This window comes from Rhodococcus sp. BH5, assembly GCF_027583855.1.
Taxonomy (GTDB): domain Bacteria; phylum Actinomycetota; class Actinomycetes; order Mycobacteriales; family Mycobacteriaceae; genus Rhodococcus_F; species Rhodococcus_F qingshengii.
Genome location: NZ_JAJHVW010000004.1, coordinates 227,758 through 285,428, shown reverse-complemented (window position 1 = coordinate 285,428; position 57,671 = coordinate 227,758). Strand labels below are relative to the sequence as shown.

Genomic DNA, 57,671 nt, shown 5'->3' with positions numbered 1-57,671 from the left:
TGCCCTGGCTCGGACCGCTGTCCGTGTCGCAGACAAGGCTTCTCGGGTGTGATTGTTTCCTCTCGACCGTTCTGCTCGACGATCACGGCGCGCCCTTGGATGCGCAACCAGGGAAGAGGCTGGTCACCGCCGAACAGCGAGTGGCGTTGATCGCCCGGGACAAGGGCTGCGCCTTCCCCGGCTGCACATGCGTACCCGCCTGGACCGATGCGCACCACATTAAGCACTGGGCCAACGGTGGCCCGACGGAGATGAACAACCTGGTCCTGCTGTGCCGTTCACATCACCGGCTGATGCACCGCAAAGCCGGATTCGTCGGGAAATGGGAAATCCGCATAGGAGTCGACAACAAACCGTGGTTCATTCCGCCGCCCTCGATCGACCCCGGGCAGCAACCCAGGCCGGCGAACACCACCTTCAAAACCTGAGGACGAACCTCAGGCATACAACTTCACGCCAGGTCCGCATCGGAGGAAGCACCTCCGATGCGGACCTGGCGTGCGTTCCTGTTGGTCAGCCTGCAACCGTCAAGTCGTAGAGGGTTACTCCGTCCACCGTTGTGGCGGTGAAGTTTTCGGTCACCCACGTCGAGATGGCGGTAGCGGTGCCTTCGGCGTTCATACCTCCACCCATCCCACCGCCGGCGATGAAGAAGTGAATCTTGCCCTCTGCCACGTACTGCTGGAACTGCGCGAGCGTCGGCGACGGATCGCTCCCGTTGAACCCTCCGATAGCCATGACCGGTGACTGCGTCGCAAGCTGATAACCCGAGGCGCTGTTGGACCCGATTGCCGCGGCTACCCACGTGAACTGGTCGGAGTTCTCTTCGAGAGTGGACACAACAGCGGCTCCCGGCGTGCTGCCCTGCAGTAGACCACCGGCACCGCCTCCCATTGCGCCTCGCGTCCCGTCGGTGGTCGGCGTGGTACCACCCGGAACTGTTGCACCACCGGGCATCTGACCCATTCCTGCAGGGGGCGTGCCCGGCATTCCGGTCCCAGCCCCGTCGGTCCGACGGTTACCGCCATCAGCCGTGCCACCGAATCCACCGAAGCCTCCGCGGCCACCGCCGGGCCCGCCCATTCCACCTTCGACGCTCGGTCCGGCCGAAACTATGGAACCGGTATGCGGAGTATTGATCGTGTCGATCGCGTATGCAGTCGGACCCGCCAGACCGGTGAAGATCGCTGCGAGAATCACTGCCACAGCCAATCGACCTCGCGTCACTGCCGGAATCAGCACTGCCACGGCACTGACGATGCCGACCACCAGAATGGTCCAGCGAAGCCACGGTACGAAGGAGGGCGAGCGTCCGAGCAGTACCCACGCCATCGCGACGGTTGCGGCCAAGGACACCGCCAGAATGATGCGAACCCAGAGGACGTCACGATGACGCCACGCCACTACCGATCCTGAACCGATCAGCGCGGCGATCGCCGGCGCCAGCGCAACGGTGTAGTAGGCGTGGAAGATTCCCGCCATGAAACTGAAGGTCAGTCCGGTCACCAACAGCCAGAGCCCCCAGACGATGAATGACGCACGCTGTGTGTCAGCGCGGGGTGCCTTGCCTCGCAGCACGATTCCAGCCACCAGAAGTATCAGTGCAGCAGGAATCAACCAGGCGATCTGTCCGCCCTGGGCCGATTCGAACAGTCGGGTAATGCCGGTACTCCCCCACATACCACCGCCGGCCCCACCACCTGGTGCCATACCTCCCCCGGCCATACCACCTGCGGCCTCGCCCATGCCGGGGAAACCGCCCGCAGCAGCGCCGGCCGCAGCATCACCAGCACCGCGCATTCCGCCGCCGCCGACGCTTCCGGTCTCGTTGCCGCTCAAGCGCCCGAGCCCGTTGTAGCCGAGCGTCAGTTCGAGAATCGAATTGTTCTGTGAACCACCGATCCACGGACGCGAGTCGGCCGGCCACAGTTCGACGATTGCCAACCACCATCCGGCGGAGACGATCAGTCCGCCCAGTGCCGCGAACAGTTGGAGTACGCGCTTACCCAGTTTCGGCGGTCCGGCGATCAGATAGGTGAGCGCCAGCGGTGGAACTACCAACATGACCTGTAATTGCTTTGTCAGGAAACCGAATCCGCAGAAGATACCGACCAACACGAGCCAGCGGGTGCGGCCGTCCTGCACGGCGCGCATCATCGCCCACACTGCTGCGATCATCAGGAGCACCAGCAGAGCATCCGGGTTGTTGAACCGGAACATCAGCGCCGCTACGGGTGTGAGCGCAAGTACCAGGCCCGCGAGGAGGCCGGCGGCCGCACCGAAATACCGTCGAACCGTTCCCCACAACAGTGCAACCGATCCGACCCCGAGGAGTGCCTGCGGCACCAACATCGCCCAGGAATTGAGTCCGAAGATGCGAACCGACAGCGACATCAACCACAGGGACATGGGCGGCTTGTCGACGGTGATCGAGTTTGCAGCGTCCGAGGAGCCGAAGAAGAAAGCCTTCCACGACACCGAACCTGCCTGTACCGCAGCGGCATAGAACGAGTTGGCCCATCCGGACGCGCCCAGGCCCCAGATGTAGGCAACTCCGGTGCCCACTAACAACACTCCCAGCGCCCACGGTTCCCAGCGCACCTGACGTTGCGGTTCCGGCGCTGGCAGCGGCGCGGCGAGTGTCTCTGCAGTGGCGGTCATCGATTGGCTCCTACGGATTGTGCGGTGCGAAACACCCAGCGCAGTGCGATGAATCGACTGACTGTGGCAACAAGATTGGCGATGACGAGTACGGCAAGCTCCACGTGCTTGGAAGCGTCGGGCGCCATGACGTCGAGCACGAACAACGATCCGCTGGTGAGCAGTAGACCGAACCCGAACACGAGCAGGCCCTGCATCTGGTGACGAGCGGATCCTTCCGACCCTCGGATCCCGAAGGTGAAGGCCCGGTTGGCGGCGGTGTTGAATACCGCGGTCACCAGCAATGCGACGGCGTTGGCCCACTGCGCACCCATGATCGAGTGCAGAGCGAGGTAGAGCAGCGCGTACGCGAGCGTCGAAATGACTCCCACCACGGCAAAGCGTGAGAGCTGCCCGACCATTCCTCGTGGAACTCCGGGAACCAACGGTTCACGTCCGAAACTTGCCCTGAGCTCGGCCAATGGAAGGGAACCGGTAGACAGTGCTCGCCCGACACGGACCACACCTTTGAGGTCGGCAACTGCCGTGGCAATGATGTCTACCCGACTGTCCGGGTCGTCCACCCAGTCGACAGGGACCTCGTGAATCCGCATGCCCGCTCGCTCGGCCAGCACCAGCAATTCGGTATCGAAGAACCACCCGGTGTCCTCCACCAGCGGAAGTAGTTGCCGTGCAACATCGACGCGCATGGCTTTGAATCCACACTGGGCGTCGGAGAAGCGAGCATGCAGTGCGCTTCGGAGGATGAGGTTGTAGCTACGTGAGATGAACTCACGCTTGGGGCCGCGCACCACGCGGGACGATCGTGCCAGCCGGGAACCGATGGCGATGTCCGAGTGTCCGGAGAGCAACGGAGCAATCAACGGCATCAGGGCGTTGAGGTCGGTCGAGAGGTCGACGTCCATGTACGCGACCACGTCGGCATCGGAGTCGCTCCATACCTGCCGCAGTGCTCGACCACGACCCTTCGCATCCAGGTGGACGACCCGGACGTCGTCGAATTCTTCGGCGAGGGAACGGGCGAGTGCCAACGTGCCGTCGACACTGGCGTTGTCCGCGATGGTAATTCGTGCAGAGAATGGCACCTGCGTGCGTAAATGCCGGCGCAGGCGCCGCACGCACGTCTCGAGGCCTGCCTCTTCGTTGTATACCGGGACGACCACGTCCAGCACTACAGTCGTCGCGGAGACCTCCTCTGCGTCCGTGCTGCCCGCGGTCTGCATGGCTTCTGTCGTCATGCGTCCTAGATTTGTCGGGCCGGCTCCGACGAACCTGCGTCCAGCCTGGGAGTTTCCTGGCAACCGGACGCGGGCTAATCTCGGGGTATGCCTTCAGTCTTCAGTGCCATCATCAACGGGGATCTACCAGGACGTTTCGTGTGGGAGGACGAGGACGTCGTCGCGTTCTTGACCATCGCGCCGGTAACGCAGGGCCACGTGCTTGTGGTTCCGCGAGCCGAGGTCGATCAGTGGCAGGACGTGGATCCTGAACTCTTTGCCAAGGTCACCGCTGTTGCCCGCAACCTCGGCCAAGCCGTGCGTAAGGCGTTCGACGCGCCTCGGTCGGGTCTCCTCATCGCAGGTCTGGAAGTTCCGCATCTTCACGTTCATGTTTTCCCCGCATACGACATGGGGAACTTCGACATCAGTGGCGCCGACACCTCGCCGTCACCCGAATCTCTCGACGAGGCACAGACCAAACTCAAGTCGGCGCTACGCGACCTCGGCTTCGAGGCAACTGTCTCGACTCGTTGATCGCATACCTTCGACCGAATTTCGCTGGCCGATAACTGGACTCCCCGCCGCAGCCTCCAACGGAGGTTGCGGCGGTCGCATTTGTCGCTCCTACCGACCGTGACCTGCGATTGCACACCGAACAGTCCGTTTCGCGCTGTCGCGCGAGCACGAGATTCGCTGCTACCGTGGGTCGCTGGTCCGGGACCTAGGGCCCTAAAACTGGTTCACGTGTTAACAGTCGGAGGACAAGGGAGCAATGCAGGAACGTGCCAAGATCAGTCGCCGACAGATTCTTCAAGGTGCTGCTGATCGGTTCGAAGTCACGGGGTACGGCAGCACGAGCATGAATGACATCGTGTCCGCGGCGCAGATGACCAAGGGCGCGGTCTATTTTCACTTCTCGTCCAAAGACGAACTGGCTCAGGCGGTGATCGAAGAACAGCACCAGATCTCGATCAGTGCCTTCACCGCAGTTGCAGCCACAGGCGCACCGGCACTGGAACAGCTCGTCATGGTGTGCCACGAGATGGGCCGCCAACTCGTCGCAGAACCTATTGTTCGTGCGGGAATCCGACTTACCCTCGAGTTGGCCTCTGCCGACGGTTCGCAAGGCCCGTACGTCGCGTGGATCCGCGAGCTTCGAAAACTGGCCGAGGCCGCGAAGCTCGAAGGCGACATCCGCGACGATGTGGAGCCGGAATCGGTGGGTCGCGTGGTGATCTCGGCATTCACCGGCGTTCAACTGGTTTCGAACGTTCTCACCAGACGAAGCGATTTGAACGACCGTATCGACGAATTGTTCACCCTCCTGTTGGCAGGCGTGGTCTCCGACAAGCGACGCAGCGCCGTCGCCGAACTGGTCGGATGTCGCCTCGAAACTTATGCGTCCTGATCCGGAGAACACCCCGACGCCCGGATGATTCGGCGCATCAGCACCGAACCGTGCGCCAACCTTCGTCGATTCGTACAAGACCCCCCGTCGTCGACTCACTATCGTCAGATCCACGAATAACCCAGATACATGGATACCGACGAAAGGGCTTCTCGAATGACCGAAACCGCCACGTACGTTGAGAGCGCACAGCAGGAGATCGCTGCTGTACTTGCCGAAGCGAAGACCGATGCCTACGTCCACGCACGCGACATCGATTCCGGCGAAGAGTTCGGCTACGGCGCGGACGAAGGTGTCATCCTCGCCTCCGTTTTCAAGATTCCTGTTGTGCTTCAGTACGCCCGTGAAGTAGCGGCAGGCACCCTTGATCCGACCGAGCACGCCACGGTGACCGCCGAGTTCCGCTCCGGCGGCATCGGTATCGGCGGCTGCGCCGACGACGTGACTGCAAGCTGGCGAGACCTCGCTCTGCTCATGATGAGCTTCAGCGACAACGCCGCCACGGATTTCTTGTACGAGCGTCTCGGACTCGACAACATCGTCGCAACGCTGCGCGGGCTCGGTTTGGAGAAGACCAACTTGGTCCGTGACTGCCGAGGCCTCTTCAAGACGGTCTACGACGACCTCGGCGTCGACAAGGGCACCTTGCTGGAAATGCCCCCCATCGAAATTCTTCGGACAATTTCCGTCATGGATCCCGCCCGCTCCAATTCCAGTACTCCTCGTGAGATCACAATGTTGCTGGCTGCAATCTGGAGGGATGAAGCCGGCCCCGCATCGGCTTGTGAAGAGGTCCGAACCATCATGAGCAAGCAGGTCTGGCCGCACCGCCTTTCGTCCGGTTTCCCCGACGAGGTCACTGTCGCCGCCAAGACCGGAACGCTGGGACTGGTACGAAACGAGGCCGGCGTCGTGGCGTACCCGGACGGCAAGCGTTACGCCGTCGGTGTCTTCACCAAGTCCCACGAGCTCACCCACCGCGCCCCGAAGATCGACGCCTCCATCGGAACCGTCGGCCGCATCGCTGTCGAAGCACTTCGCAACAACAGCTGATCCGAACCCACTGACAAAGAATGCGGGTCGCGCTGAGAAATCAGTGCGACCCGCATTTTTCGGCTTTCGAGCTAGCGTGGACCGCGCAGACGAAGATGCACCATCAACCGGAAGCGGACGTTGGGGTCGTCGAGATCCAACGCGGCCATACCCTTCAACTTGCTGAGGCGATATCGAAAGGTGTTGGGGTGCACGTGCAATGACGCCGCGGCGTCACCGACATCACCGAACGCGTTGAGCCACGCATCGAGAGTGTCCACGAACGAGGTCGCATGAGCGGCGTCGTGGCTGGCGATCGCCTCGATCGGTCCGAGGTCCGAGAACCCTTCGGCTGCAGCTTCCGACGCGATCTCCAACAGGATGGCATCGACGTGGACGCTACTGAAGGTGGCGACGCTGCCCGACGCTCGTCCCGCCAACAACACTTCGAGGGCATGTTCGGCGTCGCGCTTCGATCGGCTCAGCTGCGCCGGTCTGGTCACGACCCGGCCGATCCCGATGATCGTGTCGCCGGACGCTCCGGTGCGGTCCAGGAAGTCCGAGGCCACACGGAACGCCTGCAACTCGGCTTCGGCCGGGGAATGCCCTCGTACAGACAGCACCGCGTAGCCGGTTCCGTTGACCAAGGCTGCCGCCGACTGCGAGTGGACGGCGCCGAGGTGCATGGCCAGAGCGTCGGTCAGTCGCACCACGTGGGCGGCATCGTCCGGCTTCGACGATCCTTCGAAAGACCTACGACCCAAAGCCATCACGAGTGCGGGGCCGGTCCCGAGGCCGAGGCGATTCATCGCGTCGACCGCACCTGACCCACCGTCGAGAAGGGTTGCGATCAGGTCTGCGCGCAGTCGGCGCTCGGCGTCGGCGCCGCCGCGCAACCGCAACATCTGCAGCGCGATCAACCCGGCTGAATCGCGCAGAGCACGCATCCGGTCGTCGGACATCGGCTCACCGGTTGCCACCCACATGGAGCCGAGGAACTCGTCGCCGGCTCTGATGGACACGGCGATACGACCCATTTTGGTACCGAGGGTCTCGGCCGAGACCCACACCGGATCGTCGCTGCGATAGAGCCGGTCGAAGACCCCGGCCTCTTCGAGCACTCGAATGTACTGGTCAGGAACTTGCCGCTCCAGAACGGTCGCGATACGTGGACCGTCTCCTTCTTCCTGGCGGCCGGAGAAGGCGATGACCCGTGAGCTTCGGTCCTCGATCGTGATCGGCGCATCGAGAAGTGCGCTGACAGCGTTGGCGAAGGCGAACAGATCGCCGGCCGGGCCACCTCCGCGTGAGTGGATGTGCCCGACTTCGTTTCGGGCCGAGAGCACCGAATGAAGCAGGCTTGTCAGCTGAACCCACGAGACTCCACGCGCCAAGGCCAACAGCACGACGCCCGAGGCGATGACGGATTCGCGGTCCGCATCGCTGACCTCGGCGGTCACTCGCGCGACCACCACGCGTACTCCGCGCTCGGCCAGGCCGGCCACGGACTCCGCGATACGTTCGCCTCCGGTGACGCCGACGAGCAGCACCATGGAGTCCGGTGTCGAGGGTGAGTCGTCGTCGGGGTCGTGAATGACCACCGAGGCGATCTCCTGGACCGCCTCCGGGTCGCCGACAACCGGATTCAGCACCGTAGTTCCCACGTCTTCGAGAAGCCGCACCAAACTGATGCGAGGTCGTACGGTGCCCACGTCTATCACTCCTTCGTCCGGTGAACGAAGTGTGTCATAGTGATTCGTCAAAGCCGATCCATGCCGATCCATTCGACCGACGTGGTAATTGCTTCGAGCAGGTCGGGGATCGGTTCGACGCCGATACCCGGTCCTTCCGGAACCTTCACGTAACCGTTGTCGAGTACGAACGGCTCGGTGATGTCTTCGGCGAAGTACCGGTCGGAAGCCGATGTATCGCTTGGTAGGACAAATCCGGGGAGCGCGGCAAGCGCGACGTTGGCGGCCCTGCCGATTCCGGTCTCGAGCATTCCGCCGCACCACACGGCAATTCCGTTGGCCTTGCAGACGTCGTGGATACGACGCGATTCCAGATAACCGCCCACACGTCCCGGTTTGATGTTCACCACGCTGCACGCACCGATTGCCAGCGCGTCGGCGGTGACCTTCGCGGAGGTGATCGACTCGTCGAGGCAGACCGGCGTCCGCATCATCTCGGCCAGCCTGGCGTGGCCACGCAGTTCCTCTTCGGGAAGCGGCTGCTCGATCAGCAGGAGGTCGAAGTCGTCGAGCCGCTGGAGATGGCGGGCGTCAGCCAGGGTGTACGCGGTGTTCGCGTCGACCTGGAGGAGTACGTCGTCGCCGAACCTCTCGCGGACTGCGCGAACCGGCTCGATGTCCCAGCCCGGTTCGATCTTCAGTTTGATGCGCAGGTATCCGGCATCGAGGAACCCGCCTACCTCCTCTAGCAGCTCATCGATCGAATTCTTGATACCCACCGAGACACCCGCGGGTACGCGATCGACTACTGCACCCAGGTACGAAGACATGCTCGTCCCGGCAGCCCGTAACTCGGCGTCGAGAAATGCGGTTTCCAGTGCCGCTTTGGCCATGGGGTGCCCGGCGAACTGTTCCATCGTCGCGCTCAGTGCGTGCACGTCGGGATCGGTGAGTTCACCCAGAGACGGAATCAGGAACTTACGAAGGACTTCGGCGGCGCCGTCCGTGTATTCGGAGCAGTAGCGAGGCTCGGACATCGCCACGCACTCGCCCCAGCCCTCCGATTCCGAGGTGACCACCTTGACGAACAACACGTCCTTGGTGGTCTCGGTGCCGAACGAGGTACGGAACGGCGCCTTCAACGGCATTGCCGCCCGGCGTAATTCAACTCCGTCGATCTTCACGATGTAACCTCCGCTGTTGTCCTGCCTGCCTGTGTTCCCGGCGCACGGTCCAGCACGTACTTTCCGGTTCTGGTAACTGCGAGAACCACTCCGTTCTCGGCGAGCACACCACCGAGAGTCTCGCGGACTGCCAGGCGCCAGTCGTTCGCCGCCGCCGGGTCCGACTTACGCAGTGTGTACACGTCATTCGGTGTAGCCACAGTGACGAATCGATTCTTGGTCGACTTCAACACGGGCAGGCCGGCTTCGGAGATCGACAACAGTTCGCTCGCTCCCAACGACTCGGGAGTCGGGACCTCTCCCGAACCGGCGACGACGTCGGAAACCTTGCTGCTACCGATTTCCCAGTCGATCAGCAATCGGTCGCTGTCTGCGCCGCCGTTGAGACTGTCGTTCATCGGCGCGTAGAAACGCGGCAGATACTGGATCGGGAACGCACCGAGTTTCGAGACGTTGAAGTAGGCATTGCGTGCGACGAGCGGGTCGAAAGTCCACCGCACATGGAGAATTCCCCGTTCCAGTGCCCACGCTCGCTGGAACAGTTTCAACGCGAGGCCGATGTGCCCGTTCTGCACGTTCGGGAGGATCCCCGTGATGTGTGAATGCAAAGAACGATGTTGCGGTTCCTCGAAGAATGCAACCGAGCCGCCGATCAAGTCTCCACCACGAAACGCGCCGGCGACGTAGTTACCGGAGTGTGCGAGCGCTTTCATCATGTCCCGATGGACGGGAGGGTTACCGCTCTCCGGCTGCCATACCTTCTCGAACAGACCGAATACCTGTTCCAACTCGGCATGCCCGGTGACGGTTTCGATAGTCACACATGCAAGCAGGGCGGCCTGCTCGGCCTGGCTGATTGCTTGCCGCATCCGTGAAGGCGATACACCTCCGAATGGTTGAACGGTCTTGCGTTGGACATTGTTCGGCGACGTCATAGTCACAGTCCTCCCTCCAGGATTCGAGTCACCAGACCGGCCAACAAGGTGGCGCGCGGGATCATCTGATCTATCTCTACGTGTTCTGTCGCTGCGTGGGCGCCACCGCCGACGGCACCGAGGCCGTCCAACGTGGGAGTTCCTACTGCGGCAGTGAAATTTCCGTCCGATGCACCGCCGACGGCGCAGTCGCGCAGCATCCCCAAACCGCTCTCACTGCTGACCTGGTGAGCGAGAAAGTACAGCTTCTCCGAAGACACTGATTCCAGTGGTCCACGGTTGGGGCCTCCGGACACCGAAATTCGACTTTCGGCCAGCGCCGGTGTCAGTGCACGGATCGAACGGTCGATGCGTTCCTGTTCCTTCGCCGACCACATGCGAACGTCACACCACAGTTGCGCTTGCGCTGCAACAGTATTGGTGGTCGTGCCGCCACTGATCACGGACGGAACCACCGACGTTCCCGCCGCCGGGTCCGCGAGCTCCACCACGGCCTGAATCTGGTGTGCGAGCTCCACTACAGCGTTCACACCTCGTTCCGGTTCCAGTCCGGCGTGTGCAGCGCGTCCCTCGATGTCGACGCAGTACAGCGACATACCCTTGCGCGCGGTCTTCACTGCGCCGTCGGCTGCGGCTTCGAGGACCAGCACCGCGTCGACCTGACGTGCTTGCTCCTCGATCAGTGCGCGCGAGGTCGGGGAGCCGATTTCCTCGTCGGAATTGAGGAGCACGACCACCCCGTCGAGCGACGGAAGCGATGCGAGCGCGTGGAAGAGCTGGACGATGCCGGCCTTCATGTCGAAGACTCCGGGTCCGGTGGCGATGTTGTCGGTGACAGACCAGGGCAACTCCGCGAGCGTTCCGAGCGGCCAGACGGTGTCGAAATGGCCCAGGAGCATCACCTTCGGCTCCGCGCCGAACGACCAACGCAAGTGCTGGCGCCCGTCGATGCGGATACGTTCGGGGGTGCTTCCGAGGTGGCGTTCGCCGATTTCGGCCACCACGTCCGCACATGCATCGACTGCGCCGAGATCGGAACTGGGCGACTCGGCGGTTACCAACGCCGCCAGGTCTGCCACCATTGATTTCTTGTCCACTCCGACGCTCTCCTGTCACCGACTTGCAACTTCGCAGTCAAGCTTGGTCGAAGCGACCCTGTCGGATCTTGTCCAAGACTCCTGTCCTTCGGGCTCGGATTCGTCGTGTGTCACGAATAGCTGGGTGCCATCAAGCAGGTGTGTCAGGTACCGATCTCTGTTCGGGCGGCAAACAGCTCGGGAAAGAAGCTCAACTCCAGCGCACGTTGCAGGAAGCCGGCACCACCACTCGAACCGCCGGTCCCCTTCTTCATGCCGATCACCCGCAGCACGGTCCGAAGGTGCCGGAACCGCCACAGCTGAAAGCTCTCCTCGAGGTCGACCAACTCCTCGAACGCCTCGTACGCCGTCCAGTGCTGTTCGACGTTCTCGTAGATTGCTTTGACCAGCGGAATCAGCTCGTCGTTTCGCACGTAGGGCGCGCTGACGTCTCGTTCGAGAGCCGACGCCGGAACGTCGTACCCCTGCCTGGACAGGTACCGCCAGAACTCGTCGTACAGTGTCGGCTCCCCGAGCAGGGTCTCCAACAATCGATGGGCGGACGGATCCGATTCGAACACCTTCAGCATGCCCGCGTTCTTGTTTCCGAGCACGAATTCCACGGCGCGGTACTGGTACGACTGGAACCCCGACGAGTTGCCGAGAACGCCCCTGAACTCCGCATACTCCGCCGGCGTCAGTGTCGCCAGCACCGACCACTGCTCGGTCAAGGTGGCCTGAATGTGTTTGACACGTGCGATCCGCTTGAACGCAACCCGAATGTCGTCGGCAGCGATCGCTGCTCTGGCCGCCCGTATCTCGTGGAGAAACAGCTTGAGCCACAACTCGCTGGTCTGGTGCTGAATGATGAACAAGAGTTCGTCGTGGTGTTCCGGCTCGCTCACCGGGTGCTGCGAATCCAGGAGGGTATCGAGTCCGAGGTAGGCCCCGTAACTCATCTTCTCGGAAAAATCGGTGACGACGTCGTCTTCGATCTTTCGTGTGCCGTCCGTTGCCGACATCTTCGGTCTCCTTGTCAGAATTTCGCCGGGGTCTGCGGAACGATCATGGCCACCAATGCGGCAGCGCTCGTCGCTCCGACCAGGACTCCGAATGCAGCCATGTACGAGAACTGGTCCACCATCCATCCCATCACGAGCGGGGTGATGAAACCGGCGAACTGACCACAACCGTTGATCAAACCCATTCCGGAACCGAGGAATTCGGCCGGAAGTGCCCGCAACGGCATCGCGAAGATCGACATCGAACACAGACCGCTGATGCCTAGAGCCAACGTCTCGTAGAACGTGAACATCGCGACGGTGTCAGCGGTGGTCATCAGGAACAAAAGGACTGCCGACGTGGCCATACACGGAACCAGAAGGATCCTGGCCCGGTCGTGGAAGTACTTGTCCACCAACCGCCCGCCCACAATCGTGGCCAGCGCCGTGACGATGAAGGGGATTGCGGCAAAGATTCCCGTGTCGATCAGCGAGAGTCCCTTGTCGTTGAGCAGATAACTCGGCACCCAGGTCATCAGCCCGTACGCGGACATGTTGGCCAGGCAGAACAGAATCGCGAACTTCCACACCGACGCGGACTTGAACACGGCGGCGCGAGAGTGCTCGCTCGCCAGAGGTTGCAAGGCTGCCTCGGGATCTTCCGAGATTTCCGTGTCCAGCGGTGCGGGCAGCACCAACCACACCACCGTGCCGATCACTGCGCCGACGATCGCCACCAGCCAGAACGCGTCACGCCACCCCACGGCCATGAGGACCGGCGCGATGATCAGCGGTGCGATGCCGGGGCCGAGGTTGTTGGCGCCGAGCATGAAACCCATCGCGGTCGCCCTGGTTTTCGGACGCGTCCGCTCAGCCAAAGCCTTGAACGACGCCGCTGGAAAGAGCCCCTGGCTGATGCCGAACATCGCACGCATGACCATCAGCGAGACGAGACCCCACGCGAACCCTGTCAACGCTGTGAACACCGACCACAGGATCAAAGCAACGATCAACAGGGGCCTGGGTCCGAAGCGGTCGGCCAACATTCCGCCGGGGACCTGCCCGAGCATGTAGAAGATCGCGAATACCGAGACCACGCCACCCAACTGCGTACTGCTGAGCGAGAATTCGTCGCCGATCATCGGAAGCGCAAGCCCGATCATGACGCGATCCACCATGTCGATCAACCAGATGGTACTGAGCAGCCCCACCGTAACGGTGGTCGTACGACGAATCGATTTGTTGTCCATCATATTTCGAACCGGACCGTCGCTCGCCCGCGACGGTCCTTCCACTGTGACGCGTTCCGCCTTCATCAAGCCTCCCGAATTGTCTTGTGCCGCATGGACTGGAACATTGAAAAGACTGATGAAGTGTGACAGCGAACACGTCTACCGCATTGGTCCGTTTCACCAATAGCCGAAGCAACGTTTGGTCGGTCGGAACATGTTCTGCCCCAAGAGATGACAAATGCCGCCGGCGCACACGGCGTCGGCGGCATTTCGCGATGGAGTCGCTACTTCACTACGTGCGATTGGCGACTGCCACGATCGTCGAGACGCCTGCGGCTGCAAGCCGGGCATTGACAGTGATCAGACCGAGAATGTCGTCGACGCTGCCGAGTGTGTGCGAAATCGTACGATCCGAAATCCGTCGCGAGCCGGGAACAGCCTCGGCGAGTTCAGCTCCCGTGGTGGTGGGGTGAACGATCTCGAGGGTCCATTCGTCACGCAGCTCGACCGGCTTCAGTGTGTCGGCCTTACGCACTGCGCGCTCGGCTCCTGCTCGGATCTGCTCGCACGCCAGCGACGGCGGCAGCGAATTGGTTGCCGACCATCCATGTGCCTTCTTGACCTCGACGGTCTCGGTTGTCGGCGAGGCCGCGTCGACCAAGCCGCAGATGATGTCGTCACCCGTCACCAGGCCGACGGGAACGCCCTGGGTGGCAGCGTAGAGGGTGTTGACGTCGGTCTCCGAGACGGACTTGCCGTCGAGGCGGACGTCGGCGAACAAGCTCGAGAACGTGTGCGCCAGGACGCCGGGCCCACCGGCGGGTGCGTGATAGCCGACAAACAGCGCGACGTCGTGATCGGACGTCAGTCCCTCCGCCATGCACTGCATCTTCGGTGTTCCGAAGATCAGACGCGCCCGTGGATCCAGGTCGGCGTGAAGCAGATTGTCCATCGTTCCGTGGCTGTCGTTGACCAGGACGCTCGTCGCACCGGCGTCGAACGCACCGGCGATCGCGGCATTGGTCTCGGCGGTCATGAGCATCTGCGCACGGTGGTAGCCGCCACCGCCGCGGATCGTCTGATCGAGCGTCGCGATACCCGCGATACCCTCCATGTCCACCGAAATATAGACGTGCATTCCTGTCCTCCATCGATCTCAATCGGCTGAATTGATAACTTCGCTTTCACCTTCACACTCGAGCGCATCCGTTTCTTGTCCGCTCGAACGGTGAGTCGGCCTCCATTTGGGACGTTCACACCAGAATCCGATACCCGAGCCGTGAAACCATCGGGACATTCGCCGGGCCAGGCGGTTCGACCAACGACAGGAGTGCAGCGCTGATGCAGGTCCACGACATCGTGTTCACCGGCGGCCGTGTCGTCGATCCCGCATCGGGGACCGACGAGGTTCGGGGCATCGCGATCACCGACGGCAAGGTCTCGGCGTGGGGTCGCGACGCGATCGAAGCCCGGCAGACGATCGACGTGACCGGTCAGGTCATCTGCCCCGGATTCATCGACCTGCACAGCCACGGACAGGAAATCGCCGAGCAGCGACTTCAGGCATTGGACGGAGTCACGACGGCCCTCGAACTGGAAGCCGGCGTCATTCCTGTTGCAAAGGCATATGCCCGGGCCGGCGCCGAGGGCCGCCCGATCAACTACGGCTACGCGACGTCGTGGGCGCACGCCCGAATGATCGAACTCTCAGGGGCCGATCCCGACGGCGACATCAGAACGCTCCTGCACCATCTCGGTTCCCCGAGCTGGCAGGGCGAGCCCACCGCCTCTCAGCGCGCCCACATTCTCGAACTCCTCGAAAACGATCTGGCCGCAGGCGCTCTCGGCATCGGCGTGGTGGTCGGGTACGCGCCGAAATCCGATCCGGTGGAGTACCTACAGGTGGCGGATCTCGCGGCGCGAGCCGGTGTTCCCACCTATACCCATGCGCGCCCTCTCATCTCGGCCGATCCGTCGAGCCCGGTGGATGGTGCCGTCGAAATCGCCCGTGCAGCAGCCGAAACCGGCGCACACATGCACTACTGCCACGTCAACAGCACCTCGGGAATGCACGTCGACCACGCGCTGTCGGTGGTGGCACAGGTTCAGGCAGCCGGATCGCGCGTCACGACGGAGGCGTATCCGTACGGTTCCGGGTCGACGGCCGTCGGAGCTGCATTTCTCGATCCCGACAAGCTGCACCTGATGAATCTGACACCACGGTCGCTGACATTCGTACCCACCGGTGAACGTATCGCGGACCGCAAGCAGCTGGAACATCTTCGGGCCACCGACCCCGGTGGGTTGGTGCTGGTGGAGTTCCTCGACGAGAACGACACCGTGCAGCGCGAATTCCTCGAACGGGCGATGACTTTCGATCGCGCCGCCATCGCGAGCGACGCGATGCCACTGACCTGGCCCGGCCGTTCGCCTGCCGACGCATTGCGGTGGCCACTGCCGGAGAAGGCACTCGGCCACCCCCGCGGCGCCGGCACCTATGCACGTGCGATTCGTACGCTGTACCGCGAGCGTCGGCTGCTGTCGCTGTCGGAGATAATCGCGCGCTGCTCGTTGATCCCTGCGCAGATTCTGGAGGAGTCGGTTCCCTCGATGGCGACGAAAGGTCGGGTCAGCCCCGGTAGCGACGCGGACATCCTCGTTTTCGACCCCGAGCGAATCACCGACAACGCCACGTACATCGACGGCACCCGCCCCTCCACCGGTATCAGCCGCGTGCTGGTCGGCGGAGTACCCGTCGTCGAAGACGGTGTCGTGGTCCAGGACGCGTTGCCTGGTCGCCCGGTACGCCGCTCGTAGCCGGATCTCATTCTGACCTGCATAGTTCTGACAGAAAGTCACCACACATGAACACATCGTCTGCAATCAACGGCACAATCGATGCCATGACGGATTTCGCGAACCCCCCGATCGGTTGGCAGCACAAGGCCTTCGGCACCGACCTCGAAGGTCGCGACGGTTCCGACCTCGAGCCGCTGGGGATCTCGGCACTCGACGGCAACCTCCTGCTACCCGTGATGACACTCAACCGTGCAGCGATCGCGCACAATGTCGACCTCATGGCGCAGTTCTGCTCCGACCACGATGTGGATCTGGCGCCTCACGCGAAGACCACGATGAGCCCCGAACTGGTTCGACGGCAACTCGACGCCGGGGCTTGGGCGATGACGGCGGCAACCGTTGCGCAGGCACGCATTCTGCGTGAGTTCGGTGTGGACACCATCATCATCGCCAGCCAGGTTCTCGATCCCGCCGGTATTCGGTGGATCTGCGACGCCCAGGCCACCGACCCCGATTTCTTCGTCGCCACCCTCGTGGACTCGGTCGAGAGCGTCCGCCTGATGGAACAGTTGATCGCGAAAGTCTCACCGGCCAGCCGTATCCGGGTTCTCGTCGAACTCGGCTACGACAGCGGACGCGCGGGCGCTCGCACTGTCGAGCAAGCACTCGACGTCGCACGCGCAGCATCGCAGGCACCTTCGTTGATTCTCACCGGAGTCGAGGGGTTCGAGGGCATGATGCCCGGAGCCTCGGTAGCAGCCCGCCGTATCTCCGTCGATTCGTATCTCAAATCCGCGCGGGTTTTCACGGAAATCTGTGTGGCCGAGAACCTGTTCGAGAACAACTCCGCGAAGGCTCCCCAGCCACTGGTCACTTTCGGCGGCAGTGCGTTTCACGATCTGGTTGTACGCGAGCTGGCCGGCCGGTGGGCACTCGACAACGGTGTACGCATCGTGCTGCGCAGCGGTTGCTATATCACCCATGATCACGGTCTCTATGCCGAAACTTCGCCGTGGGCTGACGGTCCGCGAACTCTGCAGGGAGCCGCAGAGGTCTGGGGTGTAGTGCTTTCCATACCTGAACCCGGACGGGTGATCCTGGGCTTCGGCCGCCGCGATGTCGGTTCCGACGCAGGCTTTCCCATAGTCCTGTGGCGCCGACGCGACGGATCCAACCGATCAGCGCGAGAGCTGACGATCACCGCACTCAACGACCAGCACGCGTACGTCGACGTTCCGGCTGACTTCGACGTGAAGGTCGGCGATCTGCTCGGTTGCGGAATCTCGCATCCCTGCACCACATTCGACAAGTGGTCACTGATTCCCGAGGTCGATTCGGATTACCGCGTCGTCGGTACGGTGCACACCTACTTCTGAGGGGACCGGTTGCGGCAATCCGGCGTCAGTCGTCCTTCGGGTCACGCGGCAATTCGACGCGGAACGTCGTCCCCTGCCCGAGGGAGGTCTCGACGCTGACGGTTCCGTCGTGCGCTGCAACCAAAGCCGAAACGATGGACAGGCCGAGACCGGCGCCCCCGGTCTCACGGGTGCGAGAGGTGTCGGCGCGGTAGAAACGCTCGAAGATCCGCGCGGCATCCTCGTCACTCAAACCCTGACCGGTATCCGAAACCTCGACCACCGCGGAGTTCTCGGTCGTACCGACACGAACGGTGACCTGCGCATCCGGCGGAGTGTGTTTGATCGCGTTGCCCACCAGATTGGCAACTACCTGACGCAGCCTGGCCTCGTCACCATGCACTTCGGGCAGGCCTGGGCCGCCGGCCATCTGAAGTTCGACAGTTCGATCCGGTGCGATCGCTCGTGCCGCCTGTACCGAATCCGCCGCAACTGCAAGCAGATCCACAGGCTTGTTCTCGAGTGGACGCTGTTCGTCGAGTCTTGCCAGCATGAGCAGATCTTCGACCAGAAGTCCCATCCTCGACGCCTCGCCCTCGATCCGGTTCATCAGCGTTTCCGTATCAGTCATGGCGCCTTGGCGATACAACTCGGCGAACCCACGAATAGTCGTCAAGGGTGTGCGCAACTCGTGGCTCGCGTCGCCGACAAACCTACGCATCTTCTCCTCGGAACGCCGGGCCGATTCCTCCGAAGCCTCGGTCGCGGCAAATGCGTGCTGAATCTGCGCGAGCATTCCGTTGAGCGCCACGGACAGTCGACCGACCTCGGTGCGGTCATCGCGCTCCGGAACACGTCGATGAAGGTCGCCGGCGGCAATGGCAGCGGCAGTTTCCTCCACCTCGACCAGCGGACGGAGGCTCCGACGAACCACGAAATACGCTGCGCCGCCGAGGATCAGCAGGACAACCAGGCCGATGCCGAGTTGCAGGCCGACCAAGTCGTCGACGGTCTGCTCGTTATCCGTCAGTCGCACACCGATAGTCGTGGTCGTGCCGTCGCGGACCGTCGTGAGAACCCGCCAGTTCACGTCCGAACCGTCGCTCGATCCGACGGTGATCGGGCCGTTGGTGGAATCTTTCGACAGGTCGGGTTCGGTCGTCGTCGACTTGTCGTTCAGGATGATCACCCGTCCGTCCGGGGTCACGGTCCGAACGAAGAAGGGGCTGGGTGGGCGGGTGCCCGGGCCGACGTCACTGGGCGGCTGCAGATCTCTGCTGTGCGGCTTTGCCCAACCGTCGACCGCTTCGTACAGCGTTTTGTCGGTTCGCTGGGTCAGTGAATTCTCGAGAGCAGAAGTGACCGCTACACCCGACGCCAACAGACCCAGCGCGGCCAACACCAGCAAGGCCGCAACCAGGGTGAAGCGCAGCGGCAGTGAATGGAGACGGAAACGACCCCGCTTCGGAAGCTGATCGTTTTCCGCGGCGGCGATCATTGCCGCGGTTCACGCATCACGTAGCCGACCCCACGCAATGTGTGAATCAGCGGTGTCTCCCCCGTGTCCACCTTGCGCCGCAGGTAGGAAACGTAGGACTCGACAACTCCGACCTCTCCACCGAAGTCGTAATTCCAGACGTGGTCGAGAATCCGCGGTTTGCTGAGAACCGTCCCGGCGTTGACCATGAAGTATCGGAGCAGTGTGAACTCGGTGGGCGAGAGTGCAACCAACTCGCCCTTCTTCCAGACCTCGCGGGTGTCGTCGTCGAGTTCGATGTCGGCGAACTTCACCCGCGGCGACTGCTCCGGCGCGACACCGCGACCGGCGCGGCGCAGGATGACCCGCAACCGCGTCACGACTTCTTCGAGGCTGAACGGCTTGGTCACGTAGTCGTCCGCGCCGAGGGTCAGGCCGCTGATCTTGTCGTCGAGCGAATCCTTCGCCGTCAGAAACAGGACCGGCGCGTCCACGCCGTCGGCGCGCAGGCGTCGAAGCAGACCGAAGCCGTCCATCCCGGGCATCATGACGTCGAGAACGATCGCGTCGGGACGGAATGTCCGTGCGACGTCCAGGCCTTGGGCGCCGCTCGAAGCAGTTGCCACCTCGAAACCCTGGAATCGGAGGCTCACGGAGAGCAACTCCACGATGGTGGGTTCGTCGTCGACAACGAGGATGCGGGCTTCGGGGGTCTTGTCGGTCACGAGAACCATCCTCTCCCCTGCCACTGGATTCCCGCTGTATGTTCCCTGGGAGCTTCCTGTGAACGGCCGGGTGCAGGTGAAAAGCTGACAGCAGGATCCCGGCAAGGATCCAGGCTTCGATCGGCTGGCAAGGCACACGTGACATCAGCGGATTCAGCTACTTCAACGCACTGTCGATGGAGACTGTATTCGCGGACGCTGCGGTGTGGGTCGCCGACGCAGTTCAGACAAATTTGGCCGGCGACGACATCGTTCAGTGGCCGAGTCGAGGACGCCATCTGCTGGTTCCTCGACTTCGAGACGGGGAACCGGTGTGGATTGATCCGCACGGCGATGTGACGATAAGTCGTATCGGCGCGTTGTGCAAAAATTCGACGAATTATGCAGCAACGTAGCCCAGTTCAAATCGCTCAGCTCTACGGTCCTGTGGCGTCCGCGCTGGTCGGCGGTGTGGTAGCCGCGTACGCAGTGTCCGAGTCCCGAGTTGACGACTTCTCCTTCTCCGACGCCGGCGTTATCTCGGTGGTGATCACGCCGCAGTGGGCGGGAGCAACTGCCGCGGTGGTTGCGGCCGTCGGCGTAGCGCTACTGCATCGCTGGGGACGTGGCGGTCTCGCGAGTGTCTTCGCTGTAGTCGGCGCCCTCGCCATCGCGCTACCTGCATTCGTCCCCGTCTCCGCCCAGATTTCGGTGACTCTGAACGCAATCGGAGCAGGCGCTTTCCTCGCGGCAGCGGCATTTCCGACGAAGGGTCACCGCGGAGCACAAACCGCTCTCGGACTCGGCGTAACCACGACGACCCTGTACTTCGGCGCAGCGGACTTATGGCGCGATCGCGTCCCCAGGTGGTCGCTCACACTTCCGGGCGATTCCTACCCCGTGCCGTCCACGGTTCCCGTCTGGATTCTGCTCGCCGCAACTCTTCTCGTGGGTGGAGTCGCCGCACTCGCACGACCGAATCAGGAGCCGGGCGACATCGACGCACGCCTGGTGAAGCTGGGAGTTGTTCTGCCCCTGGTATTCACGGCTCTCTATGTGTGGTTGGGCTCGACGACATCACCTGGGTCATGGGTGATCGCGGTGGTATCGGCGGTTGCCGTTACCGTCGCACTGGCTTGGCGGTTGCCGCCACACGACGGTCGTTTCGTACTCGTCGGACTGGCAGTCAGCGCGGTTTCGGTCAGCTCGATTTCCTTTCCATCCGACTGGACCTGGGCGATGCCCGCGGGAGCTGCTGCCCTGGCGTTGGGCGTCGTCGTCGGCTGGAGAAGACCGATGCCGCAACTCGGGCTGGGACTCCTTGCCGTGACTGCACTCTCGGGATTGCTGGATGCCGCCCCGACCACGGTTGCCTACGTCCTCATCCTCCCGCTTGCGCTGGGACTGGCCGTCACGTCATGCATGCCTGTTGCCGTCGAAGCAGTCTCGAGCGGGGCGATGCTGCCCGTCGCTTTCACGTTGTTCTCGGTTTCACCGACCTTCTTGGACCCGGGCTCGCGGGAATTCGGGTGGTCTACCGGTGTGCTCGTCGAACACGGACCGGCCGCCGTGAACACGCCGATTCCTCTGACTGTTCTCGCTGCGACGGCGACGATCGTGGTGTCCGTGTCGACCATCCATCTGAAGAGAGTTCGAACGGCGGTGGTGACCTAAATCGCCAGCTGATCGGGTCGGAACGCAGAATTCTGTTGCTATGGTTGGGTGGTCAACGACGACATCCGGACGAGCGCACCGTACCCGGCCAGCGAAAAGACGGTGCCTTGGGAGTTGTTCACCATGGCATGGATCGTGCTCGTCATTTCCGGACTTTTCGAAGCTGTCTGGGCTACCGCACTCGGTAAGTCCGACGGATTCAGCAAGATGTCGCCCACCATCGTCTTCGTCCTCGGCCTGATCGTCAGTATGGCCGGCCTCGCGTATGCAATGCGTACCCTTCCCATCGGGACGTCCTACGCGATCTGGGTCGGCATCGGCGCCGCCCTGACCGTGGGATATGCGATGATCACCGGCGCGGAGTCCACGTCGATCGTCAAGATACTGCTGATCCTGGGCATCGTCGGCTGTGTCGTCGGTCTGAAGGTCCTTCACTGACCGGCGATCCTGGTGAGTGTTTGTGTGTTACCGGTTACAGTTAACGCATGAAACTGCTGGAGATGCTCACGCTTCCCCTACGCGCGGGCATTGCAGCCGCAGAGATCAGTTTGGGAATCGCCGAGCTGACGGTCACGACAGTTCGTATCGCCGTCGGTAATACCGGCGCCGTGACGGCGGGTGCTGCCGGCTTGGCAAGCCCCCGCGGACCCATGCAGATGATCCAGCAGTTGTCATCGCTCACCGCTGACGATCGGCCCATCGGGCAGGCCTTGGCCCCCGGTGGGCCACTCGATCGACTTCTCTCTCCCGGCGGCCCGGTCGACAAACTGACTGCACCCGACGGCACTCTCGAACGACTGCTCGCTCCCGGCGGACCACTCGAAAGACTTCTTGCCCCCGGCGGACCGCTGGATAGGGTGCTCGCCGAGAACGGCGCATTGGAACGCTTGCTCGCGCCGGACGGTCTCCTCGACCGAATGATGGCGGAGGACGGTCCGCTTGAACGCCTGACAGCGCAAGACGGTGCCGTCGAACGCCTGACTGCCAAGGACGGTGTCATCGATCGCGCACTGGCCGAAAACGGCATCCTCGAAACACTCCTGGCAGAGAACGGCGCCTTCGAACGGCTCATCGCCGAAGGCGGCCCGCTTGACCAGATCGTTGCACTGTCCGACACCTTGACTTCCCTCGCCCCCAACCTCGAGCGGATGAGCGCGAGCATCGAGGTCCTTCAGGAAACCGTCGGAATCCTCAGCGCTGCAGTCGGTCCACTCGGAGAACTTGCCGGCAAACTTCCCAATCGGTGGCTCAAGAGCAAGAGCGACCGCCCAGGGCCGGACCTTCCGATCGAATCGGCATAACAAACGGTTACTCGCCGATTACGCGGTCAGTTGTTGATCACGATGTTGAGGTTGATGATGATTCCGCCGAAAGTCAGGATCGTGTTGGCCAAGCCAACGGTCATTCCACTGTTCAGAGCCGCGATCAGTCCGTTCATCGTCGTATCCCCTTCACTGTCTACGGGTTACGCGTACAAGATTGTGCGCTGGCGCTGACAATAGGCCAAGTTCGTGACCTGCGCGCCATTGCGGAGAAAACTTGTACCCCGGTCGCAGTTTCCACGTTAACTGTTGCAGGACAACATAATTCCAAGATCGGCGCACTACCCGCTAACGGCCGAATCAAACATCACGATTGGGCATACGCAGACCACTTCACATAACCGTCCGCCCCATCAGACACTTGTCCACCGAAACAGAGTGCACAACAGTTAGTCCGGTGCAACAATGAGACGAATCGGACATGCCTGCGACGTGATGGGGAAGGGTGGTTGAGACAATGACGGCGCCGCGCATCGCCAGAGGACACCGCGGCCCCACCGGGGGCCGAAATTCCGCGTCGCAGGACAGCCTGGACGCCGCCTCGGACGCCCTGCAATCGCTGTACGCGCACCTCGATCCACATGCCCAGGCCGAGCAATTTCTCGAACAAGTCTGCAGGCATGCCGTCGATCTCATCGCCGACGCCGACATGGCCGGAATTACCATCGGCGGTTCGGACACGACATTCCGAACCGTCGCCGCCACCCACCAACTTGTTCGCACCGTCGACTCGATCCAATTCCGACTGGACTACGGACCGAGTGTGACGTCGTCACGCACGGGAACCGTTGTCCGCGCACATGCCAGCGAAGCCCACAGCCGGTGGCCTCAATTCGCAAGCGCGGCAAAGGCAGTCGGCGCCGTCAGCTTCTTGTCCATGCCACTGCCTGGCCGGGAACGCCCGCTCGGAACCCTCAATCTCTACAGCCACGACCTCCGAGGTTTCACCGGCGCCGACGTGGCATTGCTCCAACTGTTCGCCGTGACCTCGGCCTACGCGCTGCACAGCTCGCAGCGCCTCGACATCGCCAGAAAGCACGCAATGGACCTCGAGCGAGCACTCGAATCGCGAGGCGTCATCGAACAAGCCAAGGGCATCATCATGGGCACCCACCACGTCGACGCCGACCGAGCCTTCCGCATTCTCATCCAGGACTCGCAGCGCAGCAACGTCAAACTGCGAGTGATCGCCCAGCAGTACATCGACGGCGCGATCGACCCGCGCCAGGCTACGAACAAGCCCGAGACCAACTGAACCGGGCGCCTATCGGCACCTCAGCAAATACAGAGGCACCCACCACATTGGTGAGTGCCTCTTCTTTCGGAGCCTCCTGTCGGGATTGAACCGACGACCTTTCGCTTACAAGGCGAGTGCTCTACCACTGAGCTAAGGAGGCGAAGACCGACGCGTTGCCGCGACTGACTTTGCGGAGCCATCATATCCAAGCCGTCACGGTGGCCGCGCGCGGGTCACGTTAGATAGCGTGGGCCCCATGCGCAACTCCCACTCCGCCCCCTGATGGCGAAATTCACCGAAGTACTCACACGCCTGACGGGAAACCGGCAAGCCACCGTCGACACGGTCACGTCGGCTCCCGCACCGCTTCAACCGATCGACCTGACAGACGACGCCGTCGTCGCAGAGGTCCTGGACCTCGCGGTTCGGGTGGGCGAAGTCCTCCTCGCATCCGGAACCGCGGCCATGGACACCGCTGAGCAGGTGCAGTTCATCGCCGCCACGTACGGCCTTGCCCAGTGTGACGTCGACGTCACTTACAACTCGATTGTGCTCTCTGCCTATCGCGGCCCGACGCGACCGCCGGCGAGCACGATGCGCATCGTCCACTACCGCTCGATGGACTTCACGCGGCTGGCGGCCGTCGAACGTCTGACACGTCGTATCCGCCGTGAGGCGATCACACCGGACCAAGCGCACGACGCGCTCACAGCCATCACGACGGCGCCGCACCCGTACAACCGATGGACCGCGACCATGGCCTGGGCTGCGATGGCGGCTTCGGTCTCCGTCCTGCTCGGCGGCGGGTTCCTCGTTGCCACAGTCGCGTTTCTGACGACGATGGTCATCGATCGAGTCAACCGCGTACTGAACCGGTTCGGGTTGCCGTTCTTCTTCCAGCAGGTTGTCGGTGGTCTCATCGCGGCTGCGCCTGCCGCCACGCTCTATACATTTCAGGACCAGCTGGGGATCAGTATCCGGCCGTCGTTGGTCATCGCGGCCGGAGTGGTCGTTCTACTGTCCGGGCTGTCGTTGGTGGGCTCGGTCCAGGACGCGATCATGGGTGCACCCATTACAGCTGTCGCGCGATTCTTCGAAGTGGTGATGATGACGGGCGGCATCATCGCGGGCGTCGCAATCTCGTTGCGAATGACCGGGATGTTGGGTTCGACGCTTCCACCGATCAATGTGGAAGTCTCCACCATCACGCAGTTGCCGATCCTCATGCTCTCCGGTGCGTGTGCGTCGGTGTTCTACGCGCTCGCCTGCTACGCCGAGCGGCGTGCACTCACCGCGGCGTTCCTGGGCGGTGCGGCAGGCAGTGGTGTGTCGATCTTCGTGCAGACACTCGACGTCGGTCCCGTGATCGCCGCCGCAATCGCCGCAACCGTGGTCGGTCTTGCCGGTGGTCTGATGGCTCGCCGCGCACTGACGCCTCCGCTGGTTGTCGCGGTCGCAGGCATCACTCCGCTGCTCCCCGGTCTGTCGCTGTACCGAGGCCTGTACGCGCTGCTCAACGACCAGGTACTGATCGGGTTGACTGCCTTGCTGTCGGCGTTCGGTATCGGCTGTGCCCTGGCCGCGGGCGTCACGCTCGGCGAATGGGGAGCGCGCACGCTGCGTCGTCCACGGATTCTGATGCGCGTGGACTCGCTACGTCGCCCGATGGTCCGCAAGCGCAGGCGTCGAGTTCCCGTCACCGAGAAGTAGGCGTCGTTCAAGCAGAAAGAGCTGGGCACCTGACGGTGCCCAGCTCTTTTCTGTTCACTCGGGGGTTCCGAGCGGTGAGAGAATCAGCTCTCGACTGCGTGCTTTCCACCGGCAGCCTGATCGGCTTCCATGGCCTCACGCAGGCTCTTCGGACGCATGTCGGTCCAGTTGGCCTCGACGTATTCGAGGCACGCCTTGCGGCTGTCTTCACCGAACACCACTCGCCAGCCGGCGGGGACCTCGGAAAACGTGGGCCACAGCGAGTGCTGGTCCTCGTCGTTCACCAGCACGTAGAAGCGGCCGTCTTCGTCATCGAAAGGGTTAGTGCTCATCTCGCCTCACTCGTTACGTACGTGTCTTGTGCGCCCAGACTAGCAAGCGCACCAGTTCGGTTCTGGTGGCTCAGCACCGACGCCAGAATCTCCCCCGCCCGCACTGCCACGTTCGACAGCAGCGACGACGTCAATCCGTGAGTCTGTTCTGTCCCACCCTGCAGATAGATACCGCCTGTCACGTCCTCCGTTACAGCCAGTCGATAATCCCGACTGACGTTACGCGGAACGGACGAATCCGGCACGAGTTCACCCAACAAATCGTCCAGAGGTGCCGGGGTGAAACCCGTGGCCAGAATGAGTGCGTCGCACGCCAGCGTGTCGGTCAAGCCGTCGAGATTGCTACGGACAGCCAGTTCGATGCCGGATTCGGTCTCCACGGCACTCGTGATCTCCGAGGCCCGACGCATGAACAGTCGCCGCGGCCCACGAACCATCTCCTGATATTCGGTGGCATACAGCTTGTTGATCAGTTCGATGTCGACGACCGAGTAATTGGTACTGCGGTGCAGATCGAGCAGTCGGCGTCGTTCCGCGGCGTCTGCACCGTGCAGCTGATCGACGGCTTCGGGATCGAAGATGCGGTTCGCGTACGGGCTGTCGTCTGCCGGGCTGTAGCCGTAGCGGGCAAAAACACTGTGAACTTCGGCGTTCGGGTAGTTCGCGTGCAGGTAGTCCACGATCTCCGCGGCACTCTGGCCGGCGCCGAGAACGACGAACCGGTTGTGTACGGGCTCCGGCATTGCTTCGAGATGGAAGAGGAACTGGTGATTGTGGAAGCACCGCGACGAAGGCGTCGCCCACTCCGGGATCCGCTCTTTCAGTCCGGCTCCGACAACGATGTTGCGCGCGATCACCGTTTCACCGTCGGCGGTGCGAACCGCAAAGCGATCGACAACGCCGTCGGAGTTCTTGATGCCCTCGACCCCGTCGACGGTTGTACCGAACTGCACGTCCGCGTCGACTCGTCGAGCTGCCCAGCACAGGTAGTCGTTGAATTCGTGGCGCGTGGGGAAGAAGGTCTGGTGGTTGACGAAGTCGACCAGTCGACCCTGCTCGAACAGATATGAGAAGAAGCTGTATCCGCTCTGTGGATTCCGGAACGTCACCAGGTCCTTCGGAAACGCGATCTGCATGGTGGCACCGTCGAGCAGCATCCCGGGATGCCACGCGAACTGAGACTGCTTTTCGAAGAACCGCGCGTTCACCCGATCAACGGCCGCACAATTTGCATTGTGTTCTTCGACAGCAATGGCCAACGCGAGGTTGGCCGGACCGAACCCGACGCCGACGATGTCGACAATGGCAGGTTCGGCGCTGGAGTCTCTTGGTGATTCACTCATTACAGGTAGTCCATCCCCGACGGAACGACCTGGTACGGCCGCCAATCGATGTCCCGAAGTAAGTAGCAAAGGCTACCCTTAATGAGGTGAGGGTATCAACACTGTGAGCCCCCGTATAGCGGTCGACCCCACGGAGCGATGCGACGTATGTCATAGTTTCGCCCCCTCGCTCGCGTCATCCCCTTCGGCGGCGACTGCAGCCTCGATCACGTCGACCAATTGACCTGCCCATACGCGGACTGCACCCGCATCGACGCGGTCGGCACGGAACCCGAGAGTTGCAAAGACAGGCCCATCGCCCACCGGCTCGTAAAAACTCAACGTCACATCCGCATCGGGCACTCCCACCGGAATCGGTACGAGAGAACCGAAGTCGCCGAGCCCGTCCAAATCGGCCTCTTGATGATGGATCACCATCACCTGAGGCCTCATGGACGCCGGATTACCCAGCGCCTGCTCGACATACACATATGAGACGTCCTGATTGCTCAGCGCTTCCAGATTGTTTTCCCGGATGCGAGCCAGCAATTCTGCAAACGTCGGACTACCGGACGTATCCGTGCGCAGGAGAACAACATTGAAGAACGATCCGATCATCGGTTCGAGACGGGGATCCGACCTGCCCGCAACCAATGAACCGATGGGAAGATCAGTACCCGCGCCGGCCTTCGTGAGAACGCTGGCCAGTGCGGCCTGCAGGACCATGAACATACTCGTGCCGGTGCGCGCAGCCAGGGCGTCGATTCCGGCGTGCAGACCCGCGTCGATGTCGACGGCGATCACGTCACCTCGAGGCTCCGAGTCACCTTCCGGCAACGGAAGATTCACACTGGTCGGTATTCCGTCGAGCGCATCCCGCCAATATGCAAGTTGCTTCGACGCTCGGCTGTCGACGTCTCGGGGGTCTCCCAACAGCTCGTCCGACCACACGGTGTAATCGGCGTACGTCAATGCAAGCTCGTCCCAAACCGGTTGATCTCCCTGCGACCGGGCTGCATAAGCAGAGACCAGATCTCCCAACAGCGGCACTACTGACCACTCGTCGACGGCGATGTAGTGCATGACGAGAAGCAGTGTCCTAGAGCCGTCTTCACCGAGCACCAGATGAACCCGCAACGGTGATTGCTCACGCAGATCCATCGGAAGTTGAGCCAGTTCGAACACCACTCGACCCACATCGCCGGCGCCGACATCGACCACATCGACAGTCGGACGCACCGATTCTCTTGCCACGACGATGCCGTCGACCTCGACGAAGGTGGTCCGCAGGGGTTCGTGCCGCGAAGTGACATCGTCCAAGGCGTGCCCGAGAATCTCCGGATCGATCTTCGATTTCAGGGTCAGCGCCAGAGCGTGGCTTGCTTGCGGTTGCGCGCCGGACGCGCGGAACAACTCCCATTGACGACGTTGCGGCGCAGACAGACCCATCGTCTCGGGACGTTTCACCGCCGGCGCCAGGATCGGCCGCCTACCTTCCGAACGCGCGACGACGGCCGCCAACTCCGCAACACTCGGCGCGTCGAATACGTCTCGAATACTGACGTCCACGCCGAACGCTTCCCGAATGCGACCGACCAGTTTCATCGAAGCCATCGAATGGCCGCCGAGTTCGAAGAAACTGTCGTGGACTCCGACGCTCGGTAGCTGCAGGATTTCCGCGAACGCAGCCGCAACCGTGGACTCCACTGCCGTGCGAGGAGCAACATCACCCGCCAGCTCCGACCAGTCCGGAGTGGGCAACGACTTGCGGTCGAGCTTTCCGTTGGGCGTCAACGGCAGCGGACCGTCAAGGGCGACAACCATGGTCGGAACCATGTAGTCGGGCAACGACAGTGCCGCGAGGTTCCGCACTGCCGTCGTGTCGACGACGACACCGGGTTCCGGTGACACGTAACCGACCAGGCGCGTGATTTCGCCCTGCCGATCCGCGACGACCGTTGCCTGCTTCACCGAAGGATGAGCACTGAGAGCTCCGATGATTTCGCCCAACTCGATTCGGAAACCGCGGATCTTGACCTGATCGTCGACGCGGCCGAGGAAGTCGATGTTCCCGTCAGAGCGCCACCGCGCGCGGTCCCCGGTGCGATACATGCGATCGCCCGCGGTGAAGGGATCGGCGATGAATCTCTGTGCCGTCAGATCGAATCGGCCCAGATAGCCTCTCGCCAGGCCGCGTCCCGCGATGTACAGCTCGCCGGATACTCCCGGCGGAACCGGACGCAGTTGATCGTCGAGCACGTACGCCTGTTCGTTGGGGTCAGGGATTCCGATGGGCACGGGACCGTTCCAACCGGGTTCCGCCTGCCACAGTGTGTTGTTCACCGTGGCTTCGGTGAGTCCGTACGCGGCAAGCAAATTCAGCCGCTCCGCCCATCGCCCGATCAGCTCCGGTGGCACCGTCTCGGTTCCGACCAACACGGTGCAGCCCTGCGGCACTTCACATCCTGCCGGCAGAGCGGCCAGCAACGAGGGAGGGATGATCGCGTGGGTGACACGATTGCTCGTCATGAAATCGGTCAGCGCCGGACCGGCAACTCGTGCATTCTGCGGCACGATCACCAGGGTGCTGCTCGTGCACAGTGCCATCGCCAGCTCGAATACCGCGACGTCGAAGCCGACCGAAGCGAACTGCATCACCACCGAACCCGGTACCAGTCGCATCCGAACCTCGGCTGTGGCAACAAGACTCGGAATACCGTCATGGGAGAGGACGGCTCCCTTCGGCTTGCCGGTCGATCCCGAGGTGTAGATGACATAGGCAGCGTGGCTGACGCCAACTGGTGGCCGGGGAGTTTCGACGATCACTGCCTCGTCCAGTTCCGCACGGATCAGCGGATCGTCCAGGAGGATTCGCTCGACGCCGACCACATCCTCGATCCGCGAGCTTTCCTCCGCAGTGGACAGAAGTACCGAGGCGCGGGAATCGGTGAGCATGTATGTGATGCGCTCGCTCGGGTGACTCAAATCCAGGGGTAGATACGCGGCCCCCAGCTTGAGCACGGCGAGGACCGACGCGACCATTTCCACCGAGCGCGGGACGGCAAGCCCCACCACGTCTTCGACCGACACTCCGCGGCGATACAGCACGCCGGCGATCCGATCACACTGCTCGGAGAGTTCGCGGTACGTGGCCTGCCCCGCCTCGTCGCGCACCGCAATCGCCTCGGGCGTAGCAGCGACCCCACGCGCGAAAGCGTCGTAGAACGTCTCTTCCGGCACGTCGACGGCGGTGTCGTTGAACGAGGTGACAACTTGCTCGAGTTCGCCTGGCAAGAAGATGTCGATGTCGCCGATCTCGATGTCGGCCGATTCCACGACTGCCGCGATCACCGATTCCAATCGGTTCGAAATTCGCTGTGCTGTTTCGCGATCGAAGAGGTCGCTGCCGTATTCGAGTCGGACGTCGATGCAGCCTTCGTCGCCTAGGTACTCGGTGAAGTTGAACACCAGATCGAACTTGGCTGTGTACTCCTCGAGTTCGAACGGATCCCCTCCCATCTCCTCGCGGCTGTGATAGCCGACCATGACCTGGAACAGCGGATTACGTGCCAAAGTACGCGACGGATTGAGGCGCTCCACCACCGTTTCGAAGGGAACGTCAGCGTTGGCGAAGGCCTCGAGATCTCCCTCGCGAACGCGATCCACCAACTCCCGGAACGTCGGGTTACCCGACGTATCCGTGCGCAGCACAATCGTATTGACGAAGAAGCCGACCAGTTCGTCGAGTCCCTGCTCACTACGTCCGGCGACGGGAGCGCCGAGGGGAAGGTCCTCACCCGCTCCGAGCGCAGTCAGCAACGCCGCCGACGCCGCGTGCAGAACCATGAACATCGAACTCTGGCTCTCGCGCGCCAGATCTCGCAGTGCAGCAGTTGTCTCCACGCCCAACCGTGTCACCACTGCACCACCGGAGAAACTCGGTCTGGCCGGTCGACTCCGGTCGGCGGGAAGCAGCAGTTCTTCGGGGGCTCCGTCCAAACTCTTCGCCCAGAAGTCCAACTGCGTGCTCAGGATGCTCGACGGATCGTCGGGGCTGCCCAACAATTCCCGTTGCCACAGAGTGTAATCCGCGTACTGAACCGGAAGCGGTTCGAAAATTGGATCTTCGCCCTGGATCCGAGAGGAGTATGCAGACATCAGATCGCGCAGGAATGGCCGATCGGACCATTCGTCCGTCGTGATGTGATGCAGGACGATCACGACCACTACGGCACCGTCCACCTCGGCACCGTCCACCCGGATCAGACGTGCGCGGATTGGAATCTCGTCAGACAGGTCGAACGGACGACCCACTGCCACGGCAATTTCACCGGCGACACCGGATTCGTCTCGATGAACTGTCTCGACCGGAATCGTCGCCGATTCGAGAATTATCTGCTCCGGCGATCCGTCCACCAACCGGAACACCGTACGCAGGGATTCGTGTCGTTCCACGACGTCGCCGAGCGCCGCGGCGAAGACGTCCGCGTCCAGTGCGCCGTCCAAACGGAGCACGATCGGGAAATTGTAGGCCGCGGAGTTCTCCTCCATCTGTCCGATCAGCCACAATCGCTGTTGAGCGGCAGAAAGAGGAAGGTGGTCCGGCCGCGGCTTCGCTACCAGCACCGGTCGCGTCGATCCCTGCTCGGCCACAATACGTTCCGCAAGTTCCGCCACCGTCGGCGCTTCGAAGAGATCACGCATGGTCAGACTGTTCGGAATGGCGATCCGAGCTCGACTGATCAGCTTGGTGGCCAGAAGCGAGTGCCCACCGAGGTCGAAGAAGTTGTCGTCGACCCCGATATCGCCCACATCGAGTACGTCGGAGAAGAGGTCGCAGAGGACCTCTTCCGTGTGGTTACGCGGTGCGATCGACTCCCCACTCCGCTCCCCCAGCACCGAATCAGCGGTTGGCAGTGCCTTGACGTCGAGCTTGCCGTTGACGGTCATCGGTAGTGTCTCCACCTCGATCACCACGGCCGGAACCATGTAGTCGGGTAGGAGAACTCGCGCCTGCGCGCGGTAGTCGTGCCCGGCGCCGAGTCGCACGGGTGTCACGTAGCCGACGAGCCTCTTGACTCCACCTGCCCCGACGTCGACCACCACTGCCGCTTGCCGCACATGTTCGTCGGATTCGAGAACGGAGACGATTTCGCTCGGCTCGATGCGGTGACCTCTGATCTTCACCTGATCGTCGGTGCGGCCGAGGAAGTCCAGGTTGCCGTCACCGCGTCGCCGCACGAGATCCCCGGTGCGGTACATACGTCCTCCGGTCCCAGCCGGATCTGCGACGAAGCGCTCGGACGTGAGCGCGAAGCGTCCGAGGTAGCCGCGAGCCAAACCGGCTCCGGCAATGTACAGTTCGCCGGCAACTCCATCGGGGACCGGACGCAGCCAGCCGTCGAGAATATGCGCGGCGGTGTTCCAGATCGGTTTGCCGACGGTCGGGGTGTCGCTGTCGAACGTTCCGCCACCGAGCGTGTTGATCGTGTATTCCGTCGGACCGTAGAGGTTGTAGCCCACGGTTCCCTCGGTGTCGCGCAGCCTGTTCCACACCGAATCCGGAACGGCTTCACCGCCGAGCAGGACCAACGGCGGGCGGTGGTGTCCCACACCGTCGTCGAGAAGCCCGCTGTCGATCAGGTGCGTCGCGTAGGTCGGTGTCACGTTGACGACGTCGATGTCCAGTGCGTCGCAGTATGCAACGAGTGCCTCGGCATCACGACGCAGATCCTCGTCGCAAATGTGCACCTCGTGGCCTTCCACGAGCCACAGAAGTTCCTCCCACGACATGTCGAAGGCGAAGGACACGGTGTGCGCGATCCGCAGGCGCCGGCCCGCCGCGGCGATCACGGGTTCGAAAATCGCCTCGCGGTGGTTGAACTGCATGTTCGTCAAGCCGCGGTAACCGGTGACCACGCCCTTGGGCTTGCCGGTCGAACCGGAGGTGTAGATGACGTACGCGGGGTGGTCGAGTCGATGCGGTGCCCCCGGGGCGAATGCTCCGAGTTCCGACGCGGAGAGTGCCCGCGCCGAGATCGTCAGTCTCCTTGCTGCTGTATCGGGTTCGTCGATCACGATAGTGCGGACGTCCGCACCTTCGAACCTCGGTGAGGCCGAAACGGTTGTCAGCAACACGACAGGATCCGCGTCGTCGATCATCACGGCCAACCGTTCGGCCGGATGGTCGAGTTCGAGGGGTAGGTAGGCAGCACCCGTGCGCAATACCGCGAAGAGCGCGACGACCATGTCCACCGAACGTGGTAGGCCAAGAGCGACAATCTTTTCCGGGCCGGCGCCGTAATTGATCAGCAACCGCGCCATCCGGTTGATCTCGCCGTCGAGATCGGCGTAGGTCATCCGGCGCTTCCCGAACACGAGTGCCGTGTCGTTCGGTTGCGCCGACGCGACTTCTTCGAACAGGTCGGCAATGGTGCGCTCCGGCAACTCCCGGATCTGCGTCTGCTGCGCTACTGCGGGAACCGGAGACGCAACAACCGATCCCGCCATGTCCTGCGACCAACTCTGCAGCAGGTCGACGAAGTGACGCAGTAGGTCCTCGGCCCGGCGCGCGGTCACCAGATGCGGATGGAACTCGAACTTGACGTTGACGGTGGCACCCGGTGTGACCACGACGGTCAGCGGATAGTGCGTGTGATCGATACTGTCGCTTCCACTCACGTCGTGAGCGGCGTTGAGCGCGTGGACTTGCCTCTCGTCCACGAAGTTCTGCAGGACCATCAGCACGTCGAAGAGTTGACGATGCTCGGAAACACGCTGGATCGATGCCAAACCGAGGTAGTCGAAAGGCATCAGCGAAAGTCGATCCGCCTGTGTCCGACGAAGAAGTTCCTCGACGCTCTCGTTCGGATCCAGTTGCAGCCGAACGGGAACGGTGTTGAGGAACATTCCCACCACGGTGTCGATTCCCGGTACCTCCGGTGGCCGTCCGGCAACCGTGGAGCCGAAGACGACGTCCTGTCGACCGGTGGCCGACGCCAGCACGAGGGCCAGCGCTGCATTCAGTACCGTGTTGAACGTGACGCCGGACGCGGCAGCGCGCTCACGCAACGCACGCGAAAGCGTTTCCGACAGAACCGCATCGCGGCGATCCGGAAGCTGAACTTCGACGCCGGGCATCGGCTCGGCAACAAGCGTCGGCTCCTCGAGTCCTGCGAGCGCTCCGCGCCACCCCTCGTCGGCGGCTGCACCGTCGCGATCGGCCAACCAGGCGAGGTATGTCTCGAACGACCCCTCGGGTTCGCCGAATGCGCTGTCGTCGCCGCCGGTATCGTAAAGCGCCAGAAGCTGACTGACGACAAGGCCGTTGGACCAGCCGTCCCACAGCAGGAACTGCCTGTTGATCACCAGACGATCCTGGCCGCCGGGCAGATGCAGCACACTCATACGCCACAGCGGCGGCGCGGTCAGGTCGAATGGCGTCACTCGGTCTTGGGCGGCGACGGCCTCGGCACGCTCACGAGCAACCGAGTCGTCGAGTTCACGGAGATCGTGGACGACGACCGGAACATCGAGTCCAGCGCTGAAGAACTGCACCGGCTCGTTCAGCCCTTCGCTCACGAAACCCGCTCGCAACGTGGGATTTCGTCGTTGAAGTGTCCGGGCGGCCGCAGCCAACCTGTCGACATCGAGGGTGTGCCCGAAGTCCATCGAGAACTGTGCCGTGTAGATGTCCCCACCACTGCTGCTGTCGCTGCTGCCCGCGTAGCCGGCTTGGAAGTACAGGCCTTCCTGCAACGGTGAGAGTGGGAGGATGCTGCTGACACCTGCCGGACTCGCATCGGCTATCGCGTCGATCTCGGTCTGACTCAGGTCGAGCAACGTCACATCGGACGGGGTCAGAATGGGAGGCCCGGCGTGACGCGCGGCCGCAGCCGCCAGATCGCCGAGGGCCGAAACCCAGCCGTCGGAGAGTGACTGCGCGTCCTCCTCGGACAAATCTTCACTTGCCCAGGCAAACTCGGCGCGGAGCCCCGAATCCACGCTGACGACATTCACGATCAGTCGGTACGGGCCTCCCATGTCTGCGTCGGGATCGGTGGACAAGGCTTCGGATTCCGCTGCCAAGGACCATGCTGTCGATCCTGCTGTCGTCGTACGTCCGAGATAGTTGAACAGGATCTGAGATTCGGAGCGCCCCGCCAATATCGATGCCGTGCGGGCATTCACGTATCGCAGCATCCCGTAGCCGATACCGCCGTCCGGAGCCGCCCGCAGGCTCTCCTTCACCTCGCGTAGCGTGTCCACCGGGTCGATTCCGCCGTGCAGTCGCATCGGGGCAATCGTGGTGAACCAGCCTACTGTTCGCGACAGATCGATGCCCGCCACCAACTCCTCCCGGCCGTGCCGTTCGAGATCGACCAGCAATTCGTGCTCACTGCGGCCGGTGGAGCGGCGCCAGCGATCGACGGACATCGTCAGCGCTGCCAACAGAACATCCGTTCCCTCGGCACCCACCATTGCCGCAACCGATCCAAGTGCTGCCTCGGAGATTGCTCCGTCCACCGTGACCGTGCGCCTCGAGCCTCCGGATACGACGGCATCGCCCGCGGCGTCGGGGATCAACTGCGCGCCCGGAGCGGTCACGGTCAGCCAGTGATCGAGTTCGGCGAATCGATGAGCACTGTATGCGTGTTCGGCCACCGTACGGGAGAAGGTACGCAGCGAAGTTCCGACGGCATCCAGTGCGGCGGGCTCTCCGGCTTCGACTGCCACCCAGGCCATCGCGAGATCCTCGAGCAGGGTTCCCCAGGAAACCCCGTCCACGACCAGGTGGTGCGCGACTATCGCGAGTCGGCCCAGACTCTCAGCGCCGCAATCGAACCAGACCACCGAGACCATCCGCCCTGCAGACGGATCCAATCGACTGGTCGCAGTTTCAGAGTGCTCAGTGACGAGTCTTCGCAACTCGGAGTCATCCAGTCCCCGAGCATCAACGCGTTCGACCAGGTTCGCTGCCCGGACACTACCGGGTTCCTCGATCCGCGCCGACCACATCCCGCGGTCATGTCGGATCAAGGTTTGGCGAAGTCCGTCGTGGTGATCGAGCACGGCCTGCAAAGCGCCGGTGATCGAACCGAGAGATGTTGCCGGAGAGTGGATCAGAACTGCCTGGTTGAAGCGGTCGGTACCACCCGTCCATTCGGACAAGCGGTGAACCACCGGCAGCGGAACCAGCTCACCCACGCCGATGTCGGCCGTGACGGTGGCATCCGAGGTGGCGACATCACCCACCGCTGCAGCGATCGCAGCGGGAGTGCGCAATTCGAAGATCTGACGCGGGGTCAGCACTACCGAATCACGACGAGCCAGGTTGACCAGTCGGATCGCCAGGATACTGTCGCCGCCGAGAGTGAAGAAATCGTCGCGCACCCCGACACGGGGCAGTCCGAGAACCGTCGCGAAATGCCCGGCGAGGAGGTCTGCAACGCCCGAGGAAACCACTCCCGTCAAGTCGCCCACCAGTGCCGCAAAATCCGGTGCAGGTAGTGCTTTTCGGTCGAGCTTGCCACTCGGGCTCAGCGGCAGCGACTCGAGCCGCACGAAGGCACTTGGCACCATGAACTCCGGTAGCACTGACAACAACTGAGCTCGAACCGCAACATCATCAGCATCTCCGACCAGGTAGGCGACCACCTGTGCGCGGTTGCTCGGACCGTCGGTTCGGACGATCACGGCACTTGCCGTGACTCCGGGGCACAGCGCCAATTGCGCTTCGATTTCGCCGAGTTCGATTCGGAATCCACGAACCTTCACCTGCTCGTCGGCACGGCCGAGGTACTCGAGAACGCCGTCGGCATTCCACCGCACGATGTCACCGGTCCGGTACATCCGCGAGCCGCCGTCGCTGTACGGATTCGCCACGAATCGTTCGGAGGTCAATCCCCCACGTCCGTGGTAACCACGCGCCAGTTGTGGCCCTGCCAGATAGAGCTCACCGGTGGCACCGGCCGGGACGTTCTGCAGGTAGGGATCGAGAACCAACAGGCCGGTGTTGGCGGCAGGTGCGCCGATCGGGACGCTGACGGCGTCTGCCGGAGTTTCCTGCACCGACGGTTGCCAACTGACGTCGACGGCGGCCTCGGTGGGGCCGTAGAGGTTGTCCACCAGAGTATTCGGCAGGATCTCGGCGACCTTGCGTGCAACGTGAACGGGCAGTGCCTCACCGCTGCAGTTGACGATCTCGAGCGAAGAGCACAGTGCTGCTTTCGGCTCCGCGAGAAACACGTCGAGCATCGACGGAACAAAATGCACTCGGGTCACGGAATGTTCGACGATGACGTCGGCCAGATAGCCAGGGTCCTTGTGCCCGTCCGGCTCGGCCATCACGAGAGTTGCCCCCACCAGGAACGGCCAGAAGAATTCGGGAACGGAGACGTCGAAGCTCGACGGGGTCTTCTGCAGCATCCGGTCGGAGACGTCCATCGGACGTATCTGCTGTGCCCAGAGCAATCGGTTGACCACACCCTCGTGGTTGACCACAACGCCTTTGGGGCGACCGGTCGAACCCGAAGTGTAGATCATGTACGCGGCATCCGCGGGCGATCCTGGGACACTCAGCGGATCGGCGGGGAACTGCGCCGACTCCGATACCGTCACCCGCGGAACCGAACCCGAATCGAGTGAAGAGTCTTCCGACACCACGACGCACACAGGATCGGCGTCACCCAGCATGTACGTCAGCCGCTCCGCCGGGTAGCCGGTGTCGAGGGGAACGTATGCTCCCCCGGCCTTTCCGATGCCGAGTATCGCGACCATCAGATCAAGAGATCGAGGCAAGGCCACCGCTACCAACGATTCGCGTCCGACGCCACGTTCGCGCAGCAGATGCGCAAAACGATCAGCGCGAGAGTGAAGTTCGGCGTAGGTCAACGACTCTTCACGGAAGATCACTGCGGTGGCTTCGGGCGTACGCCCGGCTTGATCCTTCAGCAGCTCGGTCAGCGTTGCGCGCGGCCGATCCAAGGCCGTGCCGACGCTCCCCGGCTGTGCGGGTGCCAGCGCGATCCGGCCGATGACCTGATCGAGATCGCGCGAGAGCTCGGTGAGTACGACTGCGAGAGTTTCGGCCAGCGACGCAGCGGCGTCGCCGTCCACCCGAGCAGCGTCGTACTTGAGCTCCAACGCCAATCGATCGCCGGGGACCACGATCAGGGTCAGCGGGTAGGCCGGTCGCTCGTCGAATCGAATTCCCGTCAGTCGCACCGAGTTCGTCCGATCAGCGATTGCCGTGTCACCGAGTGGATAGTTCTCGAACACGACGAGTGATTCGAAGTCCTGCTCCAGTCCGCCGGTCCGTCGCAGTTCGGGTAACCCCAGGTACTGATGGTCGAGTAGTTCCGATTGTTCCCTCTGCCAACGGGAAAGCGCTTGCGCGGCTGTCTCTGCCGGATCGAACCGCAACCGAGCCGGCACGGTGTTGATGAACAAGCCCACCATGGACTCGATGCCGGGCAGGTCTCCACCGCGTCCCGATACGGTCGATCCGAACAGCACGTCTGTTCGGCCGGTCATTCGGCCGAGCACCAGCCCCCAGGCGCCGTGCACGAGCGTACTCAGCGTCAGGCCATGGGAGCGTCCGTTGATCGCCAGTGCGCGAGTATCACTGTCGGACAGCTCGACTCGGGTGGCACAGACGCCGCTGCTGCCCGCGCTCGGCGCGGGAAGTTCGACCGCGGGCCCGGGAGAGTTCAGCGCTTCCCTCCACACCGCTGCCGAGGCCTCGTGATCGTGGCGGGCCAACCATTCGAGATAGCTGCGGTACGGCGCCGGACTCGGGAGCACCACGCCGGAGTCGCCAACGCTGTACGACGCCATCAGCTCCCGCAGCATCACCGGAACCGACCATCCGTCTGCGACCGCATGGTGAATCGACTGCAGCAGAAGGTACTTCTCCGAAGAGGCACGGACAAGCGTGTAACGGACGAGCGGCGGTTGCGCCAGGTCGAACCCGCGCGCGCGGTCGGCGGAAAGCAGTTCATCGACATCGGCGCCGGCCACCTCGACTACCGCCATCTCCACGACAGCGCTCGGGTGCACCACCTGCACGACCCGGCCGTCACCCAGGACCGAGAATCCGGTGCGCAGCGCCTCATGCCGATCGACGACGGATTGCAGCGCGCGGCGCAACGCCGCACTGTCCACGGCTCCGGTCAGTTCCACAACCTGTTGCACGACATACTGATCGGCCCCCGGATCGGCAAACGCCGAATGGAAGTAGATCCCTTCCTGCAGCGGAGTGAGTGGGAGAATCTCTTCAGCCTTCGGTAACCCGTCCACGTCTGCCTGAGCGAGCGCCACCAGAGGGTAGTCCGAGGGTGTGGCTCCGCCGAAGGCTGCGAGCCCGGACACGGCCTCGAGCGAGTCCAGCCACAACCGCGCAAACCTGTCGATGTCGCTACGCAGGAAGATGTTCGACGCCCAGGTCAGGGTGGCTCGCAGTCGTGGTCCACCGGCGGCGTCCTCGGCTACGACGTCGACAGACAACGCGTGTCCCAGCGGCATGGACGGATCGGCAGCACCGTCCATCGACACCGGGAACCAGTCCCCCTCCGCTGCGGCAGTACGTCCCAGGTAGTTGAGCACCACCTCCGGCGCTGCGACGCTACCCAACTGATCCGAGCTACCCAGGTATCGCAATGCTCCGTACCCGAAGCCGGCGTTGGGGACGCGTCGAAGTTGCTCCTTGACGCTCTTGAGAACCCCCGCCAACTCGCCGCTCGCTTCGAGATCCGGAGCGGCTGTACCGATCTCGAGCGCCACCGGGAACACTGTGGTGAACCATCCGACGGTACGAGTCAGGTCGACGTGCGCAGCGCCGTCACCGCGAACGATGTCCTCGTCGCGTCCGTGCCCCTCCAGGTCGATCGTCACCGATCCGGCACCGCTCCAACGGGTCAGCGCCACGGCAAGTGCGGTGACCAGCACTTCGCTCACATCGGCTCCGAACGCCCGTGGGACACTGCCCAACAGCTGATCTGCAAGTTCTGGAGGTAGGGTGATCGACCGCGCTGCAGCGGTGCGCGCGAGGTCAACTGCCGGGTCGAGTGCCCGACGGCCGAGAGATGCCCGTTGTGCGGACGTCACCGAGTCCCAGAACTCGATTTCCGAGTCCAGTCGCCCGGCTCCGACCGCATCCGAGACGAGTTCGGCGTACCTTCGCACCGACGTGCCGACCGGAGCGAGTGCGGGTTCGTCGCCATTCATCGCTGCGATGCCGGCGCGCGCGAGGTCCTCGAGGATGATGCGCCACGAGACGCCGTCGACCACCGCGTGGTGGATGACCAGCAACAGCCGTCCGGGACCGGTCACAGGGCGGAACAGAACAGCGCTGACCATCGTGCCGTCGGCCGGATTCAGACGGCCGACAGCTCGCTCGGTCTCGGCGACGATCAGCGGTCCGCATTCTTCGAGCGGTGCCGGTAGTGCACGGGTCTCGAAGACCACAGCCACTTCGTTTGTCTCCGGGACGAGCAGTCTTCCTTCGGGCGTCAACGTCGCACGAAGTGCATCGTGGCGCGCCACCAGGGCGTCGAGCGCCGCCTGGACATGCTCGGACGTCAAGGCTGACGGCGTCTGAATCAGCGCACGCTGGTGGAAGGTTCGTACTGCGTCCGACACTCCGAGAACCCTGGCGGCAATCGGCGTCGTGGCTACGTGGCCGATCGGTTGGTCCGCGTGGTCGACGATCTCAGCCACTCGGGAGGACTGGGCACGCGCCATAGCCTCGGCGGTGCGCAGTTGGAACACCTCGCGAGGACTGATCGACAAACCGGCAGCACGAGCCGCGGTCACGAGTGAGATCGCGACGATGCTGTCGCCGCCCAGTGCAAAGAAGTCGTCGGTAACGCCGACCGAATCGAGGCCGACTGCCGACGCGATCAACGTGCAGAACTGTTGTTCGACTTCGTTTCTCGCAGCGACATGTGCACTCAGTTCGGCGAGATCGGGCTCGGGTAGCGCGCGACGGTCGAGTTTGCCGTTTGCCGTGAGCGGAAACTTGTCGAGGACGGTGACGGTGGTCGGGACCATGTAGTCGGGCAGCTTGCTCGCAGCCCACTCGCGAAGCTCACGTGAGTCGATCGCGAGGTTCGTCCCCGACGCTGCGCTCACGTAGGCGGCGAGATACTTTGCACCTGTTGGTGCTTGGCGCACCAGAACTGCCACGTGACGCACTGCGGGGTGCGAAATCACGGCGGCTTCGACATCCTCGAGTTCCAGGCGCATGCCGCGGATCTTCACCTGATTGTCCGTGCGTCCGAGGAAGTCGAGGGTGCCGTCGTCGGTCCATCTGGCCAAGTCACCGGTGCGATACATGCGGGATCCGGCCAGATCACCTGAGACGAAGGGATCCGCGACAAAACGAGATGCGGTCAGTGCCGAAGCACCCACGTATCCGCGTCCCAGCAGGAAGCCCGCGGCGTAGAGTTCGCCGCCGGTGCCGATCGGAACCGGCTGCAGGTCGCCGTCCAACACGTAGAGGCGAGTGTTGGGGTTCGGGCGACCGATGGATGTGGCGATTCGTTCCGCGTCCTCGCGGTAGATCACATGGGAGACACCGATGGTCGCTTCGGCCGGGCCGTAGCCGTGATACAGCGTCGTGGACAGTTGATCGCGGAACCGATCGAAGAGTTCAGGCGTGAGAACCTCACCGCCGCACCACACGTGCTTCAACGTATCGAGCTGATCGGTCCCGTTCGCCAGATCCAGAAGGATGTCGAGCATCGACGAGACCAGGTAGACGAAAGTGACCGATTCTCCGGCGATCAGGTCGAGCAGGTATTGCGGGTCGCGTTCCCCCTCGGGCTTCGCGATCACCAATCGACCGCCGGAGACGAGCGGGAGCAGGATCTCGTTGATCGAGATGTCGAACGAGAGTGGGGCTTTGAACAAGGAGGCATCGCCGGACCCGAACCCGAGAATCCGCTCCCGCTGCCACAGCAACCTTGCGCAGATTGCCTCGTGGCGGATCATGGCGCCCTTCGGACGTCCGGTCGAACCGGACGTGAAGATGACGTATGCGAGTTGGGCACCGTGAATACGAATGTCGGAGGTCATTGTCTCGGACAGGTCCGAGGGCCCGTCCTCGTACGCCCACGCGGAGAGATCGACCGGAACGGAGTCGTCTACACCGTCCGAGGTGAGCACCAGTGTGGCGCCCGCGTCGGCAAGTACCGATTCGCGGCGTTCGGCAGGCCATGACGGATCCAGCGGAACGAAGGCACCACCGGCACACATGACGGCCAACAACCCCACCACCATCTCGGCGGATCTCGGAAGCCCGATCGCCACAACGGTTTCGGTCGCGACACCGCGAGAGATCAAGTGCGCGGCGAGCTGTGATACCCGACTTTCGAGTTCGCCGTAGGTCAGCCGGACGTCGCCGTCGACCACGGCGACAGCGCCCCGATCGGCAGAGAAGCTGCTGCGCAACAAATCCGGCACCGTCGTGATTGGCTGCGGCTCTGCGGTGTCGTTCCACCCGTGGAGCACGAGTTCTCTCTCCGCGAGCGACATGGGGTCGAGTGCCGAGATCGGAAGCTGCGGCTCGGCTACGAATCGATCGAGGAACTGTTCGATTCTCGCGGTGTGATCGGCCAACTCCCTGTCGAATCCGGCCGGGGCGCGGACGTCGATCTCGATCGGCTCCCCGTCCTGACCACCGCGCACACTCAGATCCAGGTCACTGACTCGACCGGTTACCGAATTACGCACGCGCACCGGGCATCCGCCGAAGGTGAGTGTGTGTTCGAACATCATCGAGTTGATGCCGGGGCCGAAGACCTGACGGTCGGGATCGATCGCCCGAATGTCGCGAGCAAGATCCTCACCTCGGTACCGCCCGTGCTTGAGAATCGAGACCAGGGCGGTGTCGAGACGAGTTGCCAACTGGCCGATGGTTTCCGAGCGTTCTACCCGAATACTCAGCGGCAAAATCGTCGACGCCATCGAAGGAGTGCGACGCATGTCGCGCCCCACCCGAGCGGCCATCGGTACCGAGACGACAACGTCGTGCTTTCCGGTGGTTCGTGCGATGTACGCGATCAGCGCGGCCATGGGCAGGCGAGTTCGTCGAATCCCGGCGTCGGCCGCATAGCGGTAGAGCTGTGCCGCGCGATCAGCGTCGAGCGTGAGTATCGCCGAGATCGGCGGCAGCGAATCATCCACCTGCCCATGCAGAATCCGCGTCGCTTCCGGTCCCGATTCAACGCGTTCGACCCAGTACTGACGGTCGGTCTGGAATCGCGGAGAGTTCCGGTAATCCAGATCGGCTGCAACCACGGCGTCGAGTGACCACTGCGGCGCGGCAGTCCCGAGATTCGGATCGTCGTATCGCTCGGCGACGTCGGCGACGATGAGCGAGATGCCGTACCCGTCGATCACGCTGTGGTGATAGCGCTGATACCAGATGACTCGGTCGTCAGCGGTCAGCAGAAGCACCTGGCGGAACAGCAGATCGTCCGGACCGAAGACCCGAGCCATGTCGGTGTCCATCCACGACTGCGCAGTCGAATCGGGATCCGCCTCGGCCCGAAGGTCGAGAATTTCCACGTCCCAGCGCGCATCCGGAATCGGCACCTGGATCAGCTGGTTGTCGGCATCGACCTCGAAGTGCACGAACAGCGCTTCGACGCGTCCGACGCTGGCCTCGATCGCCGCTGCCGCGCGCTCGACGTCGATCGTGCCGTCGACCTCGACGACAAGTCCGATGTTGTAGACCGGACTGCTCGGATCGACGTTCTGAGCAACCCACACCTCACGCTGAGCGGCCGTCGCCGGGAGCGCTGCGTCCAGATCGGCACCGCCCGATACCGCCGGGTGAGCTACCTGAGAGTGGTCAGACATCAAGAATCCGATCATCGTCGTTCATGCTCATCGAACGACGAACACCCTCGCAAGTTTAGGGTAGGCTACCCAGGAACGTGAAGGTGCGCTCCCGCCCTGGTCAGACCTGTTCCCACGGACCGAATTCGAGCAAAACGTCAATTGCTGTCTTACCGTCCTGCGGCCGAACGACATGTTCGAGGGCATAGACCCTCGATCCCTCCGCAGCGCGAGCGAGATCGGAAATACCGGGCAGAATGGTCGGTTCGGGTGGACCGCCCACACCACGATGGAAGTTCTCGATGGAATGCCCCAAATAGAGGACCCGTCCGCCGGGCGTCAGCCACTCCCCGACGCGCTTCAAGGTTGCGGCCAGATGGTCGACCTCGAGGTGAAGAAAGCTGACCAACACCAGGTCGACCAGCCCTTCCGGCTGCCACTCGGTCGCGTCGCCGACCTGCCAGTCGACAGCCTTGTCCCCGTCACTCGCCCGTGCCAGATCGATCGCCACCGACGAGTAGTCGACCGCAGTCACCGACCAACCTTGCCCAGCCATCCACCGCGCGTGACGGCCGTCGCCGCAGGCCAGATCGATCGCGGTGCCCGGTCTCAGATCGGAAATTCTTGTTGCGACGGTTCCCGCCGGGTCGACTCCCCATGGCTCCGTCACCGCTCGGTATCGCTCGTCCCAGTCGCGTGCGTCCATGATTGCTCTCCCATATCCGTTTCACCGTTTCAGATCGGACGGTGCCCCCAGCAGCATAGAGAACCCTCGAATGTGACAGATCGATACCCCTGGGGGTATACAGGTGACGGACAGGAATACCCCCACCCGTATCAGGAGTGAAGATGTCAGCGACCAGAACAGTCACCGCGGACCCACCCACCCGAGCCGACGGCATACTTGCGCGTCTCGGTCGATCGATGGCGACTCACACCCACCTCGTCGTCGGCGTCTGGTTGATCGCGTTGATCGCACTCGGCGCCGCAGCACCCAGCGTCTTCACCTCCCTGGCCGGCGCGGGTTGGCAGGCAAACGGATCCGAATCCGTGCAAGTTCGCGAGTTGGCCGAGCAGCATTTCGGTGGAAATTCCTCCGCCGCAGTACAGGTGGTCGTTCACTCGGATTCTCTACCCATCACGGATCCGTCGATGCAGCAAACCCTGGCCGCGGCAACGGAAATCTTTTCCGCGGACCCTCGCTTCGGCGAAGTGATCGCCCCGCAGCCCGGTATGACCATCAGCCCGGACGGACATACCGGCATCATGGTCGCGGGCGCCAACGCGAGTACCGACGAGATGGTCAGCGCGGTAGACGAACTCGGCAAGAAGCTCACGGGCTTGTCCACCGACACGATCGAGGTGTACCCGACGGGTGCGTCGGCGTTGTGGAGCGATTTCAACAAGGCCAATCACGAAGCCATGATCAAAGCCGAAATGATGTCGTGGCCCGTCACTCTCGCGATCATGGTGTTGGCCTTCGGCTCCCTGGTTGCCGCGGGTCTACCACTACTGCTGACGCTTGCGGGCCTGGTCGCTTCGGCGGGCGGGCTTGTAATCCTCAACGAGATCACGCCGATTTCCGTGTGGGCCATGAACTTCGCGATGATGTTCGCTCTCGCGCTGGGCATCGACTACGCACTCTTCCTCGTCGCCAGGTTCCGGGATGCATTGCGAGCCGATCCGGATCCAAGGGCCGCCGTGGCTCAAACCATGGACACCGCCGGCAAGGCTGTGGTCCTTTCCGGCCTCACAGTTCTGGTCAGTTTGTCTGCGGTTCTCATCGTTCCAGCCCCGGCCGTACGCACGATGGCTGTCGGAATCATGCTCGCTGTGATCTTCGTTCTCGCCGCAACACTCACCCTGTTGCCTGCCGTGCTCGGCAGGATCGGCGCGAAGGTCAACGGCGGTTCTCTACCGTATGCAAAGCGCCAGCAGCACCGCTCCCCGATGTTCGCAGGTTGGGCATCATTGCTGCACAAGCACCCGTGGCCATTCGGCTTCGGCGCCTTACTCATCCTGATCGCACTCGTTGTTCCGGTCTTCGGACTGAAGGTGGCAATGCCCTCCATCGCCGTGGTTCCCGAGGACGCCCCGGTTCGCCAGGGCTATGAACTGGTGCAGCAGCAATTCGGGGACGGCGCCCCGGGGATGTTGCAGATCGTCACGTCCGCCGACGATGCAGCCAACACCTCACGAATTGCCATGAGCGTTGACGGCGTGGCCATGGTCACCCCAGCGCAACAAGCTGCCGACGGGTCCGATCTTGTTATGCTGCAAGCAGTTCCCACCGTCGACCCGTCAGATCCTGCGATGGAAACCATCCTTGCCGACCTTCGGTCGCAACTGCCGGAATCGGCGCTCGTCGGCGGCGCTCCGGCCGAAAATCTCGACCTTCAGCAGGCACTCGACGACTACCTTCCCATCGTCGTGGTCGTGATTCTGACGCTCGGATTCCTGTTGCTGCTGATCGCCCTCCAGGCGCCTTTGATCGCCTTGATCGGCACGCTGGTCAGCCTGCTGTCCACTGGGGCCGCATTCGGAATCGCGAAGCTGATCTTCCAGGACGGTCACGGAGCAGGCCTACTCGGCTTCACCCCCCAGGGTTTCCTCAACGGGTGGGGTCCGGTCTTCTTCTTCGCCATGATCTTTGCGATCGCGATGGACTACACCGTATTCCTGCTTTCGAGTGCCAAGGAGCACTACGAACGCACAGGCGACCCCGCGATCGCACACATCGACGGCCTCGCGCATTCGGGTCGGGTCATTGCGGCGGCAGCAGCGGTGATGGTTGCGGTCTTCTTCACTTTTGCGCTCGCAGATCCCTTGCCACCCAAGGAAATGGGCATCATTCTCGGCGTAGCTGTCCTCCTGGACGCAGTGCTCGTCCGCTTGGTGCTGCTGCCCGTTCTCCTACGCCTCACCGGCCGGGCAGCCTGGTGGGCGCCGGCATGGCTGCGTCGCGTCCTGCCGAACATCAGCTTCTCGCATGGCTGATCGTGTACCCGACATCACTGTCCTACTGATACCCCCAGGGGTATGATGGGGACAAGAGAAATCAAAGCCGGCGACAGTGACAGCCCACGACGAGGAGTGCGCAATGACAACACCCACAGAACCGATAGCGATCGCAACCAAGGTCACCGGAACCTTCGACGACGTCGTCACCCGCACGCGTGGCGCTCTCGCCGAGCAGGGCTTCGGCATCCTGACCGAGATCGACATGCAGGCAACACTCAAGGCGAAGCTGGACGAGGACATGGAAAAGTACCTGATCCTGGGTGCCTGTAACCCGCCGTTGGCCCATCGGGCAGTTTCGGTGGATCGTCAGATCGGCCTCCTGCTGCCGTGCAACGTCGTCGTCCGCGAAGATACGACTACCGAGAATTCGTTCTTCGTCGAAGCGATGAACCCTGCTCTCATGGTTCAGGTTTCCGGCGAACCCGGCCTCGAGTCCGTGGCAGCCGACGCAGCCGTCAAGTTGCGCGCGGCCGTCGACTCGCTGATCTGACACCGCAGTCGGATCAAACACTGAATCAAGCAGTGACATGCCCCCAGGGGTACCCTTGACCGCAGCACGAACACTCGAGAAGGGGCCACCATGACCGGCGACGAAGAGAGCATTGCGCTCGTATTGAACAGACTGCGTCGTGCCCACGGCCAACTTGCCGGGGTCATCTCGATGATCGAGAACGGCCGCGACTGCAAGGACGTCGTCACGCAACTCGCCGCCGTGTCCAAGGCGCTGGACCGAGCAGGGTTCAAGATCGTCGCTTCCGGGCTGCGTGAATGCCTGAGCGGTGACAGCGCGGAAGGTCAGGAACCGATGACCGAGGCCGAACTCGAGAAGCTGTTCCTGGCACTGGCCTGAAACATGAGAAGGGCCTGACCTGCAGTTAGCAGGTCAGGCCCTTTCTCGCGTGCGAAAGAACTACTTCGCCAGGAAGTCGATCAGCACCTTGTTCACGGCCTCCGGACGCTCGAGGTAACCGTAGTGCCCGGCGTCGGGAATCTCTTCGTACGACGCCGTAGCGATGCAGTCCGCCACCTCGCGGGAGAGGTAGGGCGGGATCATGCGGTCGTCGGCGAAAGCGACGGACAGGCACGGGCGCATGATCGACTTGTACGCACCCCGTCGATCGAAGGCGCGGTCCATACCGAGCTGTGCGCGAACACCCGGTGACGTTGCGCCGCCGGTGAACTCGAAGATATCCATCCAGTCGCGCGCCGAGTGATCGTCTGCCAGCGTGGCCGGCGAAAGGTTCATCACCGCGGTCACTGCGGCACGGTACTTGGCCGGCAGAGCGACTCCACTGTCGAACAACTGGCGCTCACCCTCGGTCAGGACCTGCTGGAAATGATCCATCCGGGCGTGACCGGCGAGGAACACTGCTTTGCGAACCAGATCGGGCCTGGCGAGCGTCAGTTCCTGCGCCACCCGGGCGCCCATCGAGGTTCCGATGACATGGGCCGGACCGCCACCGAGGTGCTCGATCAGTCCGGCGGTGTCTGCGACCATGTCGGGCATCGTGATGCCGCCGAGGCTCTCGCCGGACGGTGCGATTCCGCGGTTGTCGAAGGTGCAGACTCGGTAGCCTGCGGCCACCAGTGCCGGAGTCTGGTGCAGATCCCAGACGCGGCCGGGGCTGCCGGTCCCCATGATGAGCACCACCAGATCTCCATCACCCTTGACCTGGTAATTGATGGGGATTCCGTTGATTGTGGCGACCGTCATGTCAGCCTTCCTCCTCGTACGTGTGATCAACAATTTTGGTTGGATAGCCTAAGCTGATGGGCGGTCGTGTGACCGCAACCCCAGCCCATGCTCGTCCAGGAGGACCCCCGTTGAGAGTCGCTACGCTCGGATACCAAACCTGGGGCCACCGTACCCTGCAGGCCTTGATCGACTCCGATCACGAGGTCGTGCTGGCAATCACACACCCGAAGAGCGAACACGTCTACGAACAGATGTGGGCGGACTCGGTTGCAGATCTGGCGGCCGAGAACGGTGTACCCGTTCACGTGGCGAACAAGCCTGACGACGCCTTCAAAGCCGCGCTGGCCGAAGCAGCTCCCGACATCATCGTCGCCAACAACTGGCGTACCTGGTTGCCGGCGGAGGTCTTCGACGCACCCAAGTACGGCACCCTCAACATCCACGATTCGCTGCTGCCCAAGTACACGGGATTCTCCCCGCTCATCTGGGCTCTGATCAACGGCGAAGAAGAAGTCGGGCTCACGGCGCACCTGATGGACGAGGAACTCGATGCGGGCGACATCGTGCTGCAGCGTTCGACGACGGTCGGCCCGACCGACACCGTCACCGATCTGTTCCACCGCACGATCGACATGATCGGCCCCATCACACTCGACGCCCTGGATCTGATCGCGTCCGGCCGTACCGACTGGACGCCGCAGGACCGATCGCAGGCCACGTTCTTCCACAAGCGCGCACCGCAGGACAGCCACGTCGACTGGTCCTGGCCCGCCGAGGTCATCGAGCGTTTCGTCCGGGCACAGTCCGATCCGTACCCCAACGCTTTCGCCGAGTTCAAGGGCCAGCGCATCCGCATCCTGAAGTCGTCCGTCTCACGCGGGCACTACGGCGGAACCCCCGGCCGAGTGTTCATCCAGGAAGACGACGGCATGGTGATCGTCGCGGGCCCCGACGCGTGGTCGGGCAAGAACAAGGGACTGCGGATCGAGCGCGTCCGACTCGACGACGGCAGCGAGTACACCGCCGCCGAGTTCTTCCCCCACGGCGGCGGGTACCTCACCTGATCGCCGGATCAGACCCCCTCAGTACAAAACCCAGTACAAACCCCTCAGTCGCGACCTTCCCAGGCCGCCCACAGTTGTGCGTAACGCCCGCCCGCGGACACCAGTTCGCGGTGCGGGCCTTCTTCTACGATCTGTCCGTGTTCGAGCACGATCACTCGGTCGGCGCCCGCAGCCTGCGTAAGCCGGTGTGCGACAACCAGAGTGGTGCGGCCCTCCGTAGCGGCGTCGGCAGTCGCTTCCAGTTCCCGCGCTCCGGCGCTGCCCGCCTCCGCTGTTGCCTCGTCCAGTACGGCGACGGCGGGATCGGCCAACACCAGTCTCGCCAAAGCCAACTGCTGCGCCTGCGCCGCTGTCATCTCGTGCCCGCCTTCGCCGACGACGGTCAGCATTCCCTCGTCGAGAGCCTCCACCCACTCGTACGCGCCGACCGTCCGCAGTGCCGCGGCAACGTCCTCGTCCGAGGATTCGGGAGCCGCCAATCTCAGATCCTCGATCAGAGGTCCGGCAAAGACATGAACCTCCTGACTCACGATCGCGATGTGGCGTCGTAGGTCGTCGAGGTCGGCAAGCGGGACACCGCCGATCGACACCCGGCCCGACGTCGGAGTGATCGAACCGGCAGCGATCGCCGCGAGCGTCGTCTTTCCGGCTCCGGTCGAACCGACGAGCGCCACGCGCTCCCCCGCTCGCAGTGTGAGGCTCACTCCGTGGAGAACCTCATGACCACCGTCGTAGCTGTGCCGAATGTCATCCAGACGCAGCGAACCGTCGGCCGGAACGGAACCTGCATCCGTCGAAGGCTCCGTTTCCTCGATCTCGACGACGCCGACCAGTCGCGCGAGGCTGGCGCCGGCCGACTGCACTTCGTCGAAGGTGTAGAGCAGCGAGCCGATCGGGTTGAACAGGCGGTGGAACAGCAGGGCAGCAGTCGTCGTCTGGCCGACTGTCACGACGTCCTCACGGACCAGCAGGAATCCGACGACGAGAATCATGGACAGGCCCACGAATTCGGCGCGGTTACCTCGACCGGCGAACCTCGTGAACAGGCCGAACACTCCGACTGCCAGATCGCGCGCTTTTGCCGACGCCGCATCGATCTGCCCGAGGTGTTCCTTCTCGAGGCTGTACGCGCGGACCGTCTTCGCACCCTGGAGACTGCTGATCAGCGCTTGTGAACGAGCGCCCATCGCTACCCGCTCGGCTGCGTAAACAGGAGCCGAGCGTGGCAGGTACCACTTGAGCGCCAGCGCGTACATCGGCAGCGCGACCATTCCGGCCAGACCGAGTCGCCAGTCGAGTCCGAGCATGGTCACCATGCTCAGAGCCACGAGCAGAACCGCCGCGATCATGCCGGGAACCACGTCGGACACGGCCTTGGCGATCACCGACACGTCGTCACCGACTCGTGAGAGCAGATCGCCCTTACCGACCTTCTCGACGGTCTGGATCGGCAGGCGCAGTGCCCGGTCCACGGTCCGCTCTCGCAGATCCGCCAGGATCGTCTCACCGAGCCGCTTGATCAGATAGGCAGCCACACCGGTGAACACACCGCCCACGATTGCGGCAGCGGCGATGATCACGACCACCCCGACGATCGTCGACGTGGGCGCGTTGTCCCGGACCCGGTCGACCAGGACACCGAAGACGTAAATCGGCACCAGGGCCATCGCCGACGCCGAAGCCGCGACGATCAGGACCAGCAGGCTCTGCATCCGGTGTTCGGCCAGCGCTGCCCGCAACCACCTCCAGGTCTGGCGACCACTCGCGATCGGCAACAGCTCGCGCGCTGTCACCTTCTCCGCGTTCGCCCCGGCCGGCATTTCGGTTGTCGTGTCCGTGGCCGTCACCGCAGCACCGCTCCTCGGTAGTTCGCGTCGCCGCGAGAGAGTTCGGAATGTGTGCCCGTCGAGGCGATCACTCCGGCGTTCAACACGATCACCCGATCCGTCACGGCCAGCAAGGCGGGGCTGCTGGTGATCAATACCGTCGTGTGGATGCCACCGGCACCCTCGTGCCGCAGTTCTGCGATTCCTTCGGCGATCGACGCCTCGGTAACCGCGTCCACCGCCGTCGTCGGATCGTGCAGGACCATCACGGGTGCCTGTGCCACCAAGGCGCGCGCGAGGGCGACGCGTTGCCGCTGGCCTCCCGACAAACTGGCGCCTCTATCGGTCACTTCGAGGTCGAGACCGTCCGGATGTGCGTCGACGACATCCGCCGCTGCCGACGCCACGAGAGCACTCTGGATGTCGAGAGCAGCGCCATCACCGGCGCCCGCGGTGACGTTCGACGCAAGCGACCCGGAGAACAGATCGGTGATGTGCGGCTCCACCAGCACCGTCCGACGTGCCAATCGCAAGTCCATGTCGGACAGGCTGATTCCGCCAACCCTCACCACCCCGCGATACGCGTCCTGCGCCAGCTGACCGGACAGGACCGCGACAAGAGCGTCGGCGTCCTGCGGCTGGTAAGCCACGACGCCCAGCAGTTCTCCGGCAGGCAGATGCAGGTCGATGCCCTTGAGTGACTTGTACTCGACTCTGTCGAGAGTCAGGTCGGTGCCTTCGAGTTCGGTCTGCGAACCCGCGCCACGCAGTGGCTCCGCGTCCAAGACCAGTGCCAGTCGATCCGACGACGCTCGCGCCACCGCGAAGTATCCGGGAATGGACGCAAGCAATCCGAGCGGTTCGATGATGAACTGCGCAAGCCCCACCACGGTGATCAGTTCACCGACCGTGATCCGGCCCTGCAACGCGAAGTATCCCGCGAACCCCGCAACACCGACCGCGAGCAACGCACTGATGGTCGCGGCAACGCCGGTGTAGATACCGGTCGCCTTGGCCGTGCCGATCGTCGATGCGAGCGCTTGACGGCTGACCGTGCGGTAGCGCGCCGACGCGGTCTTCTCACCGCCGATACCGCGCAGCGGACGCAATCCGCTGACCAGATCCGTAGCCATCGCCGACGCCCGAGCGATCGACGCCTGCTGACCGGTGGCCCTCGACGTGATGAGAGGCGCCGCCAATTGCAGCAGACCGAGAATGACCGGCGTTCCGATCAGAACGGCCAGCCCCAGCCAGAGGTCGATCCACACCAACGCCACCGCCGACGCCACCGCAGCTGTCAGGGCCGCAGCGGCGCGCGGGACGATGTCCGCGATCCACGAAGTCTGCTCGGCATCGGATGTCGAGACTGTCAGCAATTCACCCGAACGCAGATCGGTGCGCACCCCACGCGGATCGAGGACGCGGTGCGCCACCTCGAGCCGGAGGCGATGAGCCTCCTGCTGCATCGCGGTGACGATGAAGCGTGCGCCGAAGCGCCACGCGGCCGTCAGAACGAGAAACAGAGCCGCGAGACCGACGATGGAGACGATCAGGGCCGTGGTGTCCGAAGTCTCCACCGCACGGTCGATGATCACACCGATGGAGATCGGCACCGCCGTCTCGGTCAGTTGGTGCAGACAGACCAGAACCGTGCCGATGGCGAGCGGGCCACGGTTACGGACGAGGACACGTCGCAAAATCGCAGCACCGCTGTGATTGCCACTATCCGGCTCGTCCGAGTCGACGGTCACACTCGAGGGGGTCGAACTCATGGAACTCCAAGCATCGATGGAAGCGATAAAGTTGAGTACAGAGATAAGTAAGTCGACCCTAATACATGAGCAACTAGCGTCGACACGCCCAGTTCTCATAGAGTCGCGAGTAAGAACCATTGCTTGCGCCGTGCAGGCAAGCACGAGAGGAACATGATGGCTGAGAACACGACCGTCGAAACCGAGATCGCGGACGAGGACCTCGAGCCCGTAGCGGACGAAACTGCTCGTCAGGCACAGCGCGTCGTCGCTGCCTACGCGGAAGATGCCGACGAGTGCAGGATGCTGCTCTCGATGCTCGGTATCTCCCCCGCCGCCAAGCTCGACTGAATCTTTCCCTCACCGACCGAGAAGGAACCACGTGCCTGTCAGTCCGGATTCGACCAGTTCAACCCTTTCTGACAGCGCACCTGCTTCTTCGACCGGTGAAGCCGTGTCCGGGCAGGCTGAGTTCGTTGTCGTAGCGAACCGCCTGCCCGTCGACTTGGAACGGCTTCCCGACGGCACCACCCGCTGGAAGCGAAGCCCCGGCGGACTGGTCACCGCTCTCGAGCCGATCCTGCGCAGCAATCAAGGCGCGTGGGTGGGCTGGGCGGGGGTGGCGGACGCCGAGCTCGACCCCATCGTCGAAGACGGACTCGAGCTCTACCCCGTGCCGCTGAGCGCCGAGGAGATCAACGAGTACTACGAGGGATTCTCCAACGCCACCCTCTGGCCGCTCTATCACGACGTCATCGTCAAACCCGAGTACCACCGCGAATGGTGGAACGCCTACGTCGAGGTGAACCGGCGATTCGCCGAAGCCACCTCCAAGGCAGCGGCACAGGGCGCGACAGTCTGGATCCAGGACTACCAGCTGCAGTTGGTACCGAAGATGCTGCGGATGCTGCGCCCCGACCTGACCATCGGCTTCTTCCTGCACATTCCGTTTCCCCCGGTCGAGCTGTTCATGCAGATGCCGTGGCGCACCGAGATCGTCGAAGGCCTCCTCGGCGCCGACCTCATCGGCTTCCACCTTCCGGGTGGCGCACAGAACTTCCTGTACCTGGCCAGACGCCTTGCCGGGCAACAGACTTCACGTGGAACCGTCGGCGTCCGCTCCAAACTCGGTGTGGTGCAAGTAGGTTTCCGTAGCGTCCGCGTCGGCGCCTTCCCTATCTCCATCGACTCCGGCAAGCTCGACGAGCTCTCGCGCACCAAGGCAATCCGAGACCGCGCCAAGCAGATTCGCAAAGAACTCGGAAACCCCAAGCACATCATGCTGGGCGTCGACCGCCTCGACTACACCAAAGGCATCGACGTCAGGCTCGCTGCGCTCCACGAACTTCTCATGGAGAAGCGCATCGACCCCGCCGACACCGTCATGGTGCAGTTGGCGACCCCGAGCCGCGAACGCGTCGAAAGCTACGTACAGATGCGCGGAGACATCGAGCAGAAGGTCTCCCGAATCAACGGCGAGTTCAGCGAAGTCGGCCGCCCCGTCGTCCATTACATCCATCGGCCGATCCCACGCGACGAACTGGTCGCGTTCTTCGTCGCCGCCGATCTCATGCTCGTCACGCCGCTGCGTGACGGCATGAACCTCGTCGCCAAGGAGTACGTCGCCTGCCGAAGCGATCTGGGTGGTGCATTGCTGCTCAGCGAATTCACCGGTGCCGCAGCAGAACTCCGCCAGGCATTTCTGTGCAATCCCCACGACCTCGACGACGTCAAGGATTCGATGGAGAAGGCCCTCAATCAACCGCGCGAGGACGGCCGGCGCCACATGCGTGCGCTACGTCGTCAGGTCCTGACGCACGACGTCGACCGCTGGGCGCGCTCGTTCCTCGACGCGCTCGCACACGGCGGTGCCGCAGGCCCGGCGCTGATCGCCCCGGCCGAAGCACAAGACCACTGAGGACAGTGCACAAAGGCTGAGGCCGCGGAGAGTGAATCTCCGCGGCCCCAGCCTCTTTCGTACCCGACTCCAGCCTTCGTGTGTTTGATCAGAAGGGTTGGACGTTGTTCACGAGCCAACGCCCGTCCTGCTTCTCCAGACTCATCTTCACGCGACTGCCACTGGCAACGGCTTCGGGCGATTCCGAAGACGTCGTGATCTGATTGAGGAACAGCATCGTCGTCGCGCTGTCTGCCTCGGCGTCGAGAACCGCGGCGCCCTGGACGACGACCTGAACGGTCAGCGACTTTTCCTTGGCTCCCGGAATGATCACCGATTCGATCAGGTTGGTGAACGTGCCTTGAAAATCGCCCGTCAAACCGTCTGTGGCTGCATGCAACTGCTGGTCGACGTTGTTGTAGTCATACTGGAACATCGCTACCGCCTGATCGGAAGAGGCCTGTGCCACTTCGTCTCTGGTCTGATCGATCGCTGCGGTGTCACGCGTTCCGTCCGGACCGAAGTAGAGATACGCCGACACTGCCGCCAACGCGATGGCCACTGCACTGATGACGCACAGGATGATGGCGAGCGGTGAGGCGCGCTTCGGCTTCGGCGAAACTTGCTTGGACGTCTCGGGGTTCACTTCTGGGGTCATGGCACAAACTCCACATTCGAGGCAAGCAACTGCCCGTCGACGTCGCACATGGTGATTCGGAGTCGGTAGTTGCGTTCAGCGGGCGCTTCGTCGCCGTTCTTCTGCATCGCACGCACCGCGACCAATGAAGTCCCGCAATCGCCGTCGGATTTCTCGAACCCGGCTTCGAGCACCTCGCCGTCGGTCTGAACTCCGGCCTGCCCGAGGACGTTGACAAACGAATCCTTGCGTCCGTCGAACTGCGACTTGAACTCGTCGGTGGTGCCGGCGAGGAACTTGTCGAGGTCGGCAGCCGCTGTATCCGCGTGCAGTGTCGTCAGATTCAGTGCGGTGGTCCGGGCACCGGCCACGTAGCGGGCTCGGTCCTCGTCGGCATTGGACGCCTTGTTCCGGTCGACGAGAAGAAACACCGTCAGGGCCGCAAGAGCAACAGCGATCACCGAAGCAATGGCGATCCCGACTACCAACCCGGCCTTGGGCTTCGAACGAACAGGGGTGTCCACAGCAGTTTCTGCGGGGGTTTCGGCGGTACCGGTCGGCTCAGCCTTGGTCGCGACCTGATCACCGCTGACGACCTTCTCAGGTGGAGTATCGGGCTTGCCCAAAGCAACTGGCGCCGCCACCTTCTGCTCAGCCACCTTCTGCTCAGCCGGCTTCTGCTCAGCCGGCTTCTGCTCGGCTGGCTTCTGTTCGGCCGACTTCTTTTCGGTGGGCACTACTACCGCGGCAGCGTCTGCATCCGCACCCGTGGGTCCGGCGCTGCGAGACGCGCGACGGCGCACCCGCTGCCCGGCCTGTGGATCTTCGTCTGTCATCAACCCTGCTGACCCTTCATGAACTGTTCGAGACTGACGTCGCCGCCACCGAGGTTCGGTTGCGAGTACGTCCTTCCGTCCGGCCCGATGTACGTGCCTGTAATCGGATCGTACCGACGAGCCGAGACCGAAGGCGTCGACGTGTACGAGCTCGGGGTCGCGGTAATCGGTTCCGGAGGCCCGGATTGCGGGTTCGTGCCCATCGGTACGTAGCCGGAACGGCACTGTTCGACCGTCGGCGCACGACGTCCCGGATACTCCTCGCAGGGAAGGTTTCTCGCGCCGCGCACGGCGATCGGCGAATCCTGGGCAACCTGACAGAAGAGATCCGACGGCGTCTCGATCGGTGATTCGTCCTTCGGACTGCGCCACTGCTCTGCGGGCAGGAATCCTGTAGTGCACGGCGGCGGGTCGTTGACCTCCATGTGGAAGTCCACCAGTGCACCATCCGCAGCCGGGCCGGAGCCTGCCACCGTGACCAGCGCTGCGGCCAGCGGCGGGTAGATGACCAGAATCTGCTCGATCGCGTTGTTGTAGATCACGCCGACCTGTCCGACGGACACGAGGTTCGCCAGAAGAATCGGCAATGTCGGCTGCATGTCTTGCAGAAGAGCATTCGCCTCCGCCGCTGCCGCCGGCCCCTTCTGGATGACGGCACGCAGATCAGGGTCGCTGGCTCGGAGCTGATCGGTGAACGTCACCAGATTGCTTGTCCAGGAACGGATG

General features: G+C 63.1%; 38 protein-coding genes, 1 tRNA gene and 1 riboswitch (2 of these 40 only partly in view). Of the genes, 17 read left to right on the top strand and 22 right to left on the bottom strand.

Features of this window, described 5'->3' with window-relative positions; genetic code table 11:
- Positions 1-428, top strand: the 3' end of a protein-coding gene (locus RhoBH5_RS13020; RefSeq protein ID WP_270008387.1) for an HNH endonuclease signature motif containing protein. The gene continues 877 nt to the left of window position 1, outside the view; the window shows 428 of its 1,305 coding nt (coding positions 878-1,305); its start codon lies off the left edge, out of view; its stop codon occupies positions 426-428.
- Positions 429-513: 85 nt separating this feature from the next.
- Here the strand turns inward: RhoBH5_RS13020 and RhoBH5_RS13015 are convergent, their stop codons facing one another.
- Both RhoBH5_RS13015 and RhoBH5_RS13010 read right to left on the bottom strand, forming a co-directional pair.
- The gene (locus RhoBH5_RS13015) at positions 514-2,661 is read right to left on the bottom strand and encodes an ArnT family glycosyltransferase (RefSeq protein WP_042920391.1); all 2,148 of its coding nucleotides are present in this window, start codon (positions 2,659-2,661) and stop codon (positions 514-516) included.
- Positions 2,658-3,899 (bottom strand): glycosyltransferase, encoded by a 1,242-nt coding sequence (locus RhoBH5_RS13010; RefSeq protein ID WP_007734387.1) that lies wholly within the window; start codon positions 3,897-3,899, stop codon positions 2,658-2,660. Before RhoBH5_RS13010 ends, RhoBH5_RS13015 begins: the two co-directional genes overlap by 4 nt.
- A gap of 87 nt (positions 3,900-3,986) precedes the next feature.
- Between RhoBH5_RS13010 and RhoBH5_RS13005 the strand changes: the two genes are divergently transcribed.
- The 3 genes from RhoBH5_RS13005 to RhoBH5_RS12995 all read left to right on the top strand — a co-directional run bounded on the left by RhoBH5_RS13005 (position 3,987) and on the right by RhoBH5_RS12995 (position 6,342).
- Positions 3,987-4,415, top strand: coding sequence for an HIT family protein (locus RhoBH5_RS13005; protein WP_042449536.1), 429 nt, complete (start codon positions 3,987-3,989; stop codon positions 4,413-4,415).
- A gap of 238 nt (positions 4,416-4,653) precedes the next feature.
- Positions 4,654-5,289, top strand: a complete 636-nt coding sequence (locus tag RhoBH5_RS13000; RefSeq protein WP_007734383.1) for a ScbR family autoregulator-binding transcription factor — start codon at positions 4,654-4,656, stop codon at positions 5,287-5,289.
- Between the two features lie 156 nt (positions 5,290-5,445).
- Complete coding sequence (locus RhoBH5_RS12995) at positions 5,446-6,342, top strand: serine hydrolase (protein ID WP_007734380.1); 897 nt, start codon at positions 5,446-5,448, stop codon at positions 6,340-6,342.
- A gap of 71 nt (positions 6,343-6,413) precedes the next feature.
- Here the strand turns inward: RhoBH5_RS12995 and RhoBH5_RS12990 are convergent, their stop codons facing one another.
- From RhoBH5_RS12990 to RhoBH5_RS12960, 7 genes are all read right to left on the bottom strand, one after another.
- The gene (locus RhoBH5_RS12990; RefSeq protein ID WP_058039306.1) at positions 6,414-8,033 is read right to left on the bottom strand and encodes a PucR family transcriptional regulator; all 1,620 of its coding nucleotides are present in this window, start codon (positions 8,031-8,033) and stop codon (positions 6,414-6,416) included.
- 47 nt (positions 8,034-8,080) lie between these two features.
- Positions 8,081-9,196 (bottom strand): o-succinylbenzoate synthase, encoded by a 1,116-nt coding sequence (menC, locus tag RhoBH5_RS12985; RefSeq protein ID WP_228401905.1) that lies wholly within the window; start codon positions 9,194-9,196, stop codon positions 8,081-8,083.
- A complete protein-coding gene (locus RhoBH5_RS12980; RefSeq protein WP_047889271.1) occupies positions 9,193-10,065 on the bottom strand; it encodes a GNAT family N-acetyltransferase in 873 nt (290 codons plus the stop codon). Before RhoBH5_RS12980 ends, menC begins: the two co-directional genes overlap by 4 nt.
- Positions 10,066-10,133: 68 nt before the next feature.
- Complete coding sequence (locus RhoBH5_RS12975) at positions 10,134-11,228, bottom strand: M20 family metallopeptidase (protein ID WP_003945833.1); 1,095 nt, start codon at positions 11,226-11,228, stop codon at positions 10,134-10,136.
- A 143-nt stretch (positions 11,229-11,371) separates the two neighbouring features.
- Positions 11,372-12,229 (bottom strand): tryptophan 2,3-dioxygenase, encoded by an 858-nt coding sequence (locus RhoBH5_RS12970; RefSeq protein WP_019747028.1) that lies wholly within the window; start codon positions 12,227-12,229, stop codon positions 11,372-11,374.
- A gap of 14 nt (positions 12,230-12,243) precedes the next feature.
- Entirely contained in the window at positions 12,244-13,461 is a 1,218-nt protein-coding gene (locus RhoBH5_RS12965; RefSeq protein ID WP_228401904.1) for an MFS transporter, read from the bottom strand.
- 271 nt (positions 13,462-13,732) lie between these two features.
- Positions 13,733-14,578 (bottom strand): M55 family metallopeptidase, encoded by an 846-nt coding sequence (locus RhoBH5_RS12960; protein ID WP_007734371.1) that lies wholly within the window; start codon positions 14,576-14,578, stop codon positions 13,733-13,735.
- 203 nt (positions 14,579-14,781) lie between these two features.
- Between RhoBH5_RS12960 and RhoBH5_RS12955 the strand changes: the two genes are divergently transcribed.
- Complete coding sequence (locus RhoBH5_RS12955; RefSeq protein WP_270008386.1) at positions 14,782-16,257, top strand: amidohydrolase family protein; 1,476 nt, start codon at positions 14,782-14,784, stop codon at positions 16,255-16,257.
- A 47-nt stretch (positions 16,258-16,304) separates the two neighbouring features.
- A complete protein-coding gene (locus RhoBH5_RS12950; protein WP_270008385.1) occupies positions 16,305-17,615 on the top strand; it encodes an alanine racemase in 1,311 nt (436 codons plus the stop codon).
- A 25-nt stretch (positions 17,616-17,640) separates the two neighbouring features.
- Here RhoBH5_RS12950 and RhoBH5_RS12945 read toward each other — a convergent pair whose 3' ends face one another.
- Complete coding sequence (locus RhoBH5_RS12945; protein WP_064111860.1) at positions 17,641-19,092, bottom strand: sensor histidine kinase; 1,452 nt, start codon at positions 19,090-19,092, stop codon at positions 17,641-17,643.
- The gene (locus RhoBH5_RS12940) at positions 19,089-19,805 is read right to left on the bottom strand and encodes a response regulator transcription factor (protein WP_007734368.1); all 717 of its coding nucleotides are present in this window, start codon (positions 19,803-19,805) and stop codon (positions 19,089-19,091) included. Before RhoBH5_RS12940 ends, RhoBH5_RS12945 begins: the two co-directional genes overlap by 4 nt.
- A gap of 372 nt (positions 19,806-20,177) precedes the next feature.
- On the opposite strand from RhoBH5_RS12940, the gene RhoBH5_RS12935 reads away from it, so the two are divergent.
- The 4 genes from RhoBH5_RS12935 (at position 20,178) to RhoBH5_RS12920 (ending at position 24,026) form a co-directional block, all read left to right on the top strand.
- Positions 20,178-21,449, top strand: coding sequence for a hypothetical protein (locus tag RhoBH5_RS12935; protein WP_270008384.1), 1,272 nt, complete (start codon positions 20,178-20,180; stop codon positions 21,447-21,449).
- A 43-nt stretch (positions 21,450-21,492) separates the two neighbouring features.
- A riboswitch (guanidine-III (ykkC-III) riboswitch) is annotated at positions 21,493-21,558 on the top strand.
- Between the two features lie 14 nt (positions 21,559-21,572).
- Positions 21,573-21,887 carry a DMT family transporter gene (locus RhoBH5_RS12930; RefSeq protein WP_007734365.1) on the top strand — a complete coding sequence of 105 codons (315 nt, stop codon included), beginning with the start codon at positions 21,573-21,575 and terminating at the stop codon, positions 21,885-21,887.
- Between the two features lie 47 nt (positions 21,888-21,934).
- On the top strand, positions 21,935-22,750 hold the full coding sequence (locus tag RhoBH5_RS12925; protein ID WP_003945831.1) for a hypothetical protein: 816 nt from the start codon (positions 21,935-21,937) through the stop codon (positions 22,748-22,750).
- Between the two features lie 478 nt (positions 22,751-23,228).
- Positions 23,229-24,026 (top strand): GAF and ANTAR domain-containing protein, encoded by a 798-nt coding sequence (locus tag RhoBH5_RS12920; RefSeq protein WP_003945473.1) that lies wholly within the window; start codon positions 23,229-23,231, stop codon positions 24,024-24,026.
- A 70-nt stretch (positions 24,027-24,096) separates the two neighbouring features.
- On the opposite strand, the gene RhoBH5_RS12915 is transcribed toward RhoBH5_RS12920, so the two are convergent.
- A tRNA-Thr gene (locus tag RhoBH5_RS12915) sits at positions 24,097-24,168 on the bottom strand.
- Between the two features lie 122 nt (positions 24,169-24,290).
- Here RhoBH5_RS12915 and RhoBH5_RS12910 point away from each other — a divergent pair.
- Positions 24,291-25,718: a threonine/serine ThrE exporter family protein gene (locus RhoBH5_RS12910; protein WP_270008383.1), complete on the top strand. Its 1,428-nt coding sequence runs from the start codon at positions 24,291-24,293 to the stop codon at positions 25,716-25,718.
- Between the two features lie 83 nt (positions 25,719-25,801).
- On the opposite strand, the gene RhoBH5_RS12905 is transcribed toward RhoBH5_RS12910, so the two are convergent.
- The 4 genes from RhoBH5_RS12905 to RhoBH5_RS12890 form a co-directional block, all read right to left on the bottom strand.
- A complete protein-coding gene (locus RhoBH5_RS12905; protein WP_003945538.1) occupies positions 25,802-26,050 on the bottom strand; it encodes an MbtH family protein in 249 nt (82 codons plus the stop codon).
- On the bottom strand, positions 26,047-27,393 hold the full coding sequence (locus tag RhoBH5_RS12900; protein WP_007734359.1) for a lysine N(6)-hydroxylase/L-ornithine N(5)-oxygenase family protein: 1,347 nt from the start codon (positions 27,391-27,393) through the stop codon (positions 26,047-26,049). The genes RhoBH5_RS12905 and RhoBH5_RS12900 overlap by 4 nt, the downstream gene beginning before the upstream one ends.
- Positions 27,394-27,543: 150 nt before the next feature.
- Positions 27,544-44,253: an amino acid adenylation domain-containing protein gene (locus tag RhoBH5_RS12895; RefSeq protein ID WP_442972457.1), complete on the bottom strand. Its 16,710-nt coding sequence runs from the start codon at positions 44,251-44,253 to the stop codon at positions 27,544-27,546.
- Positions 44,254-44,338: 85 nt separating this feature from the next.
- Complete coding sequence (locus RhoBH5_RS12890) at positions 44,339-44,923, bottom strand: class I SAM-dependent methyltransferase (protein WP_003945672.1); 585 nt, start codon at positions 44,921-44,923, stop codon at positions 44,339-44,341.
- A gap of 143 nt (positions 44,924-45,066) precedes the next feature.
- Here RhoBH5_RS12890 and RhoBH5_RS12885 point away from each other — a divergent pair, with 143 nt between their 5' ends.
- The 3 genes from RhoBH5_RS12885 to RhoBH5_RS12875 all read left to right on the top strand — a co-directional run bounded on the left by RhoBH5_RS12885 (position 45,067) and on the right by RhoBH5_RS12875 (position 48,088).
- Complete coding sequence (locus RhoBH5_RS12885; protein WP_116058213.1) at positions 45,067-47,214, top strand: MMPL family transporter; 2,148 nt, start codon at positions 45,067-45,069, stop codon at positions 47,212-47,214.
- 103 nt (positions 47,215-47,317) lie between these two features.
- Positions 47,318-47,728, top strand: coding sequence for a DUF302 domain-containing protein (locus RhoBH5_RS12880; RefSeq protein ID WP_003945447.1), 411 nt, complete (start codon positions 47,318-47,320; stop codon positions 47,726-47,728).
- A gap of 90 nt (positions 47,729-47,818) precedes the next feature.
- Positions 47,819-48,088, top strand: a complete 270-nt coding sequence (locus RhoBH5_RS12875; protein WP_007734349.1) for a metal-sensitive transcriptional regulator — start codon at positions 47,819-47,821, stop codon at positions 48,086-48,088.
- Between the two features lie 60 nt (positions 48,089-48,148).
- Here RhoBH5_RS12875 and RhoBH5_RS12870 read toward each other — a convergent pair whose 3' ends face one another.
- Positions 48,149-48,952, bottom strand: coding sequence for an alpha/beta fold hydrolase (locus RhoBH5_RS12870; protein WP_003945829.1), 804 nt, complete (start codon positions 48,950-48,952; stop codon positions 48,149-48,151).
- A gap of 110 nt (positions 48,953-49,062) precedes the next feature.
- Between RhoBH5_RS12870 and RhoBH5_RS12865 the strand changes: the two genes are divergently transcribed.
- Entirely contained in the window at positions 49,063-49,998 is a 936-nt protein-coding gene (locus RhoBH5_RS12865; RefSeq protein WP_116057206.1) for a methionyl-tRNA formyltransferase, read from the top strand.
- A gap of 44 nt (positions 49,999-50,042) precedes the next feature.
- Here RhoBH5_RS12865 and RhoBH5_RS12860 read toward each other — a convergent pair whose 3' ends face one another.
- Positions 50,043-51,818 (bottom strand): ABC transporter ATP-binding protein, encoded by a 1,776-nt coding sequence (locus RhoBH5_RS12860; RefSeq protein WP_270008437.1) that lies wholly within the window; start codon positions 51,816-51,818, stop codon positions 50,043-50,045.
- A gap of 23 nt (positions 51,819-51,841) precedes the next feature.
- Positions 51,842-53,596, bottom strand: a complete 1,755-nt coding sequence (locus RhoBH5_RS12855) for an ABC transporter ATP-binding protein (RefSeq protein WP_270008381.1) — start codon at positions 53,594-53,596, stop codon at positions 51,842-51,844.
- 156 nt (positions 53,597-53,752) lie between these two features.
- Between RhoBH5_RS12855 and RhoBH5_RS12850 the strand changes: the two genes are divergently transcribed.
- Positions 53,753-53,926 carry a hypothetical protein gene (locus RhoBH5_RS12850; protein WP_164490548.1) on the top strand — a complete coding sequence of 58 codons (174 nt, stop codon included), beginning with the start codon at positions 53,753-53,755 and terminating at the stop codon, positions 53,924-53,926.
- Between the two features lie 103 nt (positions 53,927-54,029).
- The gene (locus tag RhoBH5_RS12845; protein WP_085989962.1) at positions 54,030-55,493 is read left to right on the top strand and encodes an alpha,alpha-trehalose-phosphate synthase (UDP-forming); all 1,464 of its coding nucleotides are present in this window, start codon (positions 54,030-54,032) and stop codon (positions 55,491-55,493) included.
- An 88-nt stretch (positions 55,494-55,581) separates the two neighbouring features.
- On the opposite strand, the gene RhoBH5_RS12840 is transcribed toward RhoBH5_RS12845, so the two are convergent.
- The 3 genes in view from RhoBH5_RS12840 to RhoBH5_RS12830 are tightly spaced (each overlapping or abutting the next) and all read right to left on the bottom strand, a layout consistent with a single transcriptional unit that may run on beyond the window.
- Complete coding sequence (locus RhoBH5_RS12840) at positions 55,582-56,130, bottom strand: hypothetical protein (RefSeq protein ID WP_007734345.1); 549 nt, start codon at positions 56,128-56,130, stop codon at positions 55,582-55,584.
- Positions 56,127-56,945, bottom strand: a complete 819-nt coding sequence (locus RhoBH5_RS12835) for a hypothetical protein (RefSeq protein WP_270008380.1) — start codon at positions 56,943-56,945, stop codon at positions 56,127-56,129. The genes RhoBH5_RS12840 and RhoBH5_RS12835 overlap by 4 nt, the downstream gene beginning before the upstream one ends.
- On the bottom strand, positions 56,945-57,671 hold the 3' portion of the coding sequence (locus RhoBH5_RS12830; protein WP_037132261.1) for an MCE family protein. It continues 668 nt past the right edge of the window; only the last 727 of its 1,395 coding nucleotides appear in the window; the start codon falls outside the window, past its right edge; it ends in the stop codon at positions 56,945-56,947. Before RhoBH5_RS12830 ends, RhoBH5_RS12835 begins: the two co-directional genes overlap by 1 nt.

Bases quoted from the DNA above. Each gene is read 5' to 3' on its own strand.
- RhoBH5_RS13015 (WP_042920391.1), bottom strand. From the start codon at position 2,661: ATGACCGCCACTGCAGAGACACTCGCCGCGCCGCTGCCAGCGCCGGAA.
- RhoBH5_RS13010 (WP_007734387.1), bottom strand. From the start codon at position 3,899: ATGACGACAGAAGCCATGCAGACCGCGGGCAGCACGGACGCAGAGGAG.
- RhoBH5_RS13005 (WP_042449536.1), top strand. From the start codon at position 3,987: ATGCCTTCAGTCTTCAGTGCCATCATCAACGGGGATCTACCAGGACGT.
- RhoBH5_RS13000 (WP_007734383.1), top strand. From the start codon at position 4,654: ATGCAGGAACGTGCCAAGATCAGTCGCCGACAGATTCTTCAAGGTGCT.
- RhoBH5_RS12995 (WP_007734380.1), top strand. From the start codon at position 5,446: ATGACCGAAACCGCCACGTACGTTGAGAGCGCACAGCAGGAGATCGCT.
- RhoBH5_RS12980 (WP_047889271.1), bottom strand. From the start codon at position 10,065: ATGCGGCAAGCAATCAGCCAGGCCGAGCAGGCCGCCCTGCTTGCATGT.
- RhoBH5_RS12970 (WP_019747028.1), bottom strand. From the start codon at position 12,229: ATGTCGGCAACGGACGGCACACGAAAGATCGAAGACGACGTCGTCACC.
- RhoBH5_RS12965 (WP_228401904.1), bottom strand. From the start codon at position 13,461: ATGATGGACAACAAATCGATTCGTCGTACGACCACCGTTACGGTGGGG.
- RhoBH5_RS12960 (WP_007734371.1), bottom strand. From the start codon at position 14,578: ATGCACGTCTATATTTCGGTGGACATGGAGGGTATCGCGGGTATCGCG.
- RhoBH5_RS12955 (WP_270008386.1), top strand. From the start codon at position 14,782: ATGCAGGTCCACGACATCGTGTTCACCGGCGGCCGTGTCGTCGATCCC.
- RhoBH5_RS12950 (WP_270008385.1), top strand. From the start codon at position 16,305: ATGAACACATCGTCTGCAATCAACGGCACAATCGATGCCATGACGGAT.
- RhoBH5_RS12945 (WP_064111860.1), bottom strand. From the start codon at position 19,092: ATGATCGCCGCCGCGGAAAACGATCAGCTTCCGAAGCGGGGTCGTTTC.
- RhoBH5_RS12940 (WP_007734368.1), bottom strand. From the start codon at position 19,805: ATGGTTCTCGTGACCGACAAGACCCCCGAAGCCCGCATCCTCGTTGTC.
- RhoBH5_RS12935 (WP_270008384.1), top strand. From the start codon at position 20,178: ATGCAGCAACGTAGCCCAGTTCAAATCGCTCAGCTCTACGGTCCTGTG.
- RhoBH5_RS12930 (WP_007734365.1), top strand. From the start codon at position 21,573: ATGGCATGGATCGTGCTCGTCATTTCCGGACTTTTCGAAGCTGTCTGG.
- RhoBH5_RS12925 (WP_003945831.1), top strand. From the start codon at position 21,935: ATGAAACTGCTGGAGATGCTCACGCTTCCCCTACGCGCGGGCATTGCA.
- RhoBH5_RS12920 (WP_003945473.1), top strand. From the start codon at position 23,229: ATGACGGCGCCGCGCATCGCCAGAGGACACCGCGGCCCCACCGGGGGC.
- RhoBH5_RS12910 (WP_270008383.1), top strand. From the start codon at position 24,291: ATGGCGAAATTCACCGAAGTACTCACACGCCTGACGGGAAACCGGCAA.
- RhoBH5_RS12905 (WP_003945538.1), bottom strand. From the start codon at position 26,050: ATGAGCACTAACCCTTTCGATGACGAAGACGGCCGCTTCTACGTGCTG.
- RhoBH5_RS12900 (WP_007734359.1), bottom strand. From the start codon at position 27,393: ATGAGTGAATCACCAAGAGACTCCAGCGCCGAACCTGCCATTGTCGAC.
- RhoBH5_RS12895 (WP_442972457.1), bottom strand. From the start codon at position 44,253: ATGATCGGATTCTTGATGTCTGACCACTCTCAGGTAGCTCACCCGGCG.
- RhoBH5_RS12890 (WP_003945672.1), bottom strand. From the start codon at position 44,923: ATGGACGCACGCGACTGGGACGAGCGATACCGAGCGGTGACGGAGCCA.
- RhoBH5_RS12885 (WP_116058213.1), top strand. From the start codon at position 45,067: ATGTCAGCGACCAGAACAGTCACCGCGGACCCACCCACCCGAGCCGAC.
- RhoBH5_RS12880 (WP_003945447.1), top strand. From the start codon at position 47,318: ATGACAACACCCACAGAACCGATAGCGATCGCAACCAAGGTCACCGGA.
- RhoBH5_RS12875 (WP_007734349.1), top strand. From the start codon at position 47,819: ATGACCGGCGACGAAGAGAGCATTGCGCTCGTATTGAACAGACTGCGT.
- RhoBH5_RS12870 (WP_003945829.1), bottom strand. From the start codon at position 48,952: ATGACGGTCGCCACAATCAACGGAATCCCCATCAATTACCAGGTCAAG.
- RhoBH5_RS12860 (WP_270008437.1), bottom strand. From the start codon at position 51,818: ATGCCGGCCGGGGCGAACGCGGAGAAGGTGACAGCGCGCGAGCTGTTG.
- RhoBH5_RS12855 (WP_270008381.1), bottom strand. From the start codon at position 53,596: ATGAGTTCGACCCCCTCGAGTGTGACCGTCGACTCGGACGAGCCGGAT.
- RhoBH5_RS12850 (WP_164490548.1), top strand. From the start codon at position 53,753: ATGGCTGAGAACACGACCGTCGAAACCGAGATCGCGGACGAGGACCTC.
- RhoBH5_RS12840 (WP_007734345.1), bottom strand. From the start codon at position 56,130: ATGACCCCAGAAGTGAACCCCGAGACGTCCAAGCAAGTTTCGCCGAAG.
- RhoBH5_RS12835 (WP_270008380.1), bottom strand. From the start codon at position 56,945: ATGACAGACGAAGATCCACAGGCCGGGCAGCGGGTGCGCCGTCGCGCG.